This window comes from Anaerofustis stercorihominis (assembly GCF_024623185.1).
GTDB lineage: Bacteria > Bacillota > Clostridia > Eubacteriales > Anaerofustaceae > Anaerofustis.
In genome coordinates, this window is record NZ_JANJZK010000009.1 from 56,384 (window position 1) to 100,469 (window position 44,086).

The following is a 44,086-nucleotide window of genomic DNA, read 5'->3' on the forward strand; positions in this document are numbered from 1 at the left end:
ATAATCTCTTTTTTATTTAATTTACAGAATATTGCAATCATTTACACCGTCTAATATCTATAAAAATAATAAAATTTTGTTTAATGACTTGAACTATACATGTTTTTTATTTATTATATTCATACTACATTAGTAGGAAAGGAGATAAATAGGTAATGAGAGTATATTTAGACAATGCCGCTACTACGAGACCTTATGATGAAGTAAGGGAAATAGTGGATGAATATAATGATAAATTTTATGCCAATGCATCTTCTCTTCATTCTTTTGGCAGGGAAGCCAGAAAAGGGATAGAATGGGCAAGAGAGGAAATAGCAGGTTTAATAAATGCTTCTCCCAGAGAAATAATATTTACTTCAGGTGCTACCGAAAGCGATAACTGGGCGATAAGAGGTGCCGCTTATCATAATAAAAATAAAGGTAAACATATAATAACTTCGGCTATAGAACATCATGCCGTGCTTCATACTTGTAGCCAGCTTGAAAAAGAAGGTTTTGACGTTACTTATCTTCCCGTTGACAGTGATGGAAATATAAGTATAAGAGAATTAAAGGATGCTATAAGGGACGATACGATACTTATAAGTATTATGGCTGCAAATAATGAAATAGGTACTATCGAGCCGATCAAAGAAATAGGTGAGGTTGCAAGAAAAAAGGGTATATTATTTCATACGGATGCGGTTCAGGCTGTGGGTAAAATGGATATTGATGTTGAGAAAATGAATATCGATTTGCTTTCAATGTCTGCTCATAAAATTCACGGACCGAAAGGTGTAGGCTTTTTATATATAAATAAAAAAGTGATACTTGACGTGTTTATGCAGGGAGGCGGACAGGAAAGAGCTTTAAGAGCGGGGACATATAACGCTCCTTGCATTGCGGGATTTGGAAAAGCAGTTGAGATAACAAAGAAAACTATGAATCAAGATACTGAGTATATAAAAGAGCTTAGAGATTATTTTATTGATGATATTTTAAAGAATGTTCCTGATACTATTTTAAATGGGAGTAGGGAGCATAGATTATGCAATAATATAAATTTTACTTTTAAAGGTATTGAAGGTGAAGCCTTTTTATATGCTTTGGATTTAGAAGGCATTGCTTGTTCGACGGGTTCTGCCTGTACTGCCGACTCGGGAAGCGAATCTCATGTAATAGATGCTCTCGGAGACAGTAATAAATTTGAAATTGGAGCAATCGTAAGATTTTCTCTATCCAAATTTAATACAAAAGAAGAAATTGATTATACTATGGAAGTTTTAAAAAGAACAGTTGAAAGACTTAGAAAGCTAAGTCCATTTTATTAAGGAGGAATTAATTATGTATAATGATATTGTATTAGACCATTTTCAAAATCCAAGAAATGTTGGTGTTATAGAAGATGCTACTGTTGTAGCAAAAGAAGCCAGTCCGTCTTGCGGGGATACAACGGAGTTTTTCCTAAAGATAGACGATAATGATGTTATTACGGATATTAAGTTTCGAACTTTCGGATGTGCAGCGGCAATAGCGAGTGCAAGTATGTCAACAGAGCTTATAAAAGGCAAGACTGTAGAGGAAGCAAGAAAAATCACAAATAAAATGGTTGTGGATTCTCTCGGTGGTCTTCCCGCTCCCAAAGTACATTGTTCGGTTCTTGCCGAAGGGGTCATAAATAAAGCTTTGGATGAATATGTTCAGATGAAGAATAACGACTAAACTCTATTGTAAATGATTATTCTTTATGCTATAATTTAGGGAAGAAATTATTTTTCGGAGGATGAAAATGAAACATATTAAAAAAGTGAACGAAGTAAGAGAAGATAGAAAAAATAAAGGTTGCGGCGAATGTGCTACATCTTGTCAATCAGCATGCAAAACTTCTTGTACTGTTGGTAACCAACCTTGCGAAAATAAATAATAAAAAATAATAGAATAAAAAAAGCAACCTTTTGGTTGCCTTTTTTTAAGTTAAGAGGAAGTTATGGGAATATATAAATATAAATTTAAAGATAAATACATAGTACTGGATATAAATTCTTCGCTTGTTTATGACGTAGATGAAATGACTTATGATGTTCTTGACTATTATAAAAAAGAAAATGAATATAATATAGTAAGTATTCTTAAAAGTAAATATGACGAAGAAGAAATTAAAGAAGTTATAGCTGAAATAAAAGAACTTGAAGCAGAAAAAAGACTTTATACTCCTGAGAAAAAGGTAAACAGAAAGCTTTATGAGAAGGGTATAGTTAAAGCGATGTGTCTTCATGTTTCACATGACTGTAACCTAGCCTGTCGCTACTGTTTTGCATCGGGCGGGAACTTCAATATGAAAAAAGAAGTTATGAATATTGAAACAGCGAAAAAGGCTATAGACTTTATTATAAGTAATTCAGGAAATAAAGTTCATCTTGAAGTAGATTTCTTTGGAGGAGAGCCTCTGCTTAATTTCGATGTGGTAAAGCAGACTGTTGAATATGCTAAAGAAGAAGCTAAAAAACATGGTAAGATATTTAGATTTACTTTAACGACGAATTGTGTTCTTTTAAATGATGATATAATCGATTACCTTAATAAGGAAATGTATAATGTAGTATTATCCTTGGACGGAAGAAAGGAAATAAACGATTATACGAGACCTATTGCAAACGGTAAGGGAAGTTATGATTTGATAATAGAAAATATTAAAAAAGTGGCTGAATCCAGAGATAAACTCGGACTTGATTATTACATAAGAGGTACGTATACCAAACATAACTTGGACTTTTATAAAGATGTTAAACATTTTTCTGATATAGGTTTAAAACAGTTATCCGTTGAAAGTGTCGTTGCAGATGAGAGTGAAGAATATGCAATAACGAAAGAAGATTTGCCTGAAATAATGGATAGTTATGATAAACTTACTGACATTTATTTGGACAGGCTGGGAACGGATAAAGAATTTAGGTTCTTCCACTTTAATGTAGATTTAGACGGCGGTAAATGCGAATATAAGAGAGTATCCGGCTGCGGTGCGGGATGTGAATATATTGCGGTAACTCCATTCGGAGATATTTATCCATGTCATCAATTTGTTGGAAATAAAGATTTTGTAATGGGTAATTTAAATGATGGAATAACCAATGATGAACTTAGAAATAAATTCTACAGTTCAAACAGTGTTTTGGATAAAAAAGAATGTGAGGACTGCTTCTGTAAGTATTTCTGCGGAGGCGGATGTCATGCAAACAGCTATAATTTTAACAAGGATATCAATGGTATTTACGAAACAGGATGTGATATCCTAAGAAAAAGAATGGAATGTGCTATATATATTAAATGCAAAGAAAAAGAACTTGTTGACTAGAAAATAAAAACGCTGTAAAATTAAAATATTATAATTAACAAAATTTAGGAGTAGAGGATATATGAAAAAGAAAAATGGGCTGAAGATGTTATTTATCTTAGTCGCCGTAGCTTTTTGTTACTATGTTTTCATGTTCGGTCTTCCTGTAAGTAAGGTCATAGGTATTTATGATATTGATCCTATAAAAGATACCATTAATTACGGACTTGATTTGACCGGCGGGGTTAATGTGGTACTACAGGCTAAAGAAAGCGACGGAAATAAAATAAATGACGATACTTTAGATAAAGCAGTCGAAACTATAAGAACTCGTATCGACTCTCTTGGTGTAAAAGAACCGACGATATCAAAACAAGGTAATGATAAAATCAGAGTATCTATACCGGATGTTGAAGATCAGGAAGAAGCCTTATCTATGATCGGTAAGACCGCGAAGTTGCAATTCGTGGGACCCGACGGGAAAGTAATCCTTGACGGTTCGAGTGTAAAGAGTGCAAAGTATGAAATTCAAAAGACTAATAACTACGTTGAAGAACCTGTAGTATCTCTTACATTTGATGATAAAGGGGCAAAAGCATTTGCCGACGCAACAAGTAACAATATAGGCAAAGTTATTTCTATTGAACTTGACGGAGAGAAGATTTCCACACCTACGGTTCAAAGTGCGATAACGGACGGCAAATGTGTAATTACGGGAATGAAAGACGGAGAAGAAGCTACAAAGCTTGCGACTTTAATTAAAGCGGGTTCACTTCCTGTAGAACTTGAAGCGATTGAAATAAGGACTATCGGACCAACTCTCGGTGCGGATTCTTTAAATAAGAGTTTGAAAGCCGGTGTTATAGGTGTAGGTTTGGTATTCTTATTCATGATAGTATTTTATCTTCTTCCGGGAGTTGTTGCCGATATTTCGCTTGCTATTTATATAGTGATTTATTTATTCTTAATGTCCGGTCTTGGGGTTACACTGACCCTTCCCGGTATTGCAGGTATCATTCTGTCCATAGGTATGGCTGTTGACAGTAATGTAATCATATTTGAAAGAATGAAAGAAGAGCTTAGAAGCGGTAAGACAATAATGGGTTCAATAGAGGCAGGCTTCTCCAGAGCCTTGACATCTATTATCGATGCTAATATTACGACCATTATTGCAGGTCTGGTATTATTCTTCCTTGGTGCGGGGACTATAAAAGGATTTGCGCTTACTCTTATGGTAGGGGTCGTTGTAAGTATGTTCACCGCAGTATTTGTTACAAAGAAATTAATGATTTTAGTTACTTCTTCGGATAAATTCAGTGACTTAAAATTATTTGGTATAAAGAACGTGGGAGGTAATGACAATGAATAATAAGATTAAAATTGATTTTGCCAAACACGCAAAAAAATACCTTGTCATAGCATTGGTGCTTATTGTTGTATCTCTCGGTTCTGTATTGTTCAGAGGTTTAGATTTCGGTATAGACTTTAAAGGCGGGACTATCATAACAATGGAGCTTCATCAGAAATTTGATGTTGATGATGTAAAAGCTATTTCCGGTAAGTATGACAGCAAAGCCGAAGTAACGACTTCAGGGGATAACGGAACTCAGGCTGTTATCAGTACAAGCAAAGATTTTACAGACAGTGAAAGAAAATCTTTATTCAATGATTTTAAAACCAAATATGATTTACAAGAAAAAGATTTGCTTTCAATAGATAATGTGTCCGGAACCGTCGGAGATGAACTTAGATCCATGGCAGTGAAGGCATGTATTATAGCGGTAATATGTATGCTCATTTATATAACATTCAGATTTGAATTTATGCAGGGACTGTGTGCCATATTCTCTCTAATATTTGATATGTGTATGGTTCTCGGAGTATTTTCAATATTCCAAATACAAGTAAATTCATCATTTATTGCAGCTATGCTTACTATACTCGGTTATTCAATAAACGATACTATAATTACCTTTGACAGGGTAAGGGAAAACAGTCCAAAGGTTAAAAGAGGCGATTATTATAATCTCGTAAATGTAAGTATCAACCAGACAATGACTCGTTCTATCAATACGACACTCACCACTCTTTTAGCTGTAACTCCGTTATTGATATTCGGTACTACATCTATCAAAGAATTTGTATTCCCAATGATGATTGGTTTTGTATCGGGTGTATTTTCTTCCATATGTGTAGCCGTTCCCGTTTGGTATATGATTAAAGAGAAACAAAAACTCAAAAATCCTGATAGGGTTCGTATGCCGGAACGCAAAAAGCCTAAAGCCATTGATGAAGATTTAATGGTTAATGTAGTCGATGACGTTAAAGAAGTAGAGGCTATAGTAAAAAGCGAAGAAGAGATATTGAGAGAACAGGAAGAGAAAAAAGCTAGGCGAAAAGCCAGAAAAGAAAAGAAGAAAAACAGAAAAAAAGGTCAGAGATAAAAAGAGGATTTATATATCCTCTTTTTTTATTAAGTAAATTTATTTTTCTATTTTATTAAGAATAGACAAATATTAATATTTTTGATATAATATAATTAATAAATTAGTTAAGCCTAACAAAGATGTTTAATAACTTTTGTTGGGCTTTTTTATAAAAAGGAGGTTTGGGATGACATTTTATTTATTGATTTCTGCCCTTGTGATAATACTTTGTCTTTTTTGTAATAAGCTTTCCAATAAAATAGGACTTCCCGCACTTCTTATTTTCATTGGTATAGGTATATTATTTGGTAGTGACGGGATTTTCAAAATTTATTTTGATGATTATAAATTAGCGGAGATGATTTGCAGCATAGCCCTCATTTTTATAATGTTCTTCGGTGGTTTTTGTACAAACTGGAATATAGCTAAACCTGTTATAAACAAAGCTGTGAGTTTATCGACGTTAGGTGTAATATTGACAGCTTTTTGGGTGGCATTATTTTCTACATATATTCTTAAATTTGACTTTTTAACCGGACTGTTAATAGGCTCTTTGCTTGGTTCGACCGATGCTGCCAGTGTTTTTTCCATACTGAGGCTTCACAAGCTCAATTTAAAAAACGGTCTTGCTTCCATCCTGGAAATTGAAAGCGGGAGTAATGATCCATTTGCATTTATTATGACAATGCTTACCTTAACATTGATGGGTGTGGGAAGTCATGGCTCGATAGTTACATTTATATTCAAAGAAATTATTTTCGGACTTATTATCGGTGTATTGATAGGTTTAATCGGAATATATATTTTAAATAAAGTAAACTTAAAGGGAGACGGACTTGATACTATATTTGTATTTGCTCTTGCACTTACTGCATATGCTCTTCCTGTTACTATAGGAGGAAATGGATATTTAAGTGTATATATTGCAGGACTTATTTTGGGTAACAGTAATATAAAAAATAAGATATCTCTTGTTCATTTCTTTAACGGTATCACCGGACTTGCTCAAATGATAATATTCTTTATTTTAGGATTATTATCCTTTCCTAGTCAGATCCCTGATATATTTTTAACTGCACTTTCTATAATGTTATTCTTAACTTTTATCGCCAGACCAATAGTAGTATTTATTATATTAAAACCGTTTAAAGTGAATTTAAAACAAATATTATTTATTTCTTTTTCCGGACTTAGAGGTGCAGCCTCAATAGTTTTTGCAATTATTGTGATAGCTTCGGGAGCCCAATTAAGTATAGATATTTATCATATAGTATTTTTGGTAGCAATATTTTCAATTTTATTTCAAGGTACACTTCTTCCTTACGTTGCCAAAAAGCTGGATGTTGTTGACAACGAAGAGGATGTATTTAAGACTTTTACGGATTATAACGAAGTTACCGATATGGAACTGGTGCAAATAAAGGTTACTAAGGATACGGATTTCTTAAATAAAAAATTATGTGATTTAAGCCTTCCAAAGAAAATGCTTATAGTAATGATAAAAAGAGGAGAGGATTCCATTGTCCCAAATGGCAATACTATGCTTAGAGAAGGGGATATTATAATTTTTAATGCAAAACTTTATAATGATGATAATATTAAATTAAAAGAAGTTAAAGCTGAAGATAGACCTGAGTGGATAAATAAAAGTATAAGTGAAATAACTTTTAAAAATAAAAGAAGACTTATTGTAATGATTAAAAGAGGGAAAAAGACCGTTATTCCGAGGGGAAATACTAAAATCAAAAATGACGATATATTGGTATTAAGCGGTTTTGATGAATAAAAGCTCCGAAATGGAGCTTTTATTTGAAATAATCAAGTTTGTCCGAAATTGTCTTATGTGTTTTTTCTTTGGGTTCACCTCTTTTTATTATATCCTGTCCGTAGTTATCTCTTAATTTGTCCATTACTTCTTCAACTTTTTTCATTTTTTCATTTTCGATTTTTTCTTCAATTAAAGAAAGCTGATTTATTTTTTCTTTATCAAGTCCGCCAACACTTACTCCGAGCAGTCTTATTGCATCATTATTCCAAAATTCATTGAATAGTTTAAATGACTGTTCATATATCGTGTTAGTGGAGTTTGTAAAGTAAGGCAGAGTCCGTTGATGTGAATAAGAATGAAATAGATTATTTTTTATAGTTACTGTTATTGTATTGCCTTTTAAGTTTTTTCTTCTTAGCCTTGTTCCTATGCTATCGCTCAAAGCAAGGAATACTTTTTTTATCTCAGCTATATCTGTTGTATCGTTTTTAAGTGTGGTGCTGTTTCCTATTGATTTTGTCTGTCTTGAAATTTCTACTTCGCTTTCGTCTATTCCATGAGAATAATTATATAACATCGTCCCTTGAGCTTGTTTAAAATTGTTTATTAAAAATTCCATTGAGCATTTATTTAGATCACCGATAGTTTTAATCCCCAAACTATTTAACTTTTCTTTTGTTTTTCTGCCTACCATAAATAGTTCATTTATATTAAGGGGAAACATTTTTTCTTCTATTTCCTCCGGAAAGAGAGTGATTACTTTGTCAGGTTTCTTTAGATCTCCTGCCATTTTTGCAAGAAGTTTATTGTTTGAAATTCCTATATTAACGGTAAAACCAAGCTCTCTTTTTATTCTTTCTTTTATTTTATATGCTGCTTTGATCGGCTCTCCAAACAATTTTTGGCTGAAAGTATAATCAAGAAAGCACTCGTCAATGGAGTATCTTTCTATCGTATCGGAGTATTCACTGAGTAAATCAAATAATTTATTTGAATACATTCTATATATTTTAAAGTTAGGCTTTACTACTAAAAGATTGGGACATTTTTTTCTTGCTTCAAATAAACTTTCTCCGGTTTTTACACCATATTTTTTAGCTTTTTGAGATTTGGCCAGAACTACACCTTTTCTTTTGGCTTCGTCTCCTCCTACCGCACTTGGTATATTTCTTAGGTCAACTTCATTATTTCCCATTTTTTTATTATAAGCAGCCTGCCATGATAAAAAAGCTGAATTAACATCAATATGAAATATAATTCTCCCCATTTTTTTTAACATTCCTTTCGTATAATAAAAAATATAACATAAAATATAGCAAAAATCAAACATATGTTCATTAATGTTGTGCGGATAGTATAATAATTTATTTATTATATAAAATCAACTATGGGCAGTAATGATTAATATTCTATATTTTAGTTGACTTAATAATAAGTACAGTTGTATAATTTAAAGGTAGCATAAGCTAACTGAAATTGGTGAGGGACAATATGACTTTAGATGAACTGAAAATCGGTCAAAAAGCGATTATTAAAAGTACCGGCGGAGAGCCTGCAATAAGAAGAAGACTTTTGGATATAGGATTAATTCCGAAGACTACGGTTTTTATAAGAAAGGTTGCACCTCTAGGTGATCCGATCGAAATAAATTTAAGAGGTTTTGAACTTACTCTTAGAAAAGATGATGCAAATAAAATAGAAGTTGAGGTAATTTAAAATGGAAAAAACCTTTGCTTTGGTAGGTAATCAAAACTGCGGTAAGACAACTTTATTCAATGCTTTGACCGGGAGCAATGCACATGTAGGCAATTTCCCCGGAGTAACTGTTGATAAGAAAGAAGGACCTATAAAGGGTCATGAAAATATAAACTTGGTAGACCTTCCGGGTATATATTCACTTTCTCCGTATACAAGTGAAGAAGTCGTAACCAGAGACTTTTTAATGAAGGACAAGCCGGACCTTATCATAAATATAATCGATGCAACTAATATAGAAAGAAATCTATATTTAACTTTACAATTACTTGAACTTAATATTCCCATGGTAATCGCACTCAGTATGATGGACGAGGTCATTGCCTGCGGAAACAGTATTGATATTGATAAAATAGCAGAAACTTTAAATGTAGACTGTATACCCATCCAAGCGGCAAAAAATCAGGGTACGGAAGAACTGGTTGCCGTAGCTGAAGATTTGATTACAGAGAATTCTTTTAGAGGTAAGATCGATTTTTGCAGCGGATATATACATAAGGCGATACATTCCATATCTCATATAATAGAAGCCAATGCGGAAGAAAAACATCTTCCCGTTAGGTTTTGTGTTTCTAAAATAGTAGAGGGTGATACTCTGCTTGAAGAACAGCTTGAACTTAGTGAGGCTGATAAAGATATAATAGGACATATAGTTGAGGAAATGGAAGATTCCGTGGGGCTTGACAGAGAAGCAGCGATTGCGGAAATGAGATATGAATATATCGAAACATTATGCAAAGACAGCGTACATAAAGTAGCACATACCAAAGAGCATATTCAAAGCGTCAAGATAGATACTGTTCTTACTAATAAATATTTTGCACTCCCTATTTTTATACTTATTATGGGTGCGATTTTCTATTTGACATTTGGTGTTATAGGTGCATTTTTAAGTGACGCTTTTGAATTATTATTGGAACAGTTTAAAATAGCACTGGATATGGGGCTTACCGCTCTTAAAATAAACCCGACACTTCATTCTTTAGTTACTGACGGGATTTACAGCGGGGTATCCATAGTTTTATCCTTCCTTCCGATAATCGTAACACTGTTCTTCTTTTTATCTCTTCTCGAAGACAGCGGATATATGGCTAGAATTGCGTTTATAATGGACAAGCCTCTCAGAAGGATAGGACTTAGCGGAAAGAGTTTTGTGCCTATGCTTATCGGCTTTGGGTGTTCAGTTCCCGGAATAATGGCAACGAGGACCCTCAACAGCTCCAGAGACAGAAAGATGACGGTACTTCTTACTCCTTTTATGTCATGCAGTGCGAAGCTTCCTATATATACTGTTTTTGCGGCAGCTTTCTTTAATGATAACCTTCCTTTGGTTATGATATGCTTTTATCTTCTTGGTATATTTACTGCGATATTGTCAGGATTTTTACTTAAAAATAGTATTTTTAAAGGAGAAGCTATGCCTTTTGTAATGGAACTTCCTCCATACAGACTGCCTTCAATCAAGTCACTGACAAGGCTTAGTTATGAAAAGGCTAAAGATTTTATTACTAAGGCATTTACGATTATTTTTGTAGCTAGCGTACTTATTTGGTTCTTGGAAAACTTTGATTTTAGATTCAATATGGTCGCAAATCCTGCGTCAAGTATGCTTGCGTCAATAGGAACACATCTTGCAGTAATATTCAAGCCTCTCGGCTTTGGAGAGTGGAAATTCGTAACAGCTCTTATTGCAGGGTTCAGTGCAAAAGAGGTAGTCGTAAGTACTTTGGCTATTTTAACGGGAAGTACACTAAATACTCTGCCTGCGGTATTGTCATCAATGCTTACTTTACCTGCGGCAATATCGTTTTTAACATTTACCTTATTATATATGCCTTGTGCGGCTGCATTTGCGGCAGCAAAAAGAGAAATAGGTTCTTTTAAAGGTGCTGTATTTACCGCAATGTATCAAACGGGAATAGCATATGTAATGGCATTCATAGTCTATAATGTAGCAAAATTAATATTATAAATATTAAAAGGCAAAATTTTGATTTTGTCTTTTTATTTATTTAATATATATCGCGGGCACTATGCCGGCCTTTGCAGATTCCGCGCCCTTATTTATATTACTAAGTTACTCGAACCTTTAAATATAACTTAAGATATCCGGATTATTTAGTAATAAAAACTAAAATACATATATAAATCAAAACATCAAATTAAAGATAGCTCAAAAGAAAAGTCTTTTTTCTTTCTTATTTGTTAAAATTTATAGTTTATGGTATAATTATTAGCTGAAAATAGAAAAAATCCCTAGTACGAGGTTTACATATGAAATCGAAATTAAAGTCGAAACTTAATATATTGCTAATAGTATTGATAGGAATATTTGTAGTGGGCTGTCTTGCTCAGGTATATTCAACTAATACCTTTTATAAGATGGATAAAGTCAACTACTATAATATTGATGAGCTAAAAATATCTGCAAAATATCACCGCGGAACCAAAGACATGGGTGTATTTATTGTAAATGATTTAAATCAAAATGCAAAAGATACATGGTTCATGGTAGAAGAATTCGCAAAACTCGGATATCATGTATACGTCTTTGATTTGCCGAGTCAGGGACATACAAAAGGTAGCGTTGAGTTTGGATATAAACAAAGTGAATATCTTGCAGAACAGTATTATACCGGAGTTGTTGCATTCTCTCAGCTTGCAAAATTAAATGAAGAAAATATACATATCATAGCGAGCGGTGTTTCTGCGAGGACTGCTCTTCAAACCGCAACAAAAGGATTTTTTAATCCAAAAGATTTAACACTTATTTCTACGGAAACAAATATTTTAGATAAGCTTGATTTAGACGTAATTAACTTTGTTAAAGAAGAAAATGTCAAGTTTATGAAGGATTTAAGTGCGTCAAATCCGGGAGAAAATATACATTTGATTACTTCCAACTTGAACAATAAATCCAGTGTAGCAGAAAATGAAGCTCTAAAACAAAGGCTTGAACAAGGTTCGACCGGTGCTGTCAACGAGAATGAAGTTACTCTTTCTGTTGTGAAGAATGTTCTTCCAATAAATGAAATTGAAAATAAAAGCGTTATCGATGAGACCGTTAGTTATATAGCATCAAGAGACGGATATCAATATACTCCAAATGTTTTTTTAACAGTAAAAAGTTTTATGAGTGTATTTTTGAGCCTATTGGCACTTGCGATTATAATCCTTGCTTATAAGATCAGAGGCAAAGATTATTATAAGGAAAAAGGAAGCATTCCTTTTAATAAGGAGTTTGTAATATCTAAATTGATTGCTGTTTTACCTGCATGCATTTTAGTGTTCCTGCTTCCTGTAGCTATATACTTCTTGGCGAGTCCAATCATTGCCGTTCCATATTTTGTTCTCGTTAAAATATCATTGATATCATGTTATGGAATAGTAATATTTTATTTATACTATAGGACTAATATCGCAAATGATATAGGCAGTCAAATATTTTATAAGGATCCTAAAGATAACATAAAAGGCGGATTAGCTGTTACGGGATTGGTTCTTGTAATGTTATACTTACTTTCCGTGTCGGGAAACAATATAGTCTTTAATGTATTTTCAATGAAAACGCTTTGGCTCATAGTATTTAGTATACTTGCTTATTTTATATTTTATATAGAAGAGAGAGAGAAAGAAGTAATGATTGCTTCTCAGCTTCAGAGGTTTATTATGTCATCATTTAACTTTTTGGTTATTTTGATCGTTGCCATAGTACTTTTGATTATGGGACAATTTGTTTTGGCACTTGATTTTGTGGGGCTTGGATTTGATATTATATTTGTTCTTGCGGTAGGTAAACTGTTAAAGGCAGTTAACTCTCCGACCAAATTTAATGCATTGGTTCAATCGGTAATACTTTGCGGGCTTATGTTGGCTCAAACAGTTTTATTTTTCTAATATAAAATTTAAATGCTGTCGTATGGCAGTATTTTTTTATTATAAAATTTGTAGAATTTTCTTAATGATACTGAGTATTATTAAGGTGTGATTTTTAATGATTTATTAATATTTTTTAACTGATATGGATAAAAAAGTATTTACTTTAAATTAAATTAAGTATATAATACGTAAATACTTTGAATATCAAAGAATTTAGGAGGACTATATTTATGTTAGAAGATATTAAAAAAGTGTTGGTAGATGCATTGGATATTGATGAAAATCTTATTACTCCTGATGCAAGATTAAAAGAAGATTTAGATATCGACTCACTTGCAGCAGTGGAATTATCATTAGAACTTGAAACTGAATTCGACGTTCAAATCGAAGACGAAGAATTGGAAAAATTAGTAACAGTACAAGATATTATTGATATAATTAAAGAAAAACAAGCATAGATTACATATTTTTAAACTTTAAGCGGGCTTATATTAAGCCCTTTTATATTTTTTATACGAATTTATACAATGTAATAGTTTGATAATCAAAGTAATTTGGTTATTAGTTTTATAGATGATTTCAGGTATAGATTTATTAAATAATAAATCAGTACTTTATATATAATTAATTGAAGATATAAGCTTTAATTAAAGGAGGATATTTTGGATACTAAAATAATTAAACAAGTTATAGATATATTTGAACATTCCGATGTTCATAAATTGGAAGTCGAAGATAAAGAGATCAAGATTAAGCTTGAAAAAGAAAATCGTAATATCGTTACTTCAATACCTTCTGCTGCCGTTCAAGAAAGTACATTCGCTGCTCAAAACAATAGTATGGATTTAGCAGAAAACGTAAATGCAGAAGAAAAAGAAGAGGATAAAGGAAATTGGATTAAGTCTCCGTTGGTCGGTACTTTTTATTCTAAGCCTAACGAAAATTCAAATGAATACGTAGGCGTAGGTGACAGCGTTAAAAAAGGCGATACTCTATGTATTATCGAAGCTATGAAAGTTATGAATGAAATAAAGGCACCCTCATCCGGAACAGTTTTAAAAGTAAATAAAACAGACGGAGAAATGGTTCAATTTGACGATGATCTTGTTTTAATAGGTGAGTAAATGATTAAGAAAGTTTTAATTGCTAACAGAGGAGAAATTGCGGTAAGGATTATTAGGACCTGTAAAGAAATGGGTATTAAAACCGTCGCGGTTTATTCGACTGCAGATAAAGATTCTCTTCATGTCCAAATAGCGGATGAAGCGATTTGTATAGGACCGGCTAAAGCTAATGACAGTTATTTGAATATGAGTAATATAATAGAAGCTGCGTGTTCGGTTGGTGCTGACGCAGTACATCCCGGTTTTGGTTTTTTAAGTGAAAATCCTAAATTCGCAAGACTTATTATCGGGTGCGGACTGATTTTTATCGGACCAAATCCGGATGTTATAGAAAAGCTTGGAAATAAAAGCGAAGCAAGGAAAATGATGATTGAAGCCGGAGTGCCTGTCGTACCCGGTTCCAAAGAAATAATAAAGAGTGCCGAAGAAGGAATAAAACTTGCCAAGGAGATTTCTTATCCCATAATCATAAAAGCCAGTAATGGCGGCGGGGGACGAGGAATGAGGATCGTTCAAAGCGAAGATGAGTTTGAAGATAACTTCAATAATGCTGTCAGCGAGGCTAAGGCTTGTTTTGGAGACAGCGATGTGTATTTGGAAAAGTATATTGAAAATCCTAAACATATTGAAATTCAGCTCTTAGGTGATAAACACGGAAATGTAATTCATTTGTTTGAAAGAGACTGTTCTTTTCAAAGAAGAAATCAAAAGCTTATAGAAGAAGCTCCTTGTCACGTTCTTGATGATAAGATAAGAAAATCAATGATAGCCGATGCAATAAAAGCCTGTAGGCATGTTGGATATGACAGTGTGGGTACTATTGAATTTCTGCTTGATAAAAGCGGTAAGTATTACTTCATGGAAATGAATACAAGAATTCAAGTCGAACATCCAATATCCGAGATGATAAGCGGAGTGGATATAGTTAAACATCAAATCAAGGTTGCAGGCGGACAAAAATTATCTCTTAGACAGGAAGATATAAAATGTAACGGTTATGCAATGGAATGCAGGATAAATGCGGAAGATATGGAAAGAGATTTTGCTCCTTCCCCCGGAAAGATTAAGTTTTTACATCTTCCGGGAGGCAGAGGTATAAGGATAGACAGTGCGGTGTACACCGGATATGAAATACCGCCTTATTACGATTCGATGATACTTAAACTTATTACATTCGCACCAACCAGGTTAGAGTGTATCAAGAAAATGAGAGTAGCCCTTGAAGAGCTTATAATAGACGGAGTAAAAACTAATATAGAATTTCATTATTTGACGCTTCATAATAAAACTTTTATTGAAGGTAATTATGATACCGGATTTTTTGATAGGTTTATAAAGGAGTTGGAAGAACAAAGTGGAGAACTTATTTAAGAAAAGACAGGAAAGACTTGAACTTTTTAAATCAAGAAGGATAAGAACCAATAAAGATTTAAATAAAAAAGAAGTCCCTGAAAATTTAATAAAAAACTGTGAAGTGTGTCATAAAAACGTTCCGTACGAAGATATGATGAATAATCTTTATGTTTGTCCTAACTGCTCTCATCATTTAAAGATAAGTGCAAGGGAAAGGATAAGACAGCTTACCGATAAATCTACATTCAGAGAGCTTGATAGAAACTTGGAAAGCAGTAATGAAGATGAATTCCCCGGATATACGAATAAGCTTGATAAAAGCAAAAAATCTACGGGACTTCACGAAGCTGTAGTTACCGGGGTCGGAAGGATAAACACGGAAAAAATAGCTCTTGCGGTCATGGACAGTAACTTCATGATGGGAAGTATGGGTCAAATCGTGGGTGAAAAGATCACGAGAATAACCGAGTATGCCATGAGAAGAAAACTTCCTCTTCTCATCAGCTGTACCAGCGGGGGAGCGAGAATGCAGGAAGGCATTATGTCATTAATGCAAATGGCTAAGACCAGTGCGGCACTGAAAAAGTTCAGTGATGAAGGCGGATTTTATATTTCTCTTCTTACTCATCCGACGACGGGAGGAGTAAGTGCGTCATTCGCAATGCTCGGGGACATTATAATTTCCGAGCCCAATGCACTTGTCGGTTTCGCCGGAAAAAGAGTTATAGAAAATACCATTAATGAAACTCTTCCGAAGGAATTCCAAAGAGCGGAGTTTCTTCTTGAAAAAGGATTTATTGATATGGTGGTAGACAGAACCGAAATGAAAAAGACAATATATGAACTTATAATGCTTCATAAAGGAGTAAGTTTATGAAAATAAAAGATTGTGAAATAAAGATTAGAGCTTGGGAAGCAGAGAAAGCTGCTTTAAACATAGATGAAGGTCAAAGATATGATGAGATAAACAAGGAAATCATAGAGCTTAAGAAAGAAGCTTATTCAAATTTAGAACCGTGGGACAGAGTATATCTTGCAAGACATCAGGACAGACCCAAGGCTTCGGATTACATATCTTTGATAATCGATAACTTTTACGAACTTCACGGAGACAGATGTTACGGTGATGACAATGCTTTGATCGGTGGGATAGGAACTTTTAAAGGTATTCCCGTTACTGTGCTGGCACAGGCGAAAGGTAAGACTTTGGAAGAAAATCTTACGAGAAACTTTGGGATGATGAACCCCGAAGGGTACAGAAAAGCTCTAAGGCTTGCAAAGGAAGCAGAAAAATTTCATAGACCGATAATAAATATAGTAGATACTGCGGGTGCTTATCCGGGTAAGGGTGCCGAAGAAAGAGGACAGGCGGAAGCTATTGCAAAATGTCTGTATGAATTTTCTAATCTTAAAACTCCGGTAATAAGCGTAGTTATTTCAGAGGGGGGAAGCGGCGGTGCGCTTGCATTAAGCATTGCCGATAGGATAGTGATGCTTGAAAATGCAATATATTCTGTCCTCTCTCCCGAAGGTTTTGCGAGTATCTTATGGAAAGATGAAAGCAGGGCGGAAGAAGCCAGCAAGTATATGAGACTTACATCTTATGATTTATATGAAAAAGGTATCATTGACCATATAATAAAAGAGCCTGCCGGAGGTGCTCAAAACGGACTTGAATATGTGGCAGCACAAATTGCTGTTTACATCGAAACAGAACTTAAAGAGCTTATGCAGAAAAAGGATAGGCTGCTTACCAGAGAGAGATTTTTAAAATATCGAAAAATAGGAATGATTTAATATGAACAATAGAAAAATTCTGGGATATGGTTATTATATTCCAAAGAATATGATTACCAACCATGATTTGGAGAAAATAGTCGACACCAGCGATGAGTGGATAAAAAGCAGGTCGGGGATAGAAACGAGATACATAAGCAGTGAAGAAAATACAAGTGCTATTTCATATAATGCGGCGTTAAAAGCAATAGATGACGCAGGTATCAAAAATGAAGATATCGACCTAATAATATGTGCCACCTGCACTCCCGACAATCTAACCCCGTCTACGGCTTGTCTGATACAAGAAAAGCTTGGGCTTAATGATAAACATGTGATGGCTTTTGATATAAGCGCCGCATGCAGCGGATTTCTGTATGCAATGCAGGTTGCGAGTATGATGCTCATAGAATATAAATGTGCTCTGATAATCGGTGCGGAAACGCTTAGCAAAGTAATCGACTGGAGTGACAGGAATACTTGTGTGCTTTTTGGAGACGGTGCAGGTGCTGTGATAATGAAAAGAAAAGAAACAAATAAGGAAATGTTTTTCTATGCAAACAGCGAAGGGGATAATGAAGGTAAACTTAGGATAAAAGGACCAAGCTTAAAAGAGCCTTTAAAGAATGAACTAAGAGAAATAGGTCATATCAAAATGGCGGGGAATGATGTTTTTCGTTTTGCCGTAAGGGCAATGAGTGAAGCTTTGATCAAAGTTCTTGAGAAGGCTGATAAGACAATAGACGATATTGACTTATTTATTCCTCATCAGGCTAATTACAGGATTATAAAACATGTTATCAGAAAACTTAAAATAGACGAAAGAAAATTATATATAAATCTAAATAATTACGGAAATACTTCAGCCGCAAGCGTTGCTATAGCCTTGGCTGAAGCAAAGGAAAAAGGACTAATAAAAGAAGGAGCAAAAATTGTTTTAATAGGATTTGGAGCTGGATTTACTTATGCTTCGGGTTATATTGAAATATAGTAGAAAAGTTATGGTAATGTTAAATGAAATGTTAGGTATAAAATATCCGATTATTCAAGGTGCTATGGCAAATATTGCTACAGCCGAATTTGCGGCATGCGTAAGTAATGCGGGGGGACTTGGAATTATCGGGACAGGTGCTATGACGTGTGTTCAGGCAAGGGAAGAGATCAATAAATGCAAAAGTCTAACGGATAAGCCTTTTGGGGTAAATGTAATGATGATGAACCCTGAAACCGAAGAAATAATGAATATGCTTTGTGAAGAAAAGGTTTCTGTTGTAACTACCGGAGCGGGAAATCCGGGTAAATATGTTGAAGCTCTAAAAAAATCAGGAGCAAAAATATTTCCTATATCTCCAAGCGTAGCACTGGCAAAAAGACTTGCAAGAGCAGGCGTCGATGCGATAATCGTCGAAGGCGGCGAATCGGGCGGTCATGTAGGCGAACAAACAACAATGGCTCTTGTTCCTCAGATCGTAGATGCGGTTGATGTTCCCGTTATAGCTGCGGGAGGTATTGCCGACGGAAGAGGTTTTAATGCTGCATTATCCCTCGGTGCCATAGGTGTTCAAGTGGGGACTTGTCTGTTAGTATCGGAGGAATGTCCTATACATGAAAATTATAAATCAGCAGTTCTAAAAGCGAAGGATACCGATACGATAGTTACGGGTAAAAGTTTGAACGCACCTGTTAGAGTCCTTAAAAATAAAATGAGCAAGGAGTATGTAAAGCTTGAATCTACTCTTGCAAACAGGGAAGAACTTGAAAAACTTACCCTTGGGGGGCTTAGAAAGGCTGTCTTTGAAGGTGATATGGTTACCGGTTCCGTAATGATGGGACAAATTGCGGGAATGTGCAAAGAAATTTTACCTATGAAGGAAATACTTAAAAATATAATGGACTCTTCAAAGAGAGAACTGGAAATATTAATTGAAAAACATAAGGAGTTAGAATGTTAAGAGAAGTAAGAATTAAAGATAAAGAGCTCAGCGTTCCGATAATACAAGGCGGAATGGGAGTTGGGGTATCTTTATCTTCACTTGCAGGAAGTGTTATGAAAGAAGGAGCGATGGGGGTGATAAGTGCCGCTCATCCCGGATACAGAAAACCTGACTTTAACAAAAATTCTCTAAAATGCAATATGGAAGCAATAATTGAAGAAGCAAAAAAAGCAAGAGAAATAAGCACAGGGAACGGGCTTTTAGGCGTTAACATAATGGTAGCAAGCAAAGATTATGCAGAATATGTTAAAGCTGCGGTAAAAGCTAAGGTGGACGCTATTATATCAGGTGCGGGGCTTCCGCTTGATTTACCGAAGCTTGTGGAAGATAAAAGTATTTTGCTTGCACCTATAGTATCGAGCGGCAGAGCTATTAGACTGATACTTAAAAGGTGGAGTAAAAGGCATAGTACAATTCCTGATTTTGTTGTTATAGAAGGAAGCGAAGCCGGCGGACATCTCGGATTTAAAAAGGAAGATTTGGAAAATGGGACTTGTGAAAGTCTGGATAAGATTTTTGGTGATGTTAAAAACGAACTCGCACCTTTTGAAGAAGAGTATAAAAAAACTGTTCCTGTTTTTGTTGCCGGGGGTATTTATACCGGAAGCGATATAGCACACTTTATAAAAAAGGGGGCTGACGGAGTACAAATGGGTACAAGATTTATTGCTACCAAAGAATGTGATGCTTCACAGGAATTTAAAGATATGGTAATAAATGCAAAAAAAGAAGATATATCTATAGTTAAAAGTCCTACCGGATTTCCGGGAAGAGGAATTATGAACCCATTTATGCAAAAGGTAGAAAACAGAGGCAATATAAGTATGTCTTCTTGCTATAACTGTTTATCTCTTTGTAATCCAAGCGATACTCCATACTGCATTTCTCAGGCACTAATTCAGTCCGTAAAAGGGAATGTGGATAACGGACTTATATTCGTAGGAAGCAATGCTTCAAGAGTTAATAAGATGACTACGGTACATGAACTCATCAAAGAATTGGTAGACGGTGCAAATAAAGAATTGAAGGAGAATGAATAGATGAAACTAGGATTTTTATTTGCCGGACAGGGAACCCAAAGTGTCGGCATGGGAAAAGAATTATATGATACATATGCTGAAGCAAGAGATATATTTGATAGTGTTAAGCTTGATTATGACGTTAAAGAACTTTGTTTTAACGGGCCCAAAGAAAAGCTTGACGATACGGCATATTCTCAAAGTGCGATACTTACCACGTCTATGGCTATAGCAAACGTAGTTAAGTCCAAGGGAATAAATCCCGATTTTGTATGCGGACTTTCATTAGGTGAATATTCTGCTCTTTGTTATGCGGGAGCTTTTAGTGTAAATGAAGCGGCTAATATCGTTAGGAAACGTGGACAGATAATGGCGAATGCTCTTCCTAAAGGAACTTCTAAAATGGTCGCGGTAATGAACTTTGATAAAGATATAATTAAAGAGACTTGTGAGGAAGTAAAGTCGGAAGGTATTTGCGAAATAGCAAATTATAATTCTTCCGCACAAATAGTTATAACAGGTGAAGTTAAAGCTGTTGATAGAGCTTGTGAACTGCTTAAGGAAAAAGGAGTCAGAAGACTTATCCCTTTAAATGTGAGCGGAGCTTTTCATTCCTCTCTTTTGGAAGATGCGTCAGCAGAACTTAACAAAGTATTAAGCGAATATGATATAAAGAAACCTGAGATACCTGTTTTATATAATGTGACAGGAAAAGAATACGACGGAGATATAAAAGAAATATTGACCAAACAAATCAAATCAAGTGTGTACTTTATGCAGATGGTTGAATACATGATCGATAAAGGTGTTGAAGCTTTTGTTGAAATAGGACCCGGTAAAGTACTTAAAGGATTTGTGAGAAAGATAAACAAGGATATACCTGTATACAGTGTAGAGGATAATAAATCACTTGAAGAAATGTTAGGAGCGTTGAAATAATGGATAGAAAAACTGCGGTTGTAACGGGAGCAGGCAGAGGTATCGGACGAGCTGTTGCCGTGGCTCTTGCCAAAGACGGATATAATGTAGTAATAAACTATAACGGAAGCAGAGAAAAAGCAGAGAAAGTTGCTATGGAATGCAGAGAGCATGGTGTGGAAGCCATTACCGTGAAAGCAAATGTATCTGATTTTAGTGAAAGCGAAGAGCTTATAAAGAAGACTATTGATGAGTTTGGAAGTATAGATGTACTTGTCAATAATTCGGGAATCACTAGGGATAATTTGCTTCTTAGGATGAAAGAAGAAGATTTTGACAGTGTAATAGATGTGAATTTAAAGGGTACTTTCAATACAATAAAACATGCAACCAGACAAATGATGAAACAAAAAAGCGGTTCTATAATCAATATGTCAAGCGTTGTAGGTATATCGGGAAATGCCGGACAAGCCAATTACTCTGCAAGTAAAGCCGGTGTAGTCGGACTTACAAAGTCTGTTGCAAGAGAACTTGCTTCAAGAGGGATAAGAGTGAATGCTATAGCTCCCGGATTTATCGAAAGCGATATGACAAATGAATTAAATGATAAAGCAAAAGATGAAATATTAAAGGGTATTCCGCTTAAGTCTATAGGAAAAGGCGAAGATGTTGCTAATTTGGCGGTGTTCTTAGCCGGAGAAAAAAGCAGATATATAACCGGTCAGGTCATAAATGTAGACGGCGGAATGGTGATGTAGGAGGCATGATGAAAAGAAGAGTAGTAATCAGTGGACTTGGAGCTGTTTCTCCAATCGGTAATGATGTTGATACGATGTGGAACTCTATAAAAGAGGGGAAATGCGGTATCGATGAAATCACTCATTTTGATACGAGTGAATACAGAGTTAAACTTGCTGCACAAGTCAAAGACTTGGATATGGAAAAATATCTTAAGAAAAGAGAAATCAAATTCAACGACAGGTTTACAACATTTGCTCGTATTGCTGCAATGCAGGCAATGGATGACAGCAGTATAGACCTTGAAAATGTAGATAAAAATCGTTTTGGAGTAATAATAGCCAGCGGTATCGGCGGTATCGAAACTATAGAAAATGCACAGATGAATATGGAAAAGAGAGGTCCCAGTAAGGTTTCTCCTTACTTTATTCCTATGTGTCTTATTAATCTTGCGGCGGGAAATGTTGCAATAGATTTTGGTCTTAAAGGGCATTGTTCTTCCACCGTAACAGCTTGTGCCGCAGCAAGTAATGCAATAGGCGAAGCTTTTCATAAAATTAGAGACGGATATGAAGATTTAATGCTTGCCGGAGGAAGTGAAGCTTCCATAACTCCTCTTGCAATGGCAGGATTTATGTCAATGAGAGCACTTCATGAAGGTGATGATAAAAACAGAGCGAGTATACCTTTCGATAAGGACAGAAGCGGTTTTGTAATGGGAGAAGGTGCCGGAGTTCTGCTTTTGGAAGAATATGAACATGCGAAGAAGAGAGGAGCTAAAATCTATGCGGAAATCGTAGGCTACGGTGCCACATGCGATGCATATCATGTAACGGCTCCTATTGATGACGGAAGCGGCGGAGCAGGTGCAATGGTAAATGCGATAAAAGATGCGGATATCAAAGCAAATGATATAGATTATATAAATGCACATGGAACCAGCACACCGTTAAACGATAAAACCGAAACCATGGCGGTAAAATCAGCGTTTGGAAATCATGCTAAAGAACTTAAGATATCTTCTACAAAGTCCAACACAGGTCACCTTCTCGGTGCTTCCGGGGCAATCGAAGCTATTATTTCAATAAAAGCTATAGAAGACAGTTTTATTCCTCCTACGATAAATTATAAAAACGAAGATGAAGACTGCGATTTAAATATCGTTCCAAACAAGGGACTGAACGAAGAAGTAAATTATGCTATGAGCAATTCTTTAGGGTTCGGCGGACATAATGCTTCATTGATATTTAAAAAGGCAGGTAAATAAAATGATTTATAATTCCAATGATATTCAAAAGATAATACCACATAGATATCCTTTTTTACTTGTAGATACTATCGAAGAAATAATCGATGACACTACCATTATAGGAAAGAAGTGCGTCAGCGCCAATGAAATGCAGTTTATGGGGCATTTCCCGGAAAAGCATGTAATGCCGGGAGTTTTGATGATCGAAGCTCTCGCTCAAACTGGTGCAGTCTTATTGCTATCTAAAGAGGAAAACAGAGGTAAGATTGCAGTTCTTGCCGGAGTTAATAAAATACGTTTTAAAAGACAAGTCATTCCCGGAGATACTTTGACTTTAAAAGTAGAGCTTACGAAGATGAAAGCGGGCATAGGTTTTGCCAATGCTACGGCTCTCGTTGGAGATGAAGTTGCCGTTAAAGGAGAAATAATGTTTGCGATAGATAAATAAGAAGGAAGAATAATCTTTCTTCTTTTTTATTGTTTAAGTTATCTTGATAATTATTATATTAAGTTATATAATGTACACTATGAAAAAGAAAAAAGTAAAAGTAATCAAAAAGCATAAAAAAGATAAAAACAGTTTAAAAAAGAATATTTTATTATATGTACTTCTCGGTGTGTTCAGCATTACACTTTTATTTTCGGTGTATAAAATTTATACTATAACATCTGCATATAATCAAGGGACCAATACATATCAAAGCATAAAAAACGAGGCAAAGAAATCGGAAAGAGAAATAGATTTTGATAAATTAAAGAGTATTAATCCCGATGTAATAGGCTGGCTGTATTCCAAAGATACTACGATAGATTATCCTGTAGTTCAGGGAAGCGATAATGATTATTATTTGTCACATTTATTTGACAACACTCAAAATTCCAGCGGTTCGGTATTTATGGATTATACAAAGAAAAAGAACTTTAAAAGTAAAAATACTATTCTTTATGCTCATAACATGAAAAACGGAAGTATGTTTGCGAGTCTTATGGGATATAAGGATCCCGAGTATTATAATTCTCATAAAACATTAGACCTTTACACTCCAAATCAAAATTATGAGATAGAAGTTGTTTACGGATTTGTAATAGATGCATATAAATGGGATGATAATAAATTTGTATTGGATGAAAATAAAGATGATTTGCTTTTACATGCCAAGTCAAATACTACATTCAACAGCGGAAAAACAATAAGTGATAATGATAAAATAATAACCCTTTCAACGTGTTCATACGAAATGGAAGAGGGAAGATATGTATTGATAGGAAAACTGATTAAGAAATAAAAAACGCCATTAATAGGCGTTTTTTTATAGCTCATTTTCATTTAAAACTTTGATGTTATTTTCAATCAAAATACTTGCGGTCATTCCTTTTCCTTTTACCAACGTACCGTTAAAATTCCCGTCATAAATTTCATTATTCCCGCATGACGGAGAATTTGCTTTAAGTATCGCAAATCTAACGTTATTTTCTTTTGCTGTTTTTAAAGTTTCTAAAGCTCCGTCTTTAAAATTTGCAGTTACATCTTTTCCGCTCTTTGTAATTACTTTATCGTTTTTTATCTCACATGGTTCTCTCGGAGTCATAAGTCCTCCAAGCTGTTCGGGACATACTAAAATCAAATTATATTTTTCTCTTAGCTTATTAATTATCGTATCATCGATTTTGTTATTCCCTCCGCTGTATTTGCAGTTTTCTCCAATCAGACAAGCCGAAACTAAAATATTTTCTTTATTCATAATTACCTCTAAATTAAAAATAAGAAGTGTCACCACTCCTTATCTTATATAATTAATTTAATAATTCTCTTGCTACTTCATTAACGACTTTGCCGTCTGTCTTTCCTTTCACTTTCGGCATAACTTCGCTCATAATCTTGCCCATATCTTTGGCTGTTTTTGCACCTACTTTATCAATAGCTTCTTTGACTATTTCTTTAACTTCCTCTTTTGAAAGTTGTTTAGGTAAGTACTTCATCAAAACATCAAGCTCAGCTTTAGTCTCTTCAACTAGGTCATCTCTTCCTGCTTTAACAAATTCATTTAAAGAGTCTCTTCTTTGTTTAACTTGTTTTGCTACGACATCAAGAATTTGTAAATCATCTAATTCTTTCTTGGTATCTTTTTCAATTTGTAGTATCGCAGCTCTGACCATTGTAACAGTAGATTTTGCTATATTGTCTTTTTCTTTCATGGCTTTTTTCAAATCGCCAAGTAAAGTTTCTTTAAGTGACATACAAAACACTTCCTAATTATCTTTTATTTTTTTTCTTTCTGGCTGCTTCAGCTTTTTTCTTTCTTTTAACGCTTGGCTTTTCATAGTGCTCTCTTTTTCTGATTTCAGACATTACACCAGCCATAGCTGTTTTTTTCTTAAATCTTTTTAAAGCGCTCTCTAGTGATTCGCCTTCTCTTAATCTTACTTCTGACATTCTTCAACCCTCCCCTCTAACCGTGGGTTATCACGTTTGTAAGTAGCATAAATTATTATAAAAAAATAAGCGGGATATGTCAATAAAAATTGGGTGTTCTTTTGAAAAAAACAAGCTTTATAAGAGTTATTTTCATGAAACCCTCTAAAAAATTAAATTAACAGAATAATTTAACTAATTATTAACTTTAAATAAATTTATTTATCTTTATGATTTTTATAAAATTTAATTTAAATAATCATATAAATAAAATATAAATATTTATAATTTTTCAATTACTTTCTTTGTAAATTCCTTAGTTCCCAGACTGCCTCCCAGGTCTTTTGTTAGGTATTCACCTTCTTTGATCAAACTTTCTATTGCATTTTCGATTTTCTTTGCTTCTTTTTCGTAACCTATATAATTAAGCATTTTTGCACCTGCCAAAATACATGCGGTAGGGTTAGCGATATTTTTTCCCGCAATATCCGGTGCGGAACCATGGACCGCTTCAAATATTGCTCCGTCTTCACCAATATTCGAGCCCGTTGTAAGTCCGAGACCTCCTATCAAACCCGCACATAGGTCGCTTACGATATCTCCGAATAGATTTGTAGCCAAAAGCACGTCATATTTTTCCGGATACATAACAAGATTCATACACGCTGCATCTATTATTAAGTCATTAAGTTCGATTTCCGGATAATCCTTATGTACTTCATTTACTGCATCCAAGAATACTCTGTCTGTCAGTTTACATATATTTGCCTTATGTAAAGCCGTTACCATTTTTCTGTTTTCTCTTCTGGCAAGTTCAAAAGCGTATTTTGCAATCCTTTTGCTTGCCTCTTTTGTTATAAGCCTTGTCGTTTCTGCTCCGCCTTCTATTTCCTTTTCAATTCCTGCATAAAGTCCTTCAGTATTTTCTCTTATTATTACAAGGTCTATATCTTCATAGCGGTTTTTAAGACCTTCGTAAGTTTTAACTGGTCTTACATTTGCATATAGATTGAGTTCTTTTCTCAAAGTTACATTTACGCTTCTGAACCCTTTTCCTACGGGGGTGGTAACCGGACCTTTTAGCGCTACTTTATTTTTCTTTATACTGTCTATTACCTTTTTAGGAAGAGGTTCTCCGTATTTTTCTACTGCTTCAAGCCCAGCGATCTCTTCTTCAAAATTTATATCGGCTCCAGTTGCCTTTATTACTTCGACCGCACTTGACATTACTTCCTTGCCGATGCCGTCGCCATAAATTAATGTTACGTTTTTCATTTGATCTCTCCTTTTTTCAGATTAAAATCAATTATACTTTACTTAAGTAAAATACTCAATAGATATAAATTCTAAATTTTCAAAATATTTTATAATCTTTTGTAATTTAAGTTGTTATTATTTGACAATAGTAATGTTTCTATAGTAAAATTATAAAAGGTAATTAAGTTTGAAATAGATTATTAAATATTATTAAAAGAAATATAATGATTTTTAGTAGTTTTTTTATATTTTGACTATAATGATATTTAAATATAAAGTTCGTTTAAAATATATTTTAAGGAGGAGTTTATGGATTATAAACTACTGATTACTGATTTAGACGGGACTATGTTAAACAGTAATAGTGAAATCAGTAAAAAAAATCTTGAAGCGGTTCACGAGCTTCAAAAGAGAGGTAAATTTATAAGTGTGGGCAGCGGCAGGCTCTATGTAGATGCGATAAAGTTTGCCAGACAGCTTGGATGTCAGGATAATTTTAATATCGCAAACGGCGGTCTTACGATTTTCAGAGAGGGAGAAGAAGAAGTGGTCGCTCACTTTGAAGAAAATTTCTTTAAAAGGATAGTTGATATACTTAGATATAACGATATTCCCTTTGTTGTTATGACCAGTGATCATGCAGGGTCTTTTTATGATAAAACCAGCAAAGAGTTTGTACATAGGTGCAGAGAAATAAATCCCGATACTTCAATAGATTTTGTTGAGACGGATGTAAGAAATCTTAAGAATGTATTTAAAATAAGTTCTTCTTATAAGAATGTTGACCATATATTCTTACACAGAGAAATGGAGAGACTTCACAGTGATATAAGAGCGGATATTGCCGGGGAATATTTTATAGATCTATCACCCCGAGGTGTATCAAAGTGGAGCGGAGCTTTAAGGATAGCAAAAGAAATGGGTATATCTACAAAAGAAATAATTGCTGTGGGAGACCAGGAAAATGATATGCAGATAGTCGGGAATGTGGGACTTGGTATTGCAATGAAGAATGCTGTAGACAGACTAAAAAATGTAGCTGATGTAGTTCTTCCATATACTAATGACGAGGACGGGCTATATCATTTGATTCACGAGTATATGCTTTAAAATTTACATAATTAAATAAAAAATAATATAAGTATATATTTATAATAAGTAAGAAAGCATATAAAAATCTTTCAAGTTTTAAAAATATAAATGTTTATTTATATGATACATTAATATCTCAGGAAAAATTGCGGGGCATTTTCCCGCTTAGAAATAACATAAGGAGAGCATAATGAAATATAAATTGATTGTTATGGATGTAGATAATACTCTGCTTTGTACCGATAAGAGTGTTTCCCAAAAGAACGTAGAGGCTATAAGGAAATGTAAAGATAAAGGCGTAATGGTTTCTTTGGCAAGCGGAAGACCTGCCTTAGATGTGCTTCATTATGCTAAAATGATAGGTATAGAGGATAATTATCATGTGTCAGATAACGGCGCGGGTATATTTAAAGGTAATGACAGAAAGATAATAAAGACTTTTAACAGAGATTTTTATTTGAATTTGGTTGATAAATTAAAGGAAAAAGGAATTGAATGCGGAGTATTTTCCAGTGAAAGCCTTGATTTTATATATGAAGAGGGAAGTGATGATATTGCTAAAAGTATAGATATCTATTTCCCTGTGACTAAAGCCAGGATAGGTGATATAAAAGATGTCGAGGGTGTATATAAAATAAGTACATATTTTAACGATGATGAAGAGTATGAATTCGTAAAGGGGCTTGAAAAGGAAAATGAAATGAGCGGGGTCATTCCGGATCCTCATTTTTTTGATATGATGCCATATGAGGTTACAAAGATAAAAGGTACTGAAGAAATCGCAAAAGAACTTGGTCTTTCTATGGATGAAGTCATTGTAATGGGAGATCAGGAAAATGACTATACAAATATAAAAGGTGCAGGGCTTGGTATTGCCGTAGCTAATGCGACCGATGATGTCAAGGAAATTGCGGATGTGGTTTTAGAACAAAGCTGTAATGAAGACGCCGTGGCGTATGTAATAGATAAATACATATTGGGGGAATAGACTTTGAAGTATGAGCTTTTAGTAACCGACTTGGATGACACACTTTTAAAAGATGACGGAACCATATCAGAAAAGAATAAAAAGGCACTCAGGACTTTAATCGAAAAGGGCGGCAAAGTCGCCCTTGCCAGCGGAAGAGCCGAACCTACGATGGTCGATGTAATAAAAATGGTCGGTCTTGAAGACCAAAAACATCTGGCTCATAACGGGCTTTGTATTTTTGACCTTAACGGGTACGCAAAGTTTTCCGGATTTTTGCCTAAAAATGAAATTATCAGGATCCTCGATTTATTAAAAGAGAATAACATAGAAGCAAATGTATTTACGCCTGAGGGGATATATCATAACCATAGCTTTAAATTAGCCAAAGTAATGGATAAATACATCAAAGGTTATCCGATGATAGATATTGAATATACACCTTATGATGTAGAGGGGATATTCTTGATATACGGAATTATAAATAATGAAGAAGAGAGAGCTTTAATGCGTTCATGGGCGAGCGATGTGATAGAAACCGGAGAGGGAAACGGATTTGTTATATTTTCACTAAGAGGAGAGGGAAAGTATAAGGGAGCAAAGAGGCTTGCCGAAGAATTTGGTATAGATGAAGAAAAAATAGTATGTGTCGGAGACGGAGGGAATGACCTCCAAATGCTTAGAGAAGCACCTCTTGGTATAGCGGTAAAAAATGCTGTAGAGGAAGCTAAAGAAGCTGCGAAAATAGTAATCGATAAGACAAACGAAGAAGACGCTATCAGTTATGTTATAGAAAAATATTTTTTAGGAGAAAAACTATGATAAAATTATTGGCTGTGGATTTAGACCATACACTTCTAAGAGACGGAAATATTATTTCAAACGAAGATAAAAAAGCTATCAAAGATTTGGAAACTGCGGGAGTTAAGATAGTACTGGACTCGGGACGAAGCGAACCTACTATGAAAGATATGATTTATGAGCTGGGGCTTGAAAAGTATAAACATGTCGGAGTAAACGGAGCTCTTATAATGGATTATACGAGTAATAATAAATTCGTAAAATCTATAGACCATGATACATATGTTGCTTTGATAGAAAGGCTTAGAAGTGAGAATAGAGAATTTTTCTGCTACTGTGACGGCGGGCTTATGTATGAGCATGTAGATAAATTAAGACCGCAGGTGGAATATTTCCATTCAAGCAAAGCTCTTATCAAGGGAGATGTAATGACAATTCCGGAATGTCCGAGAGTAAATACATATTACGGTGATGAAGAAGAGCTTAAATATGTAAGAAGTATCTGTCCCGAAGGATTATATTCAACTGCCAATAGCGGGATACTTGATTATATGCCAATAGGGCTCAATAAATTTTCAGGACTTAAACCTATACTTGAGGATTATAATATTTTGCCTGAAGAAGTTGCTTGTATCGGGGACCAGGAAAGCGATATCGATATGTTCAATGCCTGCGGAATGTCTTTTGCGGTAAGCAACTGTGATGATTTTGCAAGGGAAGCTGCGGACGTTGTACTTCCAAGAAGTCACAATGAAAATGGTGTTGCGTATGCGATTTATAAATACATATTAAAAGACGAAGAAAAATTAAAAGAAATATAGTAGAAAAATATATCTAAATTATATATAATAGCCATAGCTTTATGCTGTGGCTATAAGAATTTTGCGGAGGAAAAAATGATAAAATTATTTGCGGTAGATTTAGATGATACATTTTTAGATAAAAACGATAATATGTCAAAGGAAAATATAATTGCGGTAAAAAACCTCGTTGATGCGGGAGTAAAAGTAGTATTAAACTCCGGAAGAACAGAAGTTCTTATGAGAGAACATATACATGATTTGGGACTTGAAAATTTTAAACATGTTGCAATCAACGGCGCTTTGATACTTGATGTAAAAGGTGAAAATAAACTTATATCTACATTTGAAAGAAGTTCATACGAAAATTTCATAAAAGAGTTAAGAGCTGAAAACAGGGGGTTCTTATGTTATCATGAAAATGGGATTATGTATGAGAATGCAGACGACAAATTAATACGTCATATTGAAAGATTTCATACTTTAAAGAAAGCCCGTGAAGGAGATACTTTATCTCTTGAGAAATGCTGCAGGGTAGCGGTTGTAAGAGAAAATGAGGAAGATGTACCTCATTTGAGAGCGCTTGCCCCTAAGGGAGTATATACCACCGCAAGACCTTACGGAGAGTGTGTAAGTTATATGCCCGACGGACTAAATAAAGCAAACGGACTTAAAGTAATTATGGACGAATATGGTATAACAAAGGATGAAGTTGCAAGTATCGGAGATCAGGAAGTAGATACATATATGTTTGACATTTCAAAGTATGGAATTGCGGTTAAAAACAGCGATAATAAAACAAAAGAAGTAGCTGATATAGTTCTTCCGAGGACAAATAATGAAAATGCATTTGCATATGCTGCATATAAATATATTTTAAAGGATGAAGATAAATTAAAGTATATATAATTATGGTTTAAAACAAGGGGCACTACGCCTGCCTTCGGCAGATTTTGCGCCCTTTGTTTTTTATTTACTCTGGAACTTTTTAAGCGCAGCATTTAATTCTTTGGTGTCATATTTGGCTTTTATTTCCAAAGCCAGCCAAACTACAAATATTGATATTAAAACTACTAAGTAGAATAAGATCTTGCACCATATTTTTACTTGACTGAACCAGCCAAATAACTCACAAAATCCGATGGTGATTATTAACATCAATATGCCCCATATCATTGCTCTTTTTCCTGATATTTTATCTTCAGGTACGATTATTTCCTGAGAAAATCCTATTAATGCAGCACATATCAGCATTTGAAAAGCGGTCATAAAATCAAGCGATGAATTTGAAATACCGTTTGATAAAGCACTCAGTACTAAATAAAAGAGTACAAATGTACTGAAGTAAATGCCTGTCATGGATTTTGCATTGTATAAAAACATAAGTTCTTTTCTTCTGTTATTATTTTTCATTTTAATTTTCTCCTTTCAAAATTCCAAGGCTTTCTTTAAGTCTGAAATTATAATGTCTCGATACTATTAATTGTTCATCGCTTTTAAGCGTAAGTTTTATCTTTGAATTAATTAATGCTTTAAGACTTTTTATATAATAAATGTTTACTATTTGGGACTTATTTATCCTTGTAAATCCAAATGACAAATATTTCGTCTCCAATTCCATTAAAGAATAATTTATTTCCATCACATTGTCTTTTGTGTATATAAATGTTTTCCCCTCAATAGTTTCAATGTAGTATATTTCATTCGGCTCTGTCATATATATACCTTCATCGGTCTTTGCGGGTATCTTAAAGCTTCGCTCCTTTAGAAGCTCAAGTATTTCAAGCATTTCTTCATCTAAATTTTTACACTTTAGGATTATCTCATTTTCACCTTCTTTGATATGTTCAACTGTTATTTTCAATGTCCTATCCTCCTTAGATTGCAGAATACTATAAACTATCTATTTATTCAATATGATGTATTCTAAGTTACATAAAATAAATGTCAAGCTGCATAGATAAAAAGAGAGCGGATACTCCGCTCTCTTTTTATTTATTAAATTCCTTTTTTGTATAGAATGAAGGAATACATCATTGGGATTAATAAAACTGCAAAAATCGTAATCATGGTAATGAGTCCGCCAAAATTAAAGAATGCACCCGCTATTTGTATCAATCCGAATAATACAAATACTATACCACCGAGCCTATGTGTCTTGTTCCAGTTTTCTTCACTGTTAAGTGTCCAAGGCAGTTTTATACCTATAGTATAGTTTTGTTTGCACTTTGGGAGATAATTACCGATAACTATAAACAGTATACCGATAAAACACAATATCCATGTAGAAACATTGATATTAACATTAAGTGCGGCAGCTATGGATAATCCTGTAACTATTGTCATTAAAACCGGAATGAGCCATCTTACAAGGGAAAACATTATTTTTGGAGAGTTTGCTCTTTTAGGGTCATTGTTTACCATTATGTTAACAAAGAGATGAAGCCCCACATATAATAAAGGCATTATAAAAGTAAAAAATACTTTTGATGAATAACCGTTTGCTTCACCGTTCCAACCAAAATGGGTAGGGACCTGCTCGGGTAATTTGTTATAAAATAAAAGTGCGATGACCATAGGTATGAAGCACGCTATTGTTGATACTATAAGTTCCTTATTTATCTTTTTCATTTTCTTCTCCTCCGCCGAACTGGGATAGCCATAACATCAATTCTTCAAATACCGAAGTATTTATGTCATAGTATATAAAATTTTTATATTTCGTTTCGTATATAAGTCCTGCATCTTTTAGCTTCGACAGGTGATATGATACAGTTGCATTAGTCATATCAAACTTATCGGATATATCTCCCGCGGACATCCTTCCGCTTTTAAGCATTGTTAGTATATCTCTTCTTATTGGATCCGAAAGTGCTTTAAGAGTATCCCCGAAACTCATATAATCATCTCCTTATAATCTATTTAGAAAATTTTCTAAATAGATTATATTACTGTTACGGTGGAAAGTCAACAACTATTTAGATAAATTTCTAAATAGTTGTTCGTTTATTGCTTCTTCATATTTCTCAAATATTTTATTTATTTTTTCCTTATTTATTTTGCCAATACGTATTAATTCTTCCGGAGTGGGTTCAAAATCTCCTATCTCCAAACTGTACCAAGCTGTATCGTACCATTTGCCTTCTTTAAAGCCGCTGTTTTTAAAAAAGCCTATTTCTTTGAAGCCTAATTTATTGTGGAAATCACTGCTTTTAAGCGTAGGATGAACTGTTATACAAGCATATAAAATTTTAAGGTTTTGTAATTTTAATATATCTATAAGAGCCATATATAAATTTTTTCCTATATGTTTACCTTTATATCCATCTTTTATATATATGGATATTTCGGCAGTATAATCATATGCTTTTCTGTTTTTATATTGACTTGCATAAGCATATCCTATTATTTTATCGTTTATTGTACATACCAAATATGGATATTTCTTTTTTGTTTCAATAATCCTATTTTTAAATTCTTCCTCATCGGGTCTGTCATATTCGAATGTTATCGGTGTATTCAATATATATGGAGTATATATATCTAAAATTTCATTGCTGTCATTTTCTTCTGCAAACCTTATTTTTATTTTATCCATTATATGTCTCCTAAAATAATATTTATTTTGTTTTTAAGTATAATAAAAACTTGGTATAGAAGATATTTTATCATAATTTGTTTATTAGTTTTAATAAAATGTTAGAATAAATGAATTATCAAATAAAAAGAAATCATAATAATATAAAATAAAAAAAAGAGTAAGTTTTTAATTTACTCTTTTAATGATAAAGATTATATAGGCTCATCCCTATGTCTATGATTAATATCCCGGTCATAGTATACACCGCGTAGATAATCGATCTGTTTGAAAAATTATCATAAACCAGTTCAACTAAGTTAGGATGTATGAAATTAACGAGGATTACTCCAAATAGCCCAAATACAGTAAAGCCCAGCAAACATACTCTGCCGTTAATATTAAACAAATTATCGGAATAGTCCCAATAATGTTTATTGAATATCTTTTCTAATAAATAAGAAGTAAAATATTCCAGGGTGCATGCCAGAAGCCCAACGAGGAAAAATAAAGGAAGAGTATCTATATGTGTATCGTAGAATACTATGATTATTAATGCACATCCAAAACCGTATATGGGTCTTACCGGACCATATAGAAATCCTTTAGTGTTTATCGGGACTTTGTTTACAATATTTATTGCTGTTTCGTATATATATCCGAAAAAACTGTATATAAAAATAAAAAGTATTAAAATATAAATGCTCATGATTTTCCTTTTTATTTTTATTTTTTGTTATTACTTTGATTAACATACTATAAATTTAACGAATTAGTAATTTTTTTCATATTATATTATGAATATTATTAATTTAGGAGGAAATTTTATGGTAGATGTATATATATCACCTTCCGTTCAGCATTTTAATTTAGGACAGCAGGGATACGGAAGCGAAGAAGCAAGAATGAATGAAGTTGCGGATGTTGTCGAATATGAACTAAACAGACACGGGCTTGTGACTGCGAGGAATAATCCAAGCATGACTTTGGCACAAGTTGTAGAGGATTCTAATAATGTAAATCCCAGGGTACATGTTGCCCTTCATTCAAATGCGGCTAACGGAGAAGCGAGAGGAGCGGAAATTTATACTCATCGTTTTGGAGGAGAAGGAGAAGCACTTGCAAGAGATATTTATCCTTATTTGGAAGCGCTTACTCCTACGGAAGACTTAGGTGTAAAAGAGGGAAGGCTTTCTTTCGGCGGAAAGGGAATGTATGAACTTAAGAATACCAATGCTCCCGCAGTATTAGCTGAAATCGCATTTCATGATAATCCTGAGGATAGTGATTTTGTCATTAATAATGTATATGAATACGGCAGAGATATTTCAAAGGGAATACTTGATTACTTCGGAATTCCATACAATGAAGACAGCGAGGAAAATATATCATATTTAAAAAACAGATATAACGGAAATTATTTTGAATAAAAAAAGTCCTTTTTTAAAATAATAAAATAAAAAAGGATAATTGAAATGGATAATAGTATTAGATTATTGGAGTTTATATTTAAAAATGCCAAAATGGGAAGTGAAACCATAGAGGATTTAATTGATATCAATGAAGATCTAAAATTTAGAGATGAACTTGTTTATGAAAAAGAAACTTATGACGACTTTGTGAGTAAAGTAAATAAGATTATGAAAAAAATGGGCAAAGAAGCAAAGGATCTATCCTTCTTTACTGAAATGCAAAGTTATTTAATGATAAAAATGGAAACATTAAAAGATAAATCTTCAGAGCATATCGCGGGAATGCTTATGCAGGGCAGTACTATGGGCATCGTTCAAATAACAAAGAAATTAAGAGAATATAAAGACAGCGATAAAGAAGTCGTAAAACTTGCAAAGAGACTTCTTGAAATCGAAGAAAAAAACTTTTATGAACTTAAAAAGTATCTATAAAAAAATGAGCTATTTATTTAGCTCATTTTTTTAGTTAATATTGATTATTTCAGAACCTTTTTATTATTTTAAAATTATTATATTTAAGTTATTTTATATTTATTGTATGGTGTAGATTTACATAATAAAATAATCTACGTTTTAATTGTTATATATTTAATACTTTATTATTAATATGATTTTCTTTTGATGTCGGTGCATTAAAATGAAGTTTAATGCAGTTAAAATTTATTAATAACTTATCAGCTTTAATATTATATAAAAGTATTTTTTCTTTAATAATCAGATTTTCATATTTTTATGGATAAGCTCATATATTAAAAAGATGAAAAGAAAAAAGTTAAATAGGAAAAACAGAATATTATATAAAAATTTATTTTTTGTTATTTTAAATATTATATTTGTGTTTATAACTATTTGGGGTTATGGCTTTAAATTTCAGGATATGTTTTACTTATTTAATAATGAATTTATAGTATCAGATAATAACTCCAAGATCACAAAATATAAAAACGAATCCAGCGGCTTTATAAATCCTGTAGAGGGTACGATAACCAGTCCTTTTTCTTATAGGATACATCCTATATATAAAAAGAAGAAAATGCATTCGGGGATTGATATCGGTGCAAAATGGCATGATAAAATCAAGGCTGCAGCTGATGGAACGATAGTTGAAACCGGACTTGATAAAGGCGGATATGGAAATTACATAAAGATAAAACACAAATATGATATACATACTTTCTATGCTCATCTTTCAAAAGTGTATGTTAAAAAGGGGCAAAAAGTAAAACAGGGAGATGTGATAGGAAGAGAGGGAGGAGATCCTATAAAAGACAAAAATCCGGGTTCTACTACGGGACATCACCTACATTTTGAAGTCAGGACATCTACTGATGTAAAGGACGTTATAAATCCTTTGATATTTGTAGATTACAAGTAAATTAAAAAGGCAGAGTAGATTTATACTCTGTCTTTTTATTATAAAGATTAAGGTTATAGCCTGGAATAATTAAATATTTAAAGATATAAATTAATATATTTAATAATTAAATTAAAAATATTAATATATGTGTTGACATTTTTAATATTTTATATTATATTTGTTTTAAAGAGAAAGGGCGTGAGTGTATGAATAAAGTTATAAGCCGCTGTCCGGTATGTAATAGCGAACTAACTGTTGCAAGACTTAAATGCGATTCCTGCGATACGGTAATAGAAAATAGTTTCAGGCTCAGTAAATTTGATTATCTTTGTGATGAAGATTTATATTTTGCGGAAACTTTTATAAGATGCAGGGGAAATATCAAAGAAGTTGAAAAGGAACTCGGTATATCATATCCAACCGTTCGTGCAAAATTGGATGCGGTAATAAATAAACTCGGATATGAAACCGAAATTGATGAAGTGTCGGCAAAGAAAGAAGAAGTATTAAGAGCACTTGAAAATGGAGAAATAACAGCTGAACAAGCAATTGAACGGTTAAAATAATTTAATATAATTAAGGAGTTAAATCATGGACGAAAAATTAAGGATTTTAAAAATGATAGAAGAAGGAACTATTACAGCAGAACAAGGCGCGGAGCTTATGTCAGCATTAAATGTAGATGAACAAACACAGCGTAATGAAGTAGTAAAAAGCAGCTATGACAAAAAGATGTTTAGAATTATAGTTGACAGCAGTGCCGGCGGAGATAAAGTAAAAATACAATTCCCTGTTGGTGCAATCAAGAAAATTTTAAAAGTGACAGGGAAATTACCTATACCCGAACAGGAACTTGAGGGATTTGACCTTTCCGGTATGATGGATGCCGTTTGCGAATGTTTGGATGATGAAATAGAAGGCGACCTTATCAATGTGGATGCTTCTGACGGAACAACCGTGAGAATATTCGTTGATAAGTAAATTTTATAAAATATGAAAGTAAAAATCATAACAAAAGGTTTTCATTTTTCTTTGCCTGTTCCCATTGGCATGGCAGGAATTGCAGTTAAAATGATACCGGATAAAATGTTTGAGGAAATGAGAGCAGGTACTCCCAAACCTTATGATGAACTGGTCACTAAAGAAACTATTAACTTGATAGTAAAAGAATGTATGGATATTTTAAAGGAAAATAAGGGGTTGGAAGTTGTTCATGTTGAAGCCTCGGACGGTACTTTTGTTTCCATAAAATTATAATTATACAGTGATTACTATTTGGGATTAAAAGCTGAAATGGTAATCACTTTTTTATTTAATATTCAAGGTAATTATAAGAATATATTATATAATGAAGTAAAATCGAATATTTATTATATTTGATTTAATAATAAAAAAGACATTGTGATTATTGACAATGTCTTTTATGATAGTAAATCTACAAGTTCTAAAATATCGTTATAGCTTTTATCTTCTTTTAGATTTCTTCTATGATTTATCTCTTTTTCTGTTTTTATTATTTCGTTATGCTCTTTTTTCTCATTATGTTCTGCTTTTATTTCTTCTTTTCTTTCGCTTGATGCTGGTTTTGCATTAAATATATCTTTCATTTCATTCATTCCGCTAAGTAACGGAAGCATATTTATCATTGATTCTATATTTTTGTAATTATCTCCCAGCCCGTGCTTCAAATTATCCATTAAGAATTTATTTGTTCCCTTTTTTCCGTCTTTTTTTATTCCTACTGCCCTGTTTTTTATTCTTTCTGCATGAGAAAAGTATTCGTCAACATATTTCAACCTTTTTCTCGCATTATGTATATTAAAATTACTATTAAATAACTGCTTATTTAACAAAGCTTTTTTATGTTCGATGTTTTCTTTTTCTAAAGTGTCTGATTCATCGGCGTTTTCACCGTCCGTTATGGTGTAATTTGCTTTTACATATGGGCTGTTATCATTACTACTAAATAGATTATATACCAAATATATCAGTAGTATTTCATTTAGGGATATGTTTCTAAATATATCCATTTTTGTAATCTCCTTTAATTAAAGGGGCCGAGGCCCCTTTTTTTATTAGCATTCGTCGTCACAGAAAAGTAAGAACACTACTAAGATAATAAGGATTATATTATTGCCGTCGAATAAACCGTTTAGAAATCCGCCGCCGCATCCGCAGTCGTCGTTACTGCCAAAAAGTAATAATACCGCCAAAACGATAAGTATGATCATACTATCGTCGTCACATAAACAATCTAAAAAATTGCCTTTCATAAAGAAGTACCTCCCTAGGGTGAATTTGTAAAATATTTTACGTTTATATCAAAGTCTTAAAATTAAAATTATTCAGTGAAAAGAACAACTAATAATAAGAAGAAGAATAATAAGCTGCAAGAATCTTCTTCGCCGAAGATATCACAACCGTCAAATAACACTACTAAAAGTAGGAAAAACATCAATAAACATTCACAAGAACAGTCATCTAAAAAATTACACATATAAGTTACCTCCAAGTAATAGATTTTAATAGGTGCTTTTTTTATTTTTTAAGCCCCTAGTTCATAGTACGCACCAAGGGGTATTTGTGTGATGAAATAATTTATTTATTTCAATTTAAATATAAGGAGGTAATTTAGTGAAGGAAAAAGACATTTCTAAAATGGTAAATATGGCAAGCGGTCTGAATATCAATGAAGACTCGGTGGAAAAACTCAAGGACGCGGCAAATAAGAAGGGGGTTATGGAAAAAGCTGAGGCTTTGGAACAGGAATATGCACCTAAGTTTCAGGAGTTTATGAGAGATCATGGAGATCTTGCACATCTAAATAACGAAGAAAAAGCAAGAGTGATACTGGAGTATAAAGAAAAGCTTCCCATTGAAGAACAAAAACAGTTTGATAAAGTATTGGATATGCTTAAATCATATGTAAAAAAAGTAAAATAAGGTGATAAATATGGCTCGGGGTAAAAGGCTTAAAAGAAAAAAGCTAAAAGAAGAAAACCTAAACAATAACAAAGATACGTTAAAAGAAAAGCAGAAAACTGATAATAAAAATGCAGTAACAAAAAAAGAAAAATCTGCACATAATAGAAGAAAAAGGAGAAGAAGAATGGAAGATAAAAAAATACTTATTTATAATGACGATACTGTCAAAGAAGTCGTAGTGGAAAACGAACATAAGAATATAGAAGCTGAGGCTAACGAAATTCCTCAGAAAGCAAAGGATTATATAACCGAAGATGAATTTTTAAAAGGAGAGGGCTTTTAGTCCTCTCCTTTTTTATTTACATATAAAATTTATTTTAGATATGTTAAAATGATTATATATTAATAAATTAGAAGTCAAGGTGAAGTCATGAAGTATTCTATAAAAGATAAGATAAAAATAGCAGAACCTATTCTTCCTGAGAATAATGAGCCTTTCAATATTCCTATAAATATAAGTTTGGAAAACTGTTTTGAAAAGAGAGGAAAAACAGAGCCTTGGATAAGCGGTCTGTTTTATTATTTCAATGATGTAAAGATAAAGTCATCTTTAAACGGTGATGATGATTTGTGGAATATTATTTATACGATTGGAAAAGATGATATGTATTACTGTGCTAAAATCTTCAAGTGGCTCAGTATTTATTTCCCATATGTAAATGAGAATACCGATGACTATTATGATGAAATGGATTCTTGTATGCTTTGCTGGTTTTCCGATGATTACTATGAGGGCATGTCTTTAGTGCTAAAAGAAGATGAAGAATTTATAAATTATTTATTTGGAGAATTTCCCGCAGCAAATTATGGTTTTATAGACTTTATTAAAAGCACTAGAAAAAACAATGATTTTGAGCTGTTTAAAAAATGTTTCGATAATATAACCAAAAATGAATATACAAGGGATAGTCATTTGATTACATATGAAGATTTATTAAGAGAAGTAATACCAAAGAAAAAACATGTAAAAAAAGAAAAAATATCTTATCCTTCTGCCTTTTATAGTTATTTTAATCAAATGATTTCTATATCGGATAACGATAAAGTAAAGAAGAAACTATATAAAAGGCTTGAAAAATGGAATAGTGCATTTAATGATTAAAAGCTTATTATGATAAGCTTTTTTTATTTATTTTACCAATAAATATGAAAAATGTATAAAGTTATGATATAATATTAAATTGATTAAAATTATATTTAGGAGAAGAAGAAATGGGTAAGAAAAAGAAAGTTCAAGCTATAACTCCGATGGGTGAAGACTTTGCTCGTTGGTACACAGATGTAATAACTAAAACAGAAATGGTAGATTATGCCCCCGTTAAGGGATTTATGGTTATTCGTCCGTATGGTTATGCACTTTGGGAAAATATTCAAGCGGCATTTGATAAAAGATTTAAAGAGACCGGACATCAAAATATGTATTTCCCGCTACTTATCCCGGAAAGCTTTTTAAATAAAGAAAAAGAACATGTTGAAGGTTTTGCTCCCGAAGTTGCCTGGGTAACCCATGGGGGAGAGAACGAACTTGCGGAAAGACTTTGCATAAGACCGACAAGCGAAACTATTATATGCAGTATGTATGCTAAGTGGCTGAAGTCCTACAGGCAGCTGCCGTTTTTATATAATCAATGGGCAAACGTTGTAAGATGGGAAAAAACAACTAGACCTTTCCTCAGAACAAGCGAATTTTTATGGCAGGAAGGTCATACCGTTCACGCAACATTTGAAGAGGCACAGGAAGAGACTCTTCAGATGATAGAGATTTACAGAGAGATATGTGAAGATTATCTTGCAATGCCTGTAGTTGTAGGTCAAAAGTCGGAAAAGGAAAAATTCGCCGGAGCTCATGCTACTTATACCATAGAAGCATTGATGCATGACGGACAAGCTCTTCAAAGCGGTACAAGCCATAATTTAGCTGACCATTTTGCGAAAGCATTCGGAATCAAATTCTTAAATAAAGAAGAAAAAGAACAGTATGCTTATTCTACATCTTGGGGTGTGTCAACGAGACTTATCGGAGGGATCATAATGGTACACGGAGATGACTACGGTCTTGTGTTCCCTCCTAAAATCGCACCTACTCAAGTTGTTATAATCCCTATTGCACAGCATAAGGAAGGTGTGCTTGATAAAGCTAATGAACTTAAGAATAAATTAAGTGATTTAAGGGTATTATTAGATGATAATGAGGCTTATTCACCGGGATGGAAATTCAATCAGTGGGAAATGAAGGGTGTTCCCGTAAGGATTGAAATCGGACCTAAAGATATTGAAAACGGTCAGTGTGTAATAGCCAGAAGAGATACTTCTGAAAAAATAAGTGTAAGCTTAGATGAAGTTGAAAATAAAGTCAAAGAATTATTGGATGAGATACAATCTAATATGTATAATAAAGCCCTTAAGCACAGAGAAGAACATACAAAAGCAGCCAAAGATATGGATGAATTCAAGAAAGTTCAAAGTGAATCACTTGGATTTGTCAAGGCTATGTGGTGCGGATGCACCGAGTGTGAAGAAAAAATAAAAGAAGAAACCGGTGCAACACTTAGATGTGTACCGTTTAAGCAAGAAGATATCGGAAGTGATACTTGTGTATACTGCGGTAAGAAAGCAGATAAACTTGCATACTTTGCAAGAGCATACTAATTAGGAGAGAGAATAGATGACTGTTTACGAAGAACTGGTTAAAAGAGGACTCATTGCTCAAGTAACAGATGAAGAAGAAATAAAAGAACTTATTAATAACGGTAAAGCAACATTTTATATCGGATTTGACCCTACTGCCGACAGTCTTCATGTTGGTCACTTTATGGCATTATGTTTAATGAAGAGACTTCAAATGGCAGGTAATAAACCTATAGCACTCGTTGGCGGCGGTACCGGTATGATAGGTGATCCGTCGGGAAGAACCGATTTAAGGCAAATGATGACCGTTGAAACAATAAATGAAAACTGCGAAAGATTTAAAGAACAAATGAGCAGGTTTATTGATTTTTCCGAGGGTAAAGCATTAATGGTAAATAATGCAGACTGGCTTAGGGATCTTAATTATATAGATTTTATCAGAGATATAGGTTCTCATTTCAGTGTTAACAGAATGCTTACATTCGAATGTTACAAGCAAAGAATGGAAAAAGGACTCAGTTTCCTTGAGTTTAACTACATGATAATGCAAAGCTATGATTTTTACAGATTATATAAAGATTATGGCTGTAACATGCAGTTTGGCGGAGACGATCAGTGGAGCAATATGCTTGGCGGTACAGAGCTTATAAGAAGAAAGCTGGGCAAGGATGCTTATGCCATGACAATTACACTTCTTCTTAATTCCGAAGGCAAGAAAATGGGTAAGACGGCGTCAGGTGCGGTGTGGCTTGACCCAAATAAGACTTCACCATTTGATTTTTATCAGTACTGGAGAAATGTAGGAGATGAAGATGTAATCAAATGTCTTAAAATGCTGACTTTCCTACCATTGGAAGAGATAGAAAAAATGGAAAAATGGGAAGGCAGTGAGCTAAATAAAGCAAAAGAAATTTTAGCCTACGAACTTACTGAACTTGTTCATGGTGAGGATGAAGCAAATAAAGCGAAAGAGGCTGCGTCAGCACTGTTTAAAGGTAAGGGAAGCAAAGAAAATATGCCTTCTACCGATATAGAAAAATCAGAAATAAATGAAGGTATAACCCTGCTTGATTTAATGCTTAAGGCTGAACTCATACCTTCAAAGAGCGAAGGAAGAAGACTTGTAAAACAAGGCGGAGTAAGCGTCGATGATATAAAAATAACCGATGTGAATAAAATGATTACATTAGAAGATTTTAACGAAAATGAAATCATTATCAAAAAAGGAAAAAAGGTATATCATAAAATAAATATTGTTTAATAAACGTTGACATGGTTAATAATATTTAGTATTATTTATTTGATGTAAATAGGCTATTTAAAAGTACAATAAGAGAATATAAAAGTTTGATAAGGAGAAAGAAAAGAAATGGCAAGAGAAAAATATGAAAGAACGAAACCGCATGTAAATATCGGAACGATCGGACA

At 33.5% G+C, this 44,086-nt stretch carries 52 protein-coding genes; 39 read left to right on the forward strand and 13 right to left on the reverse strand.

Translation table 11 applies throughout. The features are described 5' to 3' along the window. Positions 1-155 precede the first annotated feature (155 nt). The 7 genes from NSA01_RS06735 (at position 156) to NSA01_RS06765 (ending at position 7,522) form a co-directional block, all read left to right on the forward strand. On the forward strand, positions 156-1,310 hold the full coding sequence (locus NSA01_RS06735; RefSeq protein WP_257480716.1) for a cysteine desulfurase family protein: 1,155 nt from the start codon (positions 156-158) through the stop codon (positions 1,308-1,310). A 13-nt stretch (positions 1,311-1,323) separates the two neighbouring features. Next, positions 1,324-1,701 (forward strand): iron-sulfur cluster assembly scaffold protein, encoded by a 378-nt coding sequence (locus tag NSA01_RS06740; RefSeq protein ID WP_257480717.1) that lies wholly within the window; start codon positions 1,324-1,326, stop codon positions 1,699-1,701. A 67-nt stretch (positions 1,702-1,768) separates the two neighbouring features. After that, positions 1,769-1,903, forward strand: a complete 135-nt coding sequence (scfA, locus tag NSA01_RS06745; protein WP_083781768.1) for a six-cysteine ranthipeptide SCIFF — start codon at positions 1,769-1,771, stop codon at positions 1,901-1,903. Between the two features lie 63 nt (positions 1,904-1,966). After that, entirely contained in the window at positions 1,967-3,331 is a 1,365-nt protein-coding gene (gene scfB / locus NSA01_RS06750; RefSeq protein ID WP_257480718.1) for a thioether cross-link-forming SCIFF peptide maturase, read from the forward strand. A 61-nt stretch (positions 3,332-3,392) separates the two neighbouring features. Next, complete coding sequence (gene secD / locus NSA01_RS06755) at positions 3,393-4,679, forward strand: protein translocase subunit SecD (protein ID WP_257480719.1); 1,287 nt, start codon at positions 3,393-3,395, stop codon at positions 4,677-4,679. After that, positions 4,672-5,754 (forward strand): protein translocase subunit SecF, encoded by a 1,083-nt coding sequence (secF, locus tag NSA01_RS06760; protein ID WP_257480720.1) that lies wholly within the window; start codon positions 4,672-4,674, stop codon positions 5,752-5,754. The genes secD and secF overlap by 8 nt, the downstream gene beginning before the upstream one ends. Before the next feature lie 169 nt (positions 5,755-5,923). Then, positions 5,924-7,522 carry a potassium/proton antiporter gene (locus NSA01_RS06765; protein WP_257480721.1) on the forward strand — a complete coding sequence of 533 codons (1,599 nt, stop codon included), beginning with the start codon at positions 5,924-5,926 and terminating at the stop codon, positions 7,520-7,522. 19 nt (positions 7,523-7,541) lie between these two features. Here NSA01_RS06765 and NSA01_RS06770 read toward each other — a convergent pair whose 3' ends face one another. After that, on the reverse strand, positions 7,542-8,771 hold the full coding sequence (locus NSA01_RS06770) for a Y-family DNA polymerase (RefSeq protein WP_257480722.1): 1,230 nt from the start codon (positions 8,769-8,771) through the stop codon (positions 7,542-7,544). A 224-nt stretch (positions 8,772-8,995) separates the two neighbouring features. Between NSA01_RS06770 and NSA01_RS06775 the strand changes: the two genes are divergently transcribed. The 16 genes from NSA01_RS06775 to srtB all read left to right on the forward strand — a co-directional run bounded on the left by NSA01_RS06775 (position 8,996) and on the right by srtB (position 24,595). Continuing rightward, the gene (locus tag NSA01_RS06775) at positions 8,996-9,220 is read left to right on the forward strand and encodes a FeoA family protein (protein WP_257480723.1); all 225 of its coding nucleotides are present in this window, start codon (positions 8,996-8,998) and stop codon (positions 9,218-9,220) included. 1 nt (position 9,221) lies between these two features. After that, on the forward strand, positions 9,222-11,231 hold the full coding sequence (feoB, locus tag NSA01_RS06780) for a ferrous iron transport protein B (protein WP_257480724.1): 2,010 nt from the start codon (positions 9,222-9,224) through the stop codon (positions 11,229-11,231). A gap of 302 nt (positions 11,232-11,533) precedes the next feature. After that, positions 11,534-13,156, forward strand: coding sequence for a hypothetical protein (locus NSA01_RS06785; protein WP_257480725.1), 1,623 nt, complete (start codon positions 11,534-11,536; stop codon positions 13,154-13,156). A 212-nt stretch (positions 13,157-13,368) separates the two neighbouring features. Then, positions 13,369-13,596, forward strand: a complete 228-nt coding sequence (locus NSA01_RS06790; protein ID WP_007050855.1) for an acyl carrier protein — start codon at positions 13,369-13,371, stop codon at positions 13,594-13,596. 204 nt (positions 13,597-13,800) lie between these two features. Next, positions 13,801-14,262: an acetyl-CoA carboxylase biotin carboxyl carrier protein gene (gene accB / locus NSA01_RS06795; protein WP_257480726.1), complete on the forward strand. Its 462-nt coding sequence runs from the start codon at positions 13,801-13,803 to the stop codon at positions 14,260-14,262. Next, complete coding sequence (locus tag NSA01_RS06800) at positions 14,263-15,633, forward strand: acetyl-CoA carboxylase biotin carboxylase subunit (RefSeq protein ID WP_257480727.1); 1,371 nt, start codon at positions 14,263-14,265, stop codon at positions 15,631-15,633. It begins immediately after the preceding gene. Next, positions 15,617-16,492 carry an acetyl-CoA carboxylase, carboxyltransferase subunit beta gene (gene accD / locus NSA01_RS06805; RefSeq protein ID WP_257480728.1) on the forward strand — a complete coding sequence of 292 codons (876 nt, stop codon included), beginning with the start codon at positions 15,617-15,619 and terminating at the stop codon, positions 16,490-16,492. Before NSA01_RS06800 ends, accD begins: the two co-directional genes overlap by 17 nt. Then, on the forward strand, positions 16,489-17,412 hold the full coding sequence (locus NSA01_RS06810) for an acetyl-CoA carboxylase carboxyltransferase subunit alpha (protein ID WP_257480729.1): 924 nt from the start codon (positions 16,489-16,491) through the stop codon (positions 17,410-17,412). Before accD ends, NSA01_RS06810 begins: the two co-directional genes overlap by 4 nt. Position 17,413: 1 nt before the next feature. Continuing rightward, on the forward strand, positions 17,414-18,382 hold the full coding sequence (locus NSA01_RS06815; RefSeq protein ID WP_257480730.1) for a beta-ketoacyl-ACP synthase III: 969 nt from the start codon (positions 17,414-17,416) through the stop codon (positions 18,380-18,382). Positions 18,383-18,392: 10 nt separating this feature from the next. Then, on the forward strand, positions 18,393-19,343 hold the full coding sequence (locus NSA01_RS06820) for a DUF561 domain-containing protein (protein WP_257480731.1): 951 nt from the start codon (positions 18,393-18,395) through the stop codon (positions 19,341-19,343). Further along, positions 19,337-20,425 carry an NAD(P)H-dependent flavin oxidoreductase gene (locus NSA01_RS06825; protein WP_257480733.1) on the forward strand — a complete coding sequence of 363 codons (1,089 nt, stop codon included), beginning with the start codon at positions 19,337-19,339 and terminating at the stop codon, positions 20,423-20,425. The genes NSA01_RS06820 and NSA01_RS06825 overlap by 7 nt, the downstream gene beginning before the upstream one ends. Further along, positions 20,426-21,343: an ACP S-malonyltransferase gene (gene fabD, locus NSA01_RS06830; RefSeq protein WP_257480734.1), complete on the forward strand. Its 918-nt coding sequence runs from the start codon at positions 20,426-20,428 to the stop codon at positions 21,341-21,343. It abuts the gene before it with no gap. Beyond that, positions 21,340-22,080 carry a 3-oxoacyl-[acyl-carrier-protein] reductase gene (fabG, locus tag NSA01_RS06835; protein WP_373887187.1) on the forward strand — a complete coding sequence of 247 codons (741 nt, stop codon included), beginning with the start codon at positions 21,340-21,342 and terminating at the stop codon, positions 22,078-22,080. Before fabD ends, fabG begins: the two co-directional genes overlap by 4 nt. An 8-nt stretch (positions 22,081-22,088) precedes the next feature. Further along, entirely contained in the window at positions 22,089-23,327 is a 1,239-nt protein-coding gene (fabF, locus tag NSA01_RS06840; protein ID WP_257480736.1) for a beta-ketoacyl-ACP synthase II, read from the forward strand. Between the two features lie 4 nt (positions 23,328-23,331). Then, positions 23,332-23,757, forward strand: a complete 426-nt coding sequence (fabZ, locus tag NSA01_RS06845; RefSeq protein ID WP_257480771.1) for a 3-hydroxyacyl-ACP dehydratase FabZ — start codon at positions 23,332-23,334, stop codon at positions 23,755-23,757. A 79-nt stretch (positions 23,758-23,836) separates the two neighbouring features. Continuing rightward, positions 23,837-24,595, forward strand: coding sequence for a class B sortase (srtB, locus tag NSA01_RS06850; protein WP_257480737.1), 759 nt, complete (start codon positions 23,837-23,839; stop codon positions 24,593-24,595). Positions 24,596-24,619: 24 nt separating this feature from the next. Here srtB and NSA01_RS06855 read toward each other — a convergent pair whose 3' ends face one another. From NSA01_RS06855 to NSA01_RS06870, 4 genes are all read right to left on the reverse strand, one after another. Next, entirely contained in the window at positions 24,620-25,051 is a 432-nt protein-coding gene (locus NSA01_RS06855) for a DUF523 domain-containing protein (RefSeq protein ID WP_257480738.1), read from the reverse strand. Between the two features lie 52 nt (positions 25,052-25,103). After that, entirely contained in the window at positions 25,104-25,547 is a 444-nt protein-coding gene (locus tag NSA01_RS06860; protein ID WP_257480739.1) for a GatB/YqeY domain-containing protein, read from the reverse strand. Between the two features lie 16 nt (positions 25,548-25,563). Continuing rightward, on the reverse strand, positions 25,564-25,743 hold the full coding sequence (gene rpsU, locus NSA01_RS06865) for a 30S ribosomal protein S21 (RefSeq protein ID WP_007050870.1): 180 nt from the start codon (positions 25,741-25,743) through the stop codon (positions 25,564-25,566). Positions 25,744-26,004: 261 nt separating this feature from the next. Then, the gene (locus NSA01_RS06870; protein ID WP_257480740.1) at positions 26,005-26,997 is read right to left on the reverse strand and encodes an isocitrate/isopropylmalate dehydrogenase family protein; all 993 of its coding nucleotides are present in this window, start codon (positions 26,995-26,997) and stop codon (positions 26,005-26,007) included. Between the two features lie 291 nt (positions 26,998-27,288). On the opposite strand from NSA01_RS06870, the gene NSA01_RS06875 reads away from it, so the two are divergent. The 5 genes from NSA01_RS06875 to NSA01_RS06895 all read left to right on the forward strand — a co-directional run bounded on the left by NSA01_RS06875 (position 27,289) and on the right by NSA01_RS06895 (position 31,548). After that, on the forward strand, positions 27,289-28,089 hold the full coding sequence (locus tag NSA01_RS06875; RefSeq protein WP_257480741.1) for an HAD family hydrolase: 801 nt from the start codon (positions 27,289-27,291) through the stop codon (positions 28,087-28,089). Positions 28,090-28,261: 172 nt separating this feature from the next. Then, on the forward strand, positions 28,262-29,059 hold the full coding sequence (locus NSA01_RS06880; protein WP_257480742.1) for a Cof-type HAD-IIB family hydrolase: 798 nt from the start codon (positions 28,262-28,264) through the stop codon (positions 29,057-29,059). 3 nt (positions 29,060-29,062) lie between these two features. Next, a complete protein-coding gene (locus NSA01_RS06885; protein WP_257480745.1) occupies positions 29,063-29,860 on the forward strand; it encodes an HAD-IIB family hydrolase in 798 nt (265 codons plus the stop codon). After that, positions 29,857-30,660, forward strand: coding sequence for an HAD family hydrolase (locus NSA01_RS06890; protein ID WP_257480746.1), 804 nt, complete (start codon positions 29,857-29,859; stop codon positions 30,658-30,660). Before NSA01_RS06885 ends, NSA01_RS06890 begins: the two co-directional genes overlap by 4 nt. 75 nt (positions 30,661-30,735) lie before the next feature. Continuing rightward, the gene (locus NSA01_RS06895) at positions 30,736-31,548 is read left to right on the forward strand and encodes a Cof-type HAD-IIB family hydrolase (protein WP_257480747.1); all 813 of its coding nucleotides are present in this window, start codon (positions 30,736-30,738) and stop codon (positions 31,546-31,548) included. Positions 31,549-31,608: 60 nt separating this feature from the next. On the opposite strand, the gene NSA01_RS06900 is transcribed toward NSA01_RS06895, so the two are convergent. The 6 genes from NSA01_RS06900 to NSA01_RS06925 form a co-directional block, all read right to left on the reverse strand. Then, positions 31,609-32,052, reverse strand: a complete 444-nt coding sequence (locus NSA01_RS06900) for a hypothetical protein (protein ID WP_257480748.1) — start codon at positions 32,050-32,052, stop codon at positions 31,609-31,611. 1 nt (position 32,053) lies between these two features. Then, entirely contained in the window at positions 32,054-32,503 is a 450-nt protein-coding gene (locus NSA01_RS06905; protein ID WP_257480749.1) for a LytTR family DNA-binding domain-containing protein, read from the reverse strand. A gap of 134 nt (positions 32,504-32,637) precedes the next feature. Further along, the gene (locus NSA01_RS06910) at positions 32,638-33,270 is read right to left on the reverse strand and encodes an SdpI family protein (protein ID WP_257480750.1); all 633 of its coding nucleotides are present in this window, start codon (positions 33,268-33,270) and stop codon (positions 32,638-32,640) included. Beyond that, entirely contained in the window at positions 33,254-33,538 is a 285-nt protein-coding gene (locus tag NSA01_RS06915; protein WP_257480751.1) for an autorepressor SdpR family transcription factor, read from the reverse strand. Before NSA01_RS06915 ends, NSA01_RS06910 begins: the two co-directional genes overlap by 17 nt. A 75-nt stretch (positions 33,539-33,613) precedes the next feature. Beyond that, positions 33,614-34,237 carry a GNAT family N-acetyltransferase gene (locus NSA01_RS06920; RefSeq protein ID WP_257480752.1) on the reverse strand — a complete coding sequence of 208 codons (624 nt, stop codon included), beginning with the start codon at positions 34,235-34,237 and terminating at the stop codon, positions 33,614-33,616. Between the two features lie 181 nt (positions 34,238-34,418). After that, a complete protein-coding gene (locus tag NSA01_RS06925) occupies positions 34,419-34,925 on the reverse strand; it encodes a putative ABC transporter permease (protein WP_257480753.1) in 507 nt (168 codons plus the stop codon). 118 nt (positions 34,926-35,043) lie between these two features. Between NSA01_RS06925 and NSA01_RS06930 the strand changes: the two genes are divergently transcribed. The 6 genes from NSA01_RS06930 (at position 35,044) to NSA01_RS06955 (ending at position 38,302) form a co-directional block, all read left to right on the forward strand. Then, positions 35,044-35,646: an N-acetylmuramoyl-L-alanine amidase family protein gene (locus NSA01_RS06930; RefSeq protein ID WP_257480756.1), complete on the forward strand. Its 603-nt coding sequence runs from the start codon at positions 35,044-35,046 to the stop codon at positions 35,644-35,646. A gap of 45 nt (positions 35,647-35,691) precedes the next feature. Then, positions 35,692-36,120, forward strand: a complete 429-nt coding sequence (locus NSA01_RS06935; protein WP_257480757.1) for a hypothetical protein — start codon at positions 35,692-35,694, stop codon at positions 36,118-36,120. Positions 36,121-36,565: 445 nt separating this feature from the next. Continuing rightward, positions 36,566-37,063 carry a M23 family metallopeptidase gene (locus NSA01_RS06940; RefSeq protein WP_257480758.1) on the forward strand — a complete coding sequence of 166 codons (498 nt, stop codon included), beginning with the start codon at positions 36,566-36,568 and terminating at the stop codon, positions 37,061-37,063. Positions 37,064-37,251: 188 nt separating this feature from the next. Beyond that, on the forward strand, positions 37,252-37,611 hold the full coding sequence (locus NSA01_RS06945) for a DUF2089 domain-containing protein (protein ID WP_257480759.1): 360 nt from the start codon (positions 37,252-37,254) through the stop codon (positions 37,609-37,611). Between the two features lie 25 nt (positions 37,612-37,636). Continuing rightward, positions 37,637-38,026, forward strand: a complete 390-nt coding sequence (locus tag NSA01_RS06950; protein ID WP_257480760.1) for an SHOCT-like domain-containing protein — start codon at positions 37,637-37,639, stop codon at positions 38,024-38,026. 12 nt (positions 38,027-38,038) lie between these two features. Next, a complete protein-coding gene (locus NSA01_RS06955) occupies positions 38,039-38,302 on the forward strand; it encodes a hypothetical protein (RefSeq protein ID WP_257480761.1) in 264 nt (87 codons plus the stop codon). A gap of 164 nt (positions 38,303-38,466) precedes the next feature. On the opposite strand, the gene NSA01_RS06960 is transcribed toward NSA01_RS06955, so the two are convergent. After that, complete coding sequence (locus NSA01_RS06960) at positions 38,467-39,075, reverse strand: hypothetical protein (protein WP_257480762.1); 609 nt, start codon at positions 39,073-39,075, stop codon at positions 38,467-38,469. A 45-nt stretch (positions 39,076-39,120) separates the two neighbouring features. After that, complete coding sequence (locus tag NSA01_RS06965) at positions 39,121-39,318, reverse strand: hypothetical protein (RefSeq protein ID WP_257480763.1); 198 nt, start codon at positions 39,316-39,318, stop codon at positions 39,121-39,123. Positions 39,319-39,679: 361 nt separating this feature from the next. Between NSA01_RS06965 and NSA01_RS06970 the strand changes: the two genes are divergently transcribed. From NSA01_RS06970 to tyrS, 5 genes are all read left to right on the forward strand, one after another. Further along, positions 39,680-39,988 carry a hypothetical protein gene (locus NSA01_RS06970; RefSeq protein ID WP_257480764.1) on the forward strand — a complete coding sequence of 103 codons (309 nt, stop codon included), beginning with the start codon at positions 39,680-39,682 and terminating at the stop codon, positions 39,986-39,988. Positions 39,989-39,998: 10 nt separating this feature from the next. Next, positions 39,999-40,313, forward strand: a complete 315-nt coding sequence (locus NSA01_RS06975; protein WP_257480765.1) for a hypothetical protein — start codon at positions 39,999-40,001, stop codon at positions 40,311-40,313. A gap of 87 nt (positions 40,314-40,400) precedes the next feature. After that, the gene (locus tag NSA01_RS06980; RefSeq protein WP_257480767.1) at positions 40,401-41,132 is read left to right on the forward strand and encodes a hypothetical protein; all 732 of its coding nucleotides are present in this window, start codon (positions 40,401-40,403) and stop codon (positions 41,130-41,132) included. Positions 41,133-41,242: 110 nt separating this feature from the next. Next, on the forward strand, positions 41,243-42,679 hold the full coding sequence (gene proS / locus NSA01_RS06985) for a proline--tRNA ligase (protein ID WP_257480768.1): 1,437 nt from the start codon (positions 41,243-41,245) through the stop codon (positions 42,677-42,679). A 16-nt stretch (positions 42,680-42,695) separates the two neighbouring features. After that, entirely contained in the window at positions 42,696-43,919 is a 1,224-nt protein-coding gene (gene tyrS, locus NSA01_RS06990) for a tyrosine--tRNA ligase (protein ID WP_257480769.1), read from the forward strand. Positions 43,920-44,086 lie beyond the last annotated feature (167 nt).

Bases quoted from the DNA above. Each gene is read 5' to 3' on its own strand.
- NSA01_RS06890 (WP_257480746.1), top strand. From the start codon at position 29,857: ATGATAAAATTATTGGCTGTGGATTTAGACCATACACTTCTAAGAGAC.
- srtB (WP_257480737.1), top strand. From the start codon at position 23,837: ATGAAAAAGAAAAAAGTAAAAGTAATCAAAAAGCATAAAAAAGATAAA.
- NSA01_RS06945 (WP_257480759.1), top strand. From the start codon at position 37,252: ATGAATAAAGTTATAAGCCGCTGTCCGGTATGTAATAGCGAACTAACT.
- NSA01_RS06920 (WP_257480752.1), bottom strand. From the start codon at position 34,237: ATGGATAAAATAAAAATAAGGTTTGCAGAAGAAAATGACAGCAATGAA.
- tyrS (WP_257480769.1), top strand. From the start codon at position 42,696: ATGACTGTTTACGAAGAACTGGTTAAAAGAGGACTCATTGCTCAAGTA.
- proS (WP_257480768.1), top strand. From the start codon at position 41,243: ATGGGTAAGAAAAAGAAAGTTCAAGCTATAACTCCGATGGGTGAAGAC.
- NSA01_RS06925 (WP_257480753.1), bottom strand. From the start codon at position 34,925: ATGAGCATTTATATTTTAATACTTTTTATTTTTATATACAGTTTTTTC.
- NSA01_RS06940 (WP_257480758.1), top strand. From the start codon at position 36,566: ATGTTTTACTTATTTAATAATGAATTTATAGTATCAGATAATAACTCC.
- NSA01_RS06900 (WP_257480748.1), bottom strand. From the start codon at position 32,052: ATGAAAAATAATAACAGAAGAAAAGAACTTATGTTTTTATACAATGCA.
- NSA01_RS06815 (WP_257480730.1), top strand. From the start codon at position 17,414: ATGAACAATAGAAAAATTCTGGGATATGGTTATTATATTCCAAAGAAT.
- NSA01_RS06980 (WP_257480767.1), top strand. From the start codon at position 40,401: ATGAAGTATTCTATAAAAGATAAGATAAAAATAGCAGAACCTATTCTT.
- NSA01_RS06975 (WP_257480765.1), top strand. From the start codon at position 39,999: ATGGCTCGGGGTAAAAGGCTTAAAAGAAAAAAGCTAAAAGAAGAAAAC.
- NSA01_RS06790 (WP_007050855.1), top strand. From the start codon at position 13,369: ATGTTAGAAGATATTAAAAAAGTGTTGGTAGATGCATTGGATATTGAT.
- NSA01_RS06875 (WP_257480741.1), top strand. From the start codon at position 27,289: ATGGATTATAAACTACTGATTACTGATTTAGACGGGACTATGTTAAAC.
- NSA01_RS06765 (WP_257480721.1), top strand. From the start codon at position 5,924: ATGACATTTTATTTATTGATTTCTGCCCTTGTGATAATACTTTGTCTT.
- fabD (WP_257480734.1), top strand. From the start codon at position 20,426: ATGAAACTAGGATTTTTATTTGCCGGACAGGGAACCCAAAGTGTCGGC.
- rpsU (WP_007050870.1), bottom strand. From the start codon at position 25,743: ATGTCAGAAGTAAGATTAAGAGAAGGCGAATCACTAGAGAGCGCTTTA.
- NSA01_RS06965 (WP_257480763.1), bottom strand. From the start codon at position 39,318: ATGAAAGGCAATTTTTTAGATTGTTTATGTGACGACGATAGTATGATC.
- NSA01_RS06770 (WP_257480722.1), bottom strand. From the start codon at position 8,771: ATGGGGAGAATTATATTTCATATTGATGTTAATTCAGCTTTTTTATCA.
- secF (WP_257480720.1), top strand. From the start codon at position 4,672: ATGAATAATAAGATTAAAATTGATTTTGCCAAACACGCAAAAAAATAC.
- feoB (WP_257480724.1), top strand. From the start codon at position 9,222: ATGGAAAAAACCTTTGCTTTGGTAGGTAATCAAAACTGCGGTAAGACA.
- NSA01_RS06825 (WP_257480733.1), top strand. From the start codon at position 19,337: ATGTTAAGAGAAGTAAGAATTAAAGATAAAGAGCTCAGCGTTCCGATA.
- NSA01_RS06910 (WP_257480750.1), bottom strand. From the start codon at position 33,270: ATGAAAAAGATAAATAAGGAACTTATAGTATCAACAATAGCGTGCTTC.
- fabF (WP_257480736.1), top strand. From the start codon at position 22,089: ATGAAAAGAAGAGTAGTAATCAGTGGACTTGGAGCTGTTTCTCCAATC.
- NSA01_RS06950 (WP_257480760.1), top strand. From the start codon at position 37,637: ATGGACGAAAAATTAAGGATTTTAAAAATGATAGAAGAAGGAACTATT.
- scfB (WP_257480718.1), top strand. From the start codon at position 1,967: ATGGGAATATATAAATATAAATTTAAAGATAAATACATAGTACTGGAT.
- NSA01_RS06870 (WP_257480740.1), bottom strand. From the start codon at position 26,997: ATGAAAAACGTAACATTAATTTATGGCGACGGCATCGGCAAGGAAGTA.
- NSA01_RS06955 (WP_257480761.1), top strand. From the start codon at position 38,039: ATGAAAGTAAAAATCATAACAAAAGGTTTTCATTTTTCTTTGCCTGTT.
- NSA01_RS06960 (WP_257480762.1), bottom strand. From the start codon at position 39,075: ATGGATATATTTAGAAACATATCCCTAAATGAAATACTACTGATATAT.
- NSA01_RS06775 (WP_257480723.1), top strand. From the start codon at position 8,996: ATGACTTTAGATGAACTGAAAATCGGTCAAAAAGCGATTATTAAAAGT.
- NSA01_RS06935 (WP_257480757.1), top strand. From the start codon at position 35,692: ATGGATAATAGTATTAGATTATTGGAGTTTATATTTAAAAATGCCAAA.
- NSA01_RS06800 (WP_257480727.1), top strand. From the start codon at position 14,263: ATGATTAAGAAAGTTTTAATTGCTAACAGAGGAGAAATTGCGGTAAGG.
- NSA01_RS06810 (WP_257480729.1), top strand. From the start codon at position 16,489: ATGAAAATAAAAGATTGTGAAATAAAGATTAGAGCTTGGGAAGCAGAG.
- secD (WP_257480719.1), top strand. From the start codon at position 3,393: ATGAAAAAGAAAAATGGGCTGAAGATGTTATTTATCTTAGTCGCCGTA.
- NSA01_RS06820 (WP_257480731.1), top strand. From the start codon at position 18,393: ATGGTAATGTTAAATGAAATGTTAGGTATAAAATATCCGATTATTCAA.
- scfA (WP_083781768.1), top strand. From the start codon at position 1,769: ATGAAACATATTAAAAAAGTGAACGAAGTAAGAGAAGATAGAAAAAAT.
- NSA01_RS06740 (WP_257480717.1), top strand. From the start codon at position 1,324: ATGTATAATGATATTGTATTAGACCATTTTCAAAATCCAAGAAATGTT.
- NSA01_RS06915 (WP_257480751.1), bottom strand. From the start codon at position 33,538: ATGAGTTTCGGGGATACTCTTAAAGCACTTTCGGATCCAATAAGAAGA.
- NSA01_RS06855 (WP_257480738.1), bottom strand. From the start codon at position 25,051: ATGAATAAAGAAAATATTTTAGTTTCGGCTTGTCTGATTGGAGAAAAC.
- NSA01_RS06860 (WP_257480739.1), bottom strand. From the start codon at position 25,547: ATGTCACTTAAAGAAACTTTACTTGGCGATTTGAAAAAAGCCATGAAA.
- NSA01_RS06785 (WP_257480725.1), top strand. From the start codon at position 11,534: ATGAAATCGAAATTAAAGTCGAAACTTAATATATTGCTAATAGTATTG.
- NSA01_RS06930 (WP_257480756.1), top strand. From the start codon at position 35,044: ATGGTAGATGTATATATATCACCTTCCGTTCAGCATTTTAATTTAGGA.
- NSA01_RS06895 (WP_257480747.1), top strand. From the start codon at position 30,736: ATGATAAAATTATTTGCGGTAGATTTAGATGATACATTTTTAGATAAA.
- NSA01_RS06880 (WP_257480742.1), top strand. From the start codon at position 28,262: ATGAAATATAAATTGATTGTTATGGATGTAGATAATACTCTGCTTTGT.
- NSA01_RS06735 (WP_257480716.1), top strand. From the start codon at position 156: ATGAGAGTATATTTAGACAATGCCGCTACTACGAGACCTTATGATGAA.